The sequence below is a fragment of the Nonomuraea sp. NPDC048881 genome, assembly GCF_040649795.1.
Lineage (GTDB): Bacteria > Actinomycetota > Actinomycetes > Streptosporangiales > Streptosporangiaceae > Nonomuraea.
Map to the genome: position 1 here is coordinate 1 of NZ_JBEZGC010000030.1, position 55763 is coordinate 55763.

Genomic DNA, 55763 nt, shown 5'->3' on the forward strand with positions numbered 1-55763 from the left:
GTGCACGCCGGGGCGGGGCGGGCGGGCCTGGCGGCCCCCCCCTCCGGGGTGGCGGCGGCACAGGGCGCCGGCCCGCGCGCCTCGCGGACGAAGCACAGCGCCACCGCGCCCGCCACGGGCCCGGCGGCCAGGGTGGCGAACGCGGCGGAGAAGGAGCCGCCGGCCTGGTAGACCGCCCCCACGACGACCGGCACGGTCACGCTGCCCAGTTGCGCCACCGCGTTCGTCGCGCCCGCCGCCGAGCCGGCCAGCGCCGTCCCCGACAGGCCGGGCACCATGGCGATCAGCAACGGCGAGTACAGGTACGCGCCCAGCCCCGCGAACCCGGCCGTCACCAGGAACGCCGTCTCCGTCTCCATGCGGCCGAACAGCAGCAGGCAGCCGGCGAAGGCCACCAGCACGGCGACCGCCGGGCGTTTGCGCCCCCGTCCGGCCAGGTCGGTGGCCAGGCCGATGACCGGTTTGCCCACCGCGCCCGCCGCCGCGAACACCACGACGACCGTCCCCGCCGCCACCGGGTCGAGCCCGTGCCCCTTGACCATGAGGGTGTTGGACCAGGTCACGAAGCCGTACGTGCCCCACAGCCCGCCGAAGCCGGCCAGGCCGATCAGCAGCAGGTCACGGTCGCGGGCCAGGCCGCGCAGCGACGGGCGCGCGGCCGGCGGCTCGCGCCGGTCCCGCAGCAGTGTCAGGCACACCAGCGCGAGCCCCATCGACACGATCCCGAACAGGTGGTACGAGGCCCGCCAGTCGTACCACTGGATCAGCCGGGGCACGAGCACGTTGGCGATCATCGTGCCGAGCGACGAGGCCATGGTGAACACGCCCATCGCCAGCCCGCGCTCCCGCTCGCCGAACCAGGACGCGATGAGCTTGACGCCCGCCGCGAAGTCGGCCCCCGCGCAGAGCCCGATCAGCGCCTGCACCGCGATCCCGGCCCCGGCGGACGGCACGGACCCGAAGGCGATCATGAAGCCGCCCGCCGTGAACAGCGACCCCGACAACACGACCCGGCTGCCGATCCGGTCGCCGAGCAGCCCGCCGCCGATGTTGGACAGCACGTAACCGACGTAGTACGCCGTCGCGAACGCCCCCAGCCCCGCCAGCGACACCCCCAGCGCCTCGCCCGCCTGCAGCGACGCGGGCCCCCAGGTGGAACGGTCGACGGAGGTCATGGTGAGCGAGGCCCAGCAGAGCAGCAGCACGACCCACCGCCGCAGGGACCGAGGCTCGACCGATGGTGACAGCGCGTAATCGCTCACGTGCGATGACGCTACTGCCTCACCCCGCGCCTTGCGACTCTCTGTACTTGAGCCATGACAATCTGCTACTCTCGGCGGTCCTTCCAGACCACGTCGAGGGGACCTCGAAATGTTCAAGAGAAAAAGCGGATCAGCCGGCCTCGCGATCGCCGCCGCCGTGGCCGGTGTGCTGGCCTCCACCGTGCCGGCCGGGCCGGCCCGCGCGGCCGCCCCCGTCCCGCTGCCCCACCCCTACCCCGGTTTCGGCCCCGCCTGGCCGGCCCCGGCGGGCACGGCCCACGTCCACAACCCCGCCCAGGCCGCCCACGGCGGTCAGGGCCCGCTGAACAAGATCGCCTCCGGGGTGTCGTGACCCCCGCACCGGCGCAGGCGCCGGGCGTCGGCGTACGGCGACGCCCGGCCCGTCCACTCCGCCGGGAATCCTCCGCCTGATCACCCGTAGGGCCGGCGCGGCACGGAGATCAGGCGCCGGGCGCTCCCCCGGGCCCGTCGGCGAAGTGCCGCAGCACCATTTCGATCAGCGCGTCGACGTCGGACTCGACCATCGGCTCGCCGGTCATGCCCATCCGGTGCAGCAAGGTGCCGACGACGACGTCGATGTAGAGCAGGACGCGCCGCTCCGGCTCGCCGAGCGCCTCCTGGAGCGCCAGCCGGTACGGGTCCTGGAACCGGGTGGACAGGACCTCGCGCAGGGCCGGATCGCTGACGGCGTCGCTGAACACGCCCGCGAACGCGTCGCCCGTGCCCGGCTCGCTGATCTTCCCGGCGATCCAGCGGATGATCGAGGACATGATCTCGGCCCGGTCGGCGCCCTCCAGCGGCGCCGGGCCGAACGCGTCGAGCAGGCAGTCGACGATCAGCTCGCCCTTCGTCGGCCAGCGCCGGTAGACCGTCGTCTTCGCCACACCGGCCGCGGCGGCGATGCGCTCGACGGTGGCCCGCGCGTAGCCGAGCTCGTGGACGGTGCGCAACGTGGCGGCGAACACCTCGGCGTTGACGCCGGTGCGCGGGCGACCGGGCGGTCTGGCGGAAGTGCTCGCTCGGGACATGCCTGAACGATATCCGATTGCGCTACCTTAAGTATCGATACTTCAGGTAGCGGAATTGGAGGACCCATGACCGGCAGCCGCGAAACGAGCCGGGGACACCGGCCGGCCCCCGAACCGCCCGAGGCCGTCCCGCCGCCGGAACCGGGCGCGGGCGGGCTGCTGCGTCCGCACGTCCCGGCGTTCGTCGCCGTCGTCGTGTCGCAGGTGATCGGCGCGGGCGGCGGCGACCGCGGCCCGGCTGGACGAGGTGGTCGAGCGGCTGCCCGGCGGCTGGGCGGCCGTCCACGAGGGCGTCGAGCGCCTGATGGCGGGGCGCACGGTGGTCATGGTCGCCCACCGCATGCGGACCGTCCGGCGCGCCGACCGCGTCGTCTTCCTCGACGGCGGCCGGATCGTGGAGGCGGGCGGCCACGACGAGCTGCTGCGCCGCGGCGGCCGGTACGCCGGATTCTGGCACGTCTCGACGGCCGTCCCGGACTCGATAATGGAGTGAACCTTCTGGATCATGTGCGTACTGTGACGAAGGTGGATCCAGCTGACTTCTACACCGGCCTCGTCGCGGAGCTCTACGGACCGCTGAAATCCGTCTCCCAGGACCCGGAGCCCTATGCCGCCTTCGTCGAGCGCACCGGCGTCCCGGCGCTGGAGCTGGGCTGCGGGGACGGCGATCCCCTGCTGGAGCTGCGCCGGCGCGGCCTGGAGGTCGACGGCGTCGACTCCTCGGCGGACATGCTGGCCCGGCTCCGGCGCCGGGCCGGCGAGCTGGACGTGTCCGTGACGCTGTTCCACCAGCGCATGGAGAGCCTGCGCCTGCCCCGCCGGTACCGGGCGATCTTCCTCGCCGGGCCGACCTTCACCCTGCTCCCCGACGACGCCACGGCGCTGGCCGCCCTGCGCGGCATCCGCGCCCACCTGGACGCGGGCGGCGTCGCGCTGGTGCCGCTGTTCACTCCCGCCCCGGCCCCGACCGACCAGATCGGCCGGGCGCGCACGGCCGTCGCCCCCGACGGCGCCGGCCTGCGGGTGTCCGTCGTCTCCCAGCGACGCGACGAGACCGCCCGGACGCAGACGACCCTGCTGCGCTACGAACGCCACCAGGGCCCGGACGTCACCGTCGCCGAACGCCCGTGGGTCCTGCACTGGTACCCCCGCGAGGTGTTCGAGGAGCTGGCCGCGGCCGCCGGCCTGGCCGTGACCGCCGTCACCGACCCGGACGGCCACCCCGCCCCCGCCCACGCCACCGACCTGCACGTCCACCTCGCACCCGGCACCTGACGCGGCGGCGGGCCCGCGCGATGTCGTCGTGCGTCTTCGCGTGTTCGCGGCACGTCCGCCGCGCCGCCCGGGACATCATGCCCCATGCCGAACACGCAGGCCAGGAGCCTGTTTCCGATCGAACTGGGACGTAACGGGCTGCTGGTCGTCGCGGCGCGGGCGCTGCGGACCTTCGGCTACGGATGCACCAGCGTGCTCCTCGCCGAGCTGCTCACCCAGGACGGCGACGCCCCCTGGCAGACCGGCCTGCTGCTGGCCGTGGCCGCCGCCGGATCGGTGTTCGCGAGCCTGCTGCTGGGCTTGTTCGCCGACGTGTGGGGGCGGCGCCGGACGCTGGTCGCCTGCGGCTGCCTGATGGCGGTGACCGGGGCCGTGTTCGCGCTCAGCGAGTCCTACCCCGTCCTGATCGCCGCCGCCTTCATCGGGACGATCTCGCCCTCCACCAACGACAACACGCCCTTCTCCGGGGTGGAACAGGCCATCCTCGCCCAGACCTGCGCCCCGGCCCGGCACACGTCCGTCTTCACCTGCTACAACGTCACCGCCCTGGCCTCCGGCGCGCTGGGCGCGCTGGCCGCCGCCGCGCTCGGGCTCCAGACCTGGACGTCGGCCCCCGACGCCGCCTTCGCCCTCTACGCGCTCCTGGCGGCCGGGACCGTGACGCTGTTCCGGAACCTGACGCCGCAGGCCGAGCCGCCCCGGACCGCGCCCGCCGGCCCGGAACGGCGTCGCGGGCGGGTGCCCGGCCAGATCCGGCTGCTGGCCGCTCTGTCCGCCCTGGACGCCCTGGCCGCCCTGGCCGGCGGGCTGACCACGATGCTCCTCCCCCACACCGTGGCCAACCTGCTGCTGGCCTGCATCCCGTTCGCCCCGGACCTGGCCACCGCCGTCGTCCTGCTGCTGCTCCGCCAGACGGTGTCCAAGATCGACGTACCGGCGCGGCAGGCGTTCACGGCCGCGGTCGTCCCGCCGGGGCAGCGTACGGCCGCCGCCAGCATGACCAGCCTGGCCCGCAGCGTCGCCGTCTCGGTCGCCCCGATCGCCGCCACCACCATGCTGACCGGCACGCTGGCCGCGCTGGGCGCTCCCCTGCTGCTCGGCGCGGCCCTGGGCCTGGGCTACGACCTGGCGCTCTGGCGCGCCTACCGCGGCGTGCCCCTGTCCTGAGAAGGACGCCGGTCAGCGCCGCAGCCTCGGGTCGCGGGTGGGGTCGGCGTACATGCGCGGGCAGCCGCGGCCGGCGGCTTCCGGACGCAGTTCGTAGTGCCAGGGCTCGTTCCGGTAGATCTGGCACAGCCCGTACGCGGCGCCGTGCGCCGACAACCATCCGGCGGCGGCCGCCCCCATGTCCACCGCGTCTCCCGACACGTGCAGCGACGTGTCCGGGGAGGCGACCCATCGGGCGGCCTCCCGCTCCGAGCCGTACCGGGCGACCGCCTCCCGGCGCAGCCGTTCCTGGTAGGCCGGGGAACGCCGGCCGCTGTTGACGACGAACTCGACGCCGTCGCCCGCGGCCTCGGCCGCCGCCCGACGCAGGGCCCGGAGCAGGTCGGCGTCGAGGCCGGCGACGGCCGGGATCCCGTCGTCGAAGACCGTCACGCCCTCGGGGACGGCCCCCTCGGCCTCGTCGTACGCCGAGACGGTCAGGGACGTCACCGCCCGGTGGACGACGACGCCGGCCGCGAGCGTCACGCCGAGGACGACGAGCGCGGCCACCAGGGCCGACCGGGTCCGGCGGGCTGCCGTTCGTGCTGGTCCGCTGGATGTCATGCCGCCAGTCAAGGCAGCGGGCCGTTGCCGGCCCGTATGGGATTTTTCATATGCCGGCGATAGGCCCCGGGCCGTACGGTCAGGGGTATGCGGGTACTGATCGTCGAGGACGAGCCCTATCTGGCCGAAGCCGTCCGCGACGGCCTGCGCCTGGAAGCCATCGCCGCCGACATCGCCGGCGACGGGAACACCGCCCTGGAGCTGCTGAGCGTCAACGCCTACGACATCGCCGTCCTCGACCGCGACATCCCGGGCCCCTCGGGCGACGAGATCGCCGGGCACATCGTCGCCTCCGGCAGCGGCATGCCCATCCTCATGCTCACCGCCGCCGACCGGCTCGACGACAAGGCCAGCGGGTTCGAACTGGGCGCCGACGACTACCTCACCAAGCCCTTCGAGCTGCGCGAACTCGTGCTCCGCCTCAGAGCGCTCGACCGCAGGCGGGGCCACAGCAGGCCGCCGGTGCGCGAGATCGCGGGCCTGCGCCTGGACCCGTTCCGCCGCGAGGTCTTCCGCGACGGCCGCTACGTCGCGCTCACCCGCAAGCAGTTCGCCGTGCTCGAAGTCCTCGTCGCCGCCGAGGGCGGGGTCGTCAGCGCCGAGGAGCTCCTGGAGCGGGCGTGGGACGAGAACGCCGACCCCTTCACCAACGCCGTCCGCATCACGGTCTCGTCCCTGCGCAAGCGCCTCGGCGAGCCCTGGGTGATCGCCACCGTGGCGGGGGTCGGCTACCGCATCGACACGGCGCCCGCCGCCGGGCGCGAGGGGAAGGATCGTGGGTAGGGCTCCGGGCCTGAGCGTGCGGCTCAAGCTCACCCTGAGCTACGCCGGGTTCCTCGTGGTCGCGGGCCTCGTGCCGCTCGGCGCGGTGGGGGTCTACTACATGCGCGGCCTGCCCGATGACGCCATCTACTCCACCGGCGACTTCCTGGTCAACCGATCGGCCATCGTGCGGTCGTTCGCCCCGTTCGCGGCTCTCGTGCTGGCGTTCCTGCTGGTGTTCGGGCTCGTGGGCGGGTGGCTGCTGGCCGGCCGGATGCTCGCGCCCCTGACCCGCATCACCGACGCCGCCCGCAGGGCCACCGGCGGCTCGCTCTCCCACCGCATCCGGCTGCCGGGCCGCGCGGACGAGCTGCGCGAGCTCGCCGACGCCTTCGACACCATGCTCGTACGGCTCGAAGCGCACGTCGCCGAGCAGCGGAGATTCGCCGCCAACGCCTCCCACGAGCTGCGCACCCCGCTCGCCGTCGCCCGGACGCTGCTCGACGTCGCCCGCACCGACCCCACCCGCGACCCCGCCGAGCTGGTCGACCGCCTCCACCTGGTCAACACCCGGGCGATCGACCTCACCGAGGCGTTGCTCCTGCTCAGCCGGGCCGACCAGCGGTCCTTCCCGCGCGAGCGCGTCGATCTGTCGCTGATCGCGGAGGAGGCCGTCGAGACGCTGCTGCCCCTGGCCGAGCGGCGCGGACTCGCCGTCGAGACCGCCGGAGACCTGGCCCCCGCCACCGGCTCGCCCGCGCTGCTGCTCCAGATGACGACGAACCTCGTGCACAACGCGATCGTGCACAACCTCGCCGGACAGGGCACGGTGTGGGTCACGACCGCCGTGCACGCCGGGACGGTGACCCTCACCGTCGAGAACACCGGCGACGAGCTGCCCCCTGACGTGGTCCCCACGCTGGTGGAGCCGTTCCGGCGGGGCACCGACCGCGTCCGCGCCGACCACGCGGGGGTCGGGCTGGGCCTGGCGATCGTCGGCAGCATCGTGCGGGCGCACGACGGGACGCTCGACCTCGTCCCCCGCCCGTCCGGGGGGCTCCGCGTCACCGTGCGCCTCCCGGCGGGCGTCACGGAGGGCACCCTCCGTCGGCGATCGCCCGCCGCCTGAACTCCGTGGGCGTCAGGCCGGTCGACTCGCCGAAGGCCCGGTAGAAGCTCGACCTCGTCTGGAAGCCGCTGGCGTGCGCGACCCTGTCGACGCCCCAGCCGGTGACCAGCAGCAACCGGCAGGCGTGGGCCACCCGCAGCCGGGTGACGTACTGCCAGACGGGCATGCCGAGGGCCCGTTTGAAGGCCAGGGCCGCGTAGGTGGGGTGCACCCCGGCGGCTTCGGCGATCTCCTCGACCGTCAGCCGCTCGGTGTAGCGGCGGGCGACGACGGCCAGCATGCGCTCGGCCGATCCGGCCGCCGCGGCCTCGGCGGGCGCCGTCTCGCGCGGCCCGCCGGTCAGGCGGGCCAGCCGGGCGTGCATCTCCAGCAGGCAGACCTCGGCCACGGCGGGGGCCGGCTCGTGGCGCAGCTCCCGGTCCCAGCGGCTCATGAGGAAACGGTCGTGCTCGCCCTCTGCGGCGGTGCCGTACAGGAACTCTCCCGACAGCGCCCGCTCGACCGCGCCGCGCAGCGGGTCGTGGCCGATGACGGCGCTCAGCGGAACGGTGGCCCAGAGGAAGTCCACGCCCTCGGCCGTGAGCAGCCGGTGCGGGTAGCCGCCCCAGAAGACGGCGAGCCGGCCGGGCGGCAGGTCCACCTCGCCGCCGACGGTCGCGTACCTGGCGGTGCCCGACAGGACGAGGTTGAACTCGACCTCGGGGTGGATGTGGGAGCGGGGCATGGGGCCCGACGTCACGTGGAACGCCTGCAGGCCGATGACCTGGGCGAGAGACTGCACACCTTGAGGATATGCGACATCTCGGATCTTCCGGGTGGATGACCGGAATGAGGTTGTCGCGGCAGAGTGGCGGCATCTCACCACACCCCGGAGGTTCCACCATGTCCGAGCTGGACGACTTCATGTTCGACCTCAACGGCTACCTGATCCTCAGGAACGCCGTGGACGCGGATCTGCTGCGGCGGCTCAACGAGGAGTTCGACGCCTTCCCCCGCCACCTGGCCAGAGGCGAGTGGTACCGGGGCGCCCAGCGCCGCGACTACACCCCCGAGACCGGCTTCGAGCTGCACCAGGCGGTGGCGGCGGGCCGGCCGTTCGAGGAGCTGGTCGACCACCCGAGCTGGTTCGACCTGGTCAGGCACTACGCGGGCGAGGAGGACAGCTACATCCCCGGCGTCTTCGTCGACGAGACGATCGCCTCGATCCGTGAGTCGGGCGGGCACCACCCCGTGCACTCCGGCGGCTACCGCACCGCGCTGCGCTGCGGCTACCGCTACGACCACGGCGTCTTCCGCTGCGGCCAGGTCAACATCATCCTCGCGCTGACCGACATCGGCGAGGGCGACGGCGCGACGATGGTGGTGCCGGGCTCGCACAAGTCGAACTTCCGGCACCCGCTGGGCGGCGACTACGCCAGGGGCGACCGCATGGACACCCTGCCGGGCGCGATCCCCGTCCACCTGGAGAAGGGCGACGCGCTGCTCTTCGTGGACGGGCTCATGCACGGCGGCTCCACCCGGACCAACCCCGGCGAGCGCCGCGTGGTCATCTACCGCTACGGCCCGGTATGGGCGGGCAGCAGGTACGGCTACGTCTACGACGAGTCCTGGCTCGGCGGCCTGACCGAGCAGCGTCGCAAGGTGCTCTACCCGGTCCCGCACGTCCACGTCGGCGACCCCTGTCCCGCGGAGCCCGGCGACAGGTGAGCGACGGTCACGCCGGGGGCGGCGGCGGGGTCGGCGGTCAGCGGCGGGGGCAGGCGAACTCGTCGTGCGGGCCCCAGGTGGTCTTCACGTCGCCGCCGTCGCGGCGGCCGCACTCCATGGCCACCACTGGCCCTTGGGGCGTGTCCCGGAGGATGAGAAACCTCTTGTCGGACGGCACGACGGTCACCGCGCCCGACGCGTTGCGGGGATCGCTCGGGTAGACGATCGTCCCCGTCGCGCCGCGCAGGCCGGCGTCGCCGCCGACGCCGAAGGAGGACAGGACCTGCACCGAGCCCCGCCCGCACCCCGCCGCCTTGTTGAGCTGGCAGACGGTGTTGACGGCCGTGGCCATGGTCATGAGGGCGTCGTAGGCGAGCGGCCCGCGCCAGTGGTCGTACCAGGCGTCGTGGCCGTAGGCGGCGGAGTAGCGGGCGAGGTACTCCCTGCCCATCTCGTTCGGCGGCCGGCTGGGGAGCGCGTGCGCCGAGTAGTACAGCGTGACGCCGTCGAACGACAGTTGCTGCGCGCGCGTCACCGTGGTGGTGACGTCGGCACCGGCCAGCACGGTGAGGGCGCTCGGGCACGCGTTCTTGCCCTTGACGGTCTGCAGGAAGTCGCGCAGCCGCTGGGCCCGTCCCGGCCAGAGGACCAGGGTGCGCCGCGGGTCCTTGGCGACGATCGCGCAGGTCTCGTCGGCCAGCGCCGACAGGCTGTACACCGTCTTGCCGCCGGGCTGGGGGCTCTTGTTCGACGGCGAGAACCACAGCTGGGTGTTCGGCCGGAACTCGGCGGCGAAGTCGTCGCTGAGGGTCTTGCTGTAGTCGTCGTCGGGATCGCCGAGGATGACGGCCGAGGCGGCGGGGGCGCAGGTGCCGTCGTCGGCGGGGATGACGCCGGCGTTCCTGACGAAGGCCGCGATGAGCCGGGCCTGTTCCGGATTGTCGTAGGAGACCTGGTGATAGAGCGGGTGCGACTGGAAGGTCTCCGAGGTGGCGCCGATGCCCAGCATGGGCAGGCCGCCGTCGCCGAGGATCCGCTGGGCCTCGATCGTCTCCTTCCGGCTCTCGCCCAGCCCGATCACGCCGAGCACCTTCCGGTCCGGCTGGGCCGCTATCCGGCGCGCCATCTCGGGCGCCTTCGCGTACCCGGCGCCGGCCTCCTCGACGTTCACCCGCACGAAGACGTTGCCGTCGTAGTTGCGCCGGCTGTGCGGGGTGGCCTCCGCCATGTCGTTCATCTTCTGCTGGGCCAGCCGGATCCCGCGCAGCTCGGGGAGCACGCCGTTGTACTCGGGATGCTCGAAGGTCGCGACGCCGGAGCCGAGGTACACCACGGTCTTGACGGTGTATCCCTGTTTCTCCTTGGCCTCGACCCTGGCGTTCTCGGCCTCGATCCGCTGCTTGTCCGCGGCGTAGAGGCTCTGCGCCCCGGCGGCGTCCGGGACCGGGGCGGGCGGGCTCGCGGGGCCGGGCGCGGGCCGCGCGAGGCAGGAGGTGTCCGGCGGCCGGATCGGGGGCAGCCAGGGGATCGCGAGCACGGCCGCCAGCCCGACGGCGGCCAGGCCCTGCGCCACGGCCTCGGTCGCGGCGAGCGCGGGGCTGCCGAGCCGCACGGGGATCCTGGTCCGGCCCGCCAGGGCGGCGGCGTCGAGGCCGGCGGTCCCCTGGATGACGCCCTCCGTCGCGGCGAGGGCCGGCTGGCCGTCGAGAGCGCTCGCCGTCCACCTGAGGTCCGGGTCGGCGGCCTCGGCGTCGGACGCCGGCGCGGCGATCACCATCGTGCGGCGTACGCGGGTGTCCCGTACGGCTTCGGCGACGCGGTCGGTGAGCGCGGCCTCGCCGGTGACGAAGAGCACGAACCTGCTGCGGCGACGCCGCCGCCACGGTGACAGCCTGGGGGTGAAGGCCGCCTCCAGGTCGCACAGGAGCGCACGGAGCAGGGCTCCCTCCTGTTTCTCCCGATCGGGGCCCCACATGAGCCGGCCGGCTTCCGGGAAGAAGTCGGCCTTGTCATGCCCGATGTGGCCGGGGAACCAGCCGCGGGTCCGGCGACGCCACGACCAGCGGAAAACTCCGCGGATCGCCCAGCCCGCCAGGATGAACAGGAGAACCTGGAAAAACAACGACAATCCGCCTACTTGGTTGGCACTCCGTACGAAATAGGCGAGATTTGGGTGAAGGTCGTGAAATGCCAGCTCCAGTGCGCCGGTTGCCCGTTCGCCATCTTTTATCGCGCTCAAGGCTCGATAACGAGGAAAACGTACTGTGCCCCAGCCGCGTGGCGTCGTGTTGCCCAGCTGGACGACGATCCCGCCCAGGCGGGTGGCCTCGTCGATCTCGGCGTGCGGGACGAGGGGCCGGTCGTCCGCCGTGCGCAACCGGCGGACGAGCGCCTTGACCACGACGCCGGGGGCGGCCGCCCGGGTGCCCTTATAGATCTTCACGACGAGCGCCGGAGCGGCCCTGCGTGCCGTGACTCTTTCGTCGATCATCGAGGCGAACGCGTCGAAATCGCCGTTCAGGGGAGCCATGCACCCAGTATTGGGGGCACGGGCAATTCGGCCCGCCCGCGATACGAAAGTGAAATCGAACGGTTCGCGACTATCGGCTCTCGCGCAGGAGCGAATGCAGCCCGGCGGTGTCGACGACGTGGGCCGTTCTCGGGAACACGCCGGTCATCAGCGTCCGGTGGAGGTGCGGGTCCGGATCGGCGACACCGTCCGACAGGACGTGCAGCCGGTAGTCGCGGTCGGCGGCGTCGGCCACGGTGGACAGGACGGCGCCGCTGGTGGTGAGCCCGGCGACGACCAGGGTGGTGATCCCGCGCTCCCGCAACCGCCGGTCGAGGTCCGTCGTGGACAGCGCGCCCACCCTGGTCTTGCGGACGACGAGGTCCCCGGGCTCGGGCGCGACCCGCCGGTGGAAGTCCGTGCCGGGGTCCTCGTGGTGCAGCAGGCGTCCGCGCCCGATGAGCGAGAACGTCGGGTTGGCGGCCGGGATCGCCGCCCAGTCGGCCTCGGTGAAGCCGAGCCGCACGTGGACGACGGCGGCGCCGTGCGCGCGCATGGCGGCGGCGGCCTCGGCCACCCGGGACAGCAGCGCCTCCTGCTCCTCCGGGCCGGGGAGCGAGGCGAGCACGCCCTGCTGGAGGTCCAGGACCAGCAGCGCGGACGTCCGGGGGTCGAGCTCGGGGGACGTGACGGTCATCGTTGTCTCCTTGGTGATGAGGGGATTCAGGCGTGGGGTGCGGGCACCGGCTCGGGAAGGGCCGCGGCGGCGCGCCGGGGAAGCAGCAGCGGGGTCGCCAGCAGGAGCACGCCGGCCAGTCCGATGGCCGGACGGGGGCCGAGCAGGGCGCCCAGCACCCCCCACGCGGCCGTCAGCAGCGCGGTCGACGCCTTGGTCGTCACCGACCAGGCCGACAGCGTGCGGGTGATCCGATCGTTCGGGGTGCGTTCGAGGCGGTAGGTGGCCGAGACGGGGTTGAAGACGCCGCAGCAGAAGATGAGCCCGAGTTCGACGCCCATCACCAGCAGCAGCCCTCCGGTGCCCGGCCCCACGAAGGCCAGCCCGAGCGGCCACACCGCGCGCAGCGTCCCGGTGACGACCAGGACGCGGTGCTGCCCGAACCGGGTGACCAGCGGACGGGCCAGCCGCGCCCCGAGCAGCCCGCCGATCGCGGGCACGGCGAAGGCGAGACCGTACTGCCACGAGGTGAACCCCAGCCGGCCGAGCATCAGGACGGCCAGCAGCGCGTCGGCGGCCATCAGCAGCCCGTTGAACAGGGCGGTGTTGAGGAACAGCGGGCGCAGCGCGGCGTCGGCGAGGATGTGCCGCCAGCCGTCGAGCAGGTCGCCGGCGCGCATGCGCGCGGGCTCCCGGCGTGCGGGGCGCGGCTCGCCGCCGCCCGCCGCGCGCACTCCCAGCGCCGACAGCAGGTAGCTGACCGCGTCGGCCACCACCGTCGCGACCGGGCCGAGGAGCGCGATGGCGGCGCCGCCCAGCGGCGGTCCGACGATCGTGGTCGTCCAGGTCGTGGACTCCAGGCGGGCGTTCGCGACGAGCAGGTGCTCGCCCGGCAGCAGCGTCTTGAGGTACGCCCCGGAGGCGGCGCGGAAGGTGATGTCGGCCGCCGCCACCACGACCGAGACCAGCAGCAGCTGGACGAAGGTGAGCACGCCGAGCGCGAACGCGGCGGGGATCGTCAGCAGCGCCGCGAACCGCACCAGGTCCGCCGCGATCAGCACGGGCCGCTTGCGGCGGAACTCCACCCACGGGCCGAGCGGCACGGCCACGGCCGCGCCCACCGCCGCGCCCACCGCCGACAGCGCCGCGACCTCCGCCGGCCCGGCGTCCAGCACCTGGACGGCGATCAGCGGGAACGCGCCGAAGGCGAGCCACGTGCCGAGCGCGCTGGTGCCGTACGCCGCCCACAACCATCCGAACCGGCGGCCCAGCCGGTGCCCGTCCCTCATGTCCCCGACGCTCCTCGTCAGTCGCCCGTACAACCGATACGCGATCGGGAGCATCCAATCGGGCCGGCGAGCAGGAGATCAAACAACCGGACGGCCTGATCCGCACAACGGATGGTTGTGTCCGTAAGGTGTGCGCATGGACCTCGACATCGTCCGGACCTTCGTCGCCGCCGCCGAGGCGGGGCAGTTCCAGGAGGCCGCCGCCGACCTGGCGGTCACCCAGCAGGCCGTCTCCAAGCGCATCGCCGCCCTGGAACGCGACCTCGGGGTGCGGCTGTTCACCCGCACCCCGCGCGGCACCACGCTCACCATCGACGGGCAGGCGTTCCTGCCGCACGCCCGCGAGCTGCTGCGGGTCGCCGAGCGGGCGGTCGCGTCCGTACGGGCGGGCAGCCGTCCGCTGCGGGTCGACGTGCTGGCCTCGCGCGGCGCGGGGTCGGGCCTGATGCGCGGCTTCCATCACGCCTATCCCGGCATCGACCTCGACGTGGTGATGTTGTCCGACATCGACGCGGCCGTCTCCGCCATCCGGTCCGGCACGATCGACGCCTCCTTCCGCGCCGTCGCCATGCCCGGCCGGCCCCTTCCCGACGACGTCGAGTCCGCCTGGGTCGTCGACGAGGCCCTCCACCTCCTCACCGGCCCCGCCCACGCGCTGGCCGACGCCCGCTCGGTGACCCTCGACCAGCTCGCCGGACACCGGATCTGGATGCCCGGCCTCGCCCCCGGCACGGAGTGGACCGCCTTCTACGACGACCTGGTCGCCGAGTTCGGCCTCAGCATCGAGGCGACCGGCCCCAATTTCGGCTCCGACGTGCTCCTCGACACCATCGCCGACACCCCGGCCCTGGCCACGTTCATGGGCGACCGGACCCGGCTCGTCTGGCCCGCCGGTCACGGGCTGCGCCGCATCCCGGTCACCGGCCCCACGCCCGTCTACCCGCACTCCCTCCTGTGGCGCCGCGACAACCCGCACCCGGCGCTGGCCACCCTGCGCGCCCACCTCGCCGCCACGGCGGCCGAGCGCCAGGCCGGGACGTGGGCCCCGGCCTGGGCACGGGCGGGGAACGGCCGCCGGGCGGGCTGACCGCCCCTCGCCGGTCAGCCCTCCTGAGGCCCTTGGGTGACCCAGTAGTCCTGGAGCAGGGTGTTCTTGGGGCACCACTCCTCCGAGACGGACGTGCCGCCCACCATGGGCCCGGGGCGCTCCGGCTCGATCCCGCAGCGGATGTGGACCTGGTGCCAGTGCTGGTAGGTGCCGGCCGGGCGGACGGACCGCGCCCCGAACTGCTCGTACCTGAACACGCCGCCGCCGACGCGGTGGGTCTGCTCGGCCCGGCACGGCCCGTCGGCCGCCCGGAGGTCCGGCCCGGCGTGCGCCGGCCCGCCGGGCACCGTCAGGGCGCCGGCGGCGAGGACGGCGGCTGTGAGTGCGCTGCGTGCGCGCATGGTGGTCTCCTTCGGCCGGACTCGGCCGGACCCGTCCGGTGTGGGACGTCGCGTCGGCGGCTCTCAGGCCCGCCTGCGCCCCGATAGGGTCATCCGGGCATCTCCGGACAGAAGGACCACCTCTGGTGAATCTGGGCATCGTCGGGCAGGCCGCGGGGCTGTTCGCCGTCACCAACATCGACGACATCCTGATCCTGGCGTTGTTCTTCGCCCAGGGCGCGGGCAGGCGGGGCGTCGCCGTCCGGATCGTGGCCGGCCAGTACCTGGGCTTCCTCGCGCTCGTGGCGGTGGCCGTGGCGGCGGGCTTCGGGGCGACCTTCCTGCCCGGGGCGCTGATCCCGTACCTGGGGCTGCTCCCCCTCGTCCTGGGCGTCAAGGCCGCCTGGCAGGCGTGGCGGAACCGCCGCGACGGGGACGACGGCGACCCTGACGGCGAGCCGCCCGGCGGCCCGAGGACGCTGGAGGTCGCCGCGGTCACCTTCGCCAACGGCGGCGACAACATCGGCGTGTACGTGCCGGTCTTCGCCACCGCCGGACCGGGCGGCACCGGCGGGTACGTCGCCGTGTTCCTCGTCCTGGTCGGCGTGTGGTGCGCGGCCGGACGGTTCTTCGCCACCCGTCCCCTGGTCGCCCGCGCCCTGAGCCGGTGGGGGCACGTCCTGCTGCCCGTGGTCCTGATCGGCCTGGGTCTGCTCATCCTCGTCGAGGGCGGCGCCTTCGGCCTCTAGATCCGGGGAAACTTCGGCGCGGCCCGAACCAAGGGCCGGGCGGGGACGTCCAACGAGATCACGGCATCGGAAGGGGGTGGCGGATGTTGATCCGCTCGGGCGGCGCCTCGGGGGCGCGGGCATGGTGACGCGCCGACGCGCAGCCCGTCCGGCCCCGCGGGTCGACGTGGCCCGCCTGCCGGAGGACGTCGTGGCGCTCGTCGACGCCCTCGAACCCGGCGAGAGCCTGGTCCTCACGCGGGACGGCGCGTCGATCGCGACGATCTCCAGCACCGTCGACGTGGTCCAGGGCGCCGTCGTCGGCCGCGGGGCGCCGGACGAGCCCGGCGATCCGCCGCCGGTCGACCACGACAGTGTGACGGTCGTGGCCACCGCGATGGAGCTGTCGAACGCCGCCCGGGTCGCGCTGTCCGACCGGCTCGGGGCCGATTACGTGGTGCTCGACATGCACGCCGCCCCGGCGACGGCCGATGTGCTCCTGGTGCCCGCCGGCAGCCCGCAGCTGATCGCCGGGCTCCGGTCGATGTTCCCGAAGGCCCGCGTGGTCGTCACCGAGATCGAGGACCCGGAGCTCGGGGTCCGTTACCACGGCCCGGTCCGGCGGCTGCTCGACGCCGGCGCGGACGCGTACCTGCCGCCGGCGACCGTCCCGCTGCTGGCCAGGCAGCTCGGCCATGTCCTGGCCCAGGGGCGCGAGCTCACCGGCGAGGCCACGGCACCGCTGCAGATCGCCCCGGCCCCGGCAGCGGACGGCGACCCGGAGGAGCAGGTCTAGCCGTCGTCCCAGACGTGTCCGAAGGGCGGCGTCGCGTACCAGGCGGTGCCGCAGGGGGCGGGGTTGGACCCCTCGCCGCTCCACATGTACCAGTCGGCGCGAGAGGTGGTGTCGGGGGTGTAGCGCAAGCCGGAGTCCAGGCTCGCGCAGGCGCCCCAGACCTGGTGGGTCAGGTCGTGGACCAGCACGACCTGACGTATCAGGAGATGGCCGGCGGGCACGGCCCGACTCCTCGGCGGCGGGCGCGGGCCGTTCGCTGCCACGATCGGAGCGCGCCGGGGTGCGCACAATCTCTGCGGCCGGGCACCGAAGAGCTCTCCCGTCAACCGGACGATTGCTTGAAATCGATCATCAGGCGACGATTGGCGCATGCGTCTGAACTTCCAGGTGGGCGACCTCGCGGCCACCCGGTTCGTGGTCTCGCCCCTGACCCACGCGATCTTCGCGGCCTTCAGCGTCCATCATCCCGACCTGACCGAGAAGGGCTCGATCTGGCGGGACATCGCCACAACCGTGCCGCGCCGGACGCTGCCGCTGCTCGACATCCTCAACCGCGGCGCCTCCCGCGTCACCCTGCATGAGGGGCTGGTCACCTCCGAGGTGGCCCCGCCGATCGAGACCGCCGCGCTCTCCGACGAGCTCGACGCGCTCGCCGCCCTGGACACCCCACCCGAGGAGCGCGAGTTCGGCGGCGACCTGTGGCGCTTCAGCGGGGTGCCGGGACGGCCCGACCTCGACATGGACCCGGCGCGGTTCCGCCGGGCCCTGGCCGACAGCATGTACGTGCTCTTCCACCGTTTCCTCGCCCCGGAATGGCCCGGCATGCGCCGGAGGCTCGAAACCCGCCTGGCCGCCTACCAGGAGACGGTGGCGCGGATCGGGCTCGGCTCCGCGCTCAGCACCCTCAGCCCGCGGCTGTCCTGGGACGGCAGCGGCATGGTCGTCGCGGGCGGGCCGCCGATCACGGTCGATCTCGGCGGACGCGGCCTGCTGCTGCACCCGATCTCCGGCGCCTCGCCCCGCTACCTGGGCATCGCGACCACCCGGGACCGGCGCAGCTCGGTGCTCACGGTGCCGATGCCCGACGGCGGCCGCCAGGTGCTGCCGTCACCGGCCTTCGACACGCTCGCCGCGCTGGTCGGGCGGGCGCGGGCGCGGGTGATGCGGGCCGTCGGCGGACACGGCTGCCGTACGGACGAACTGGCCGGGCGGCTCAGGGTCAGCGCCTCCACCGCCTCCGAGCACGTCACCGTGCTGCGCAACGCCGGGCTGATCGCCACCCGCCGCAACGGCCAGGCCGTCCACCACCACCTGACCTCACTCGGCGCCCGTCTGCTGGAGGCCAACGGCTGACCCGGCACGGACGGGCTCACCCCCTCCCGGGGGCGGGCAGCCGACGCGGCGGTACTTGCCGGGGGGCATGCCGTACTCGCGTTTGAAGGCGTTGGCGAAGGCGAACTCCGAGCCGTAGCCGACCGCGGCGGCGACCGTGCTCAGCGCGGCGTCGGAGTCGCGCAGCATGCGCGCGGCCGTGCTCAGCCGCCACCAGGTCAGGTAGCTCAGCGGCGGCCGGCCGACGAACTGGGTGAACCGGCGGGAGAACGCCGCGCGCGACAGCCGGGCGCGGCGGCCGAGCGACTCGACCGTCCAGGGGTGGGCGGGATCGCGGTGGATGCCGTCGAGCGCGGCGCCGACGGCGGGGTCGGCCAGCGCGGCGGCCCAGTTGCCCGCCTCGCAGTGGTCGGCCGAGGCGTCGAACCAGGCCCGCAGGATGTACAGCAGCAGCATGTCCAGCAGCGCCGGGACCACCAGGTCGGCGCCCGGCCGCGGGTCGTCGATCTCCTTGCCGAGCAGCTCGACGGCGGCGCGCAGGTCGGTGTTGCGCCCCAGGCCGGTGGGCAGGTGGATCATCTCGGGCAGCCCGCCGAGCAGCGGATGCGCCCGGCCGGCATCGAGCCGGTAGCCGCCGCAGAGCGTCACGGTGACGGGCCCGGCGCCCTCCAGCGAGGCCGAGGAGAACAGCTCGGCCGGGGCGTAGGGGTCGCAGTCGGGCTCCGGGAGGGGCCGGTCGGGCGAGTCGGCCAGCCCGTAGCCGTGACCGTGGGGGAAGAACAGCACGTCGCCCGTGCCGACCGGGAACGGCTCGCCCTCCGGCGGGATGGCCCAGCACGAGCCGCGCAGCACGACCTGGAACCCCGCCGACCCGGGCGCCGACGGGAAGCGCTGCCCCCACGGCGCCGGCCACTCGACCCGCGCCGAGCGCGGCACGCCGATGCGCATGGAGGCGACCACGTCGCTCAGTACGTCCATGGCCGGAGTCTAGTGCGGAAGACGATCGCGTATGAATCAAGCACTCAGGCTCATTGGACGCCTCGCGCCTGGCTCCTAGGGTTGACGGCATGACAAGAGTCCTGGTCAGCGGGGCGACCGGCACGATCGGCCGTCCGCTGGTGGAGCAGTTGAAGGAGGCGGGCGCCGGCGTCCGCGCGGTGACGAGGGAGCTGACCGACCCGGTCGCGCTGGCGGCGGCCCTCGACGGGGTGGACGCGGTGTTCCTGCTGTGGCCGTTCGCTTCGGCGGAGGGGGCCCGCGAGGTGCTGGAGCTGATCGGCGCCCGGCGGGTGGTCTACCTGTCCTCGGCCGCCGCGCGTCCGCACGAGGTCGAGATCGAGCGCCTGATCGCCGGGACCGCCCGGGAGTGGACGGTGCTGCGTCCGCACGCCTTCGCGGCCAACGCCCTGCGGTGGGCCGGGCAGGTCCGGACGGGCGTCGTGCGGCAGCCGTCCGGCGAGGCGGTCTTCTCCCCCGTCCATGAGCGGGACGTCGCGGCCGTCGCGGCGCGCGCGCTGCTCGGCGGAGGGCACCACGGCGCGGTGTACACGCTGACCGGGCCGCGGCCGCTGACCCAGCGGGAGCAGGCGCGGCTGATCGGCGAGGCGATCGGCCGGCCGGTGCGGTGGTCGGAGGAGCCTGCCGAGGAGGCCAGGCGGCGGCTGCTCGGCCTGGCCTGGCCCGCGTCCGCCGTGGACGGCATGCTGCGCGCGCTCACCGAGCCGGGCCCGTCCACCCGGACGGTGGAGGAGGTCACCGGAGTGCCCGCGAGCGACTTCGGGACGTGGGCGAGCGAGCACGCCGCGGACTTCCTCGGCACCATGCGGGCCGCCCGCCTGCACGAGTACGGCGACGCCTCGGTGATCAGGGTGGAGGAGGCGCCGGTGCCGCGGCCCGGCCCCGGCGAGGTGCTCATCGAGGTGGCCGCCACGTCGTTCAACCCCTCGGAGGTGGGGCTGCGCGCGGGCCTGCTGCGGGAGGTGTTCGGCGGCACCCTGCCGCACACGCTCGGCTGGGACGTCGCGGGCACCGTGCTCACCGGGGCGGGCGACCTCGTCCCCGGGGACCGGGTGATCGGGCTCATCGACGGCGCGGCGGCCGAGTACGCGGTCGCCAAGGCGGACGTGCTGGCCAGGGCGCCGCGGCGGATCCCGCTGACGGCCGCGGCGGCCGTGCCGGTGGCCGGGCTCACCGCCTGGCAGGCGGTCTTCGAGCACGCCCGCATCGGCCCCGGCAGCCGGGTGCTGATCAACGGCGCGGGCGGCGGCGTCGGGCTGTTCGCGGTGCAGCTGGCCAAGCACGCGGGCGCGTACGTGGTGGCCACCGCCGGGCCGCGCAGCGCCGCCGCCGTACGGGCGCTGGGCGCGGACGAGGTCGTGGACTACACCGCCGGCCCCCTGCCGGGCGGCAACGACGTGTTGATCAACCTGGTGGCCGACGTGCCCGACTCGGTGACGGAGCTGGCCGCGGAGTTCGTCTCGATCACCCGGCCGATCGACCATCCGCGCGCCGTCCACTTCGTGGCCCGCAACGCCCCGGAGCAGCTCGCCGAGCTCGTGGCGCTGATCGACGCGGGCGTGGTGGACGTCGAGGCGGCCGTCCGCCCGCTGGAGGCGCTGGCCGACGTGCACCGGGAGGCCGAGCGCGGTCTCGTCCGCGGCAAGGTCACGCTGACGACGGGCGGCTGATCACGCCCGTTCCTCCGGTCACCGGTCCGGGGCTCAGGTCCGGGAGGCGTCCCCGGAGAGGAAGTCGCGGACGAGGCGGTCATAGCGGGCGCGGTCGACGTTCCACGCCTCCGTGTGCTCGCCCCGCTCGAACGACTCGAACCGGATCTCCCACCCCAGCCGCCTGCCCGCGGCCACGAGACCGTACGCCTCCTGGATCGGGTGCTCGGCGTCGGGCACGGTATGGATCAGCAGCAGCGGCGGCCGGACCCGCGGCGGACGCCGGATCAGGCTGAGCCGGTCCGGATCGACCCCGGTACGCCACCGGACGACCTGGTTCGACAGCCCGGCCAGGAAGCCGGGCAGGTGGTGGTTCCTGACGCCCTGTTCGGCGGTCATGCCGACGTCGATCATGGGGGCGTCCATGACGACCCGGTCGACCAGGGCCGCCAGCGGCGACCGGTCCAGGAACTGCCCGACGACCTGGCCGCCCATCGAGGTGCCGTACAGGACGAACCGCCGCGCCCCCATGGTTCGCGCGTGGCGCAGGGCGGCCTCCAGGTCGCGCCACTCCGAGTCGCCCAGGTGCAGCAGCCCGTCGGGCGAGGCGGGCGCGCCCTGGTCGTTGCGGTAGCTGATGTCCAGGAAGGGCAGCCGCAGCCCGTGCACGACGGGCAGGACCTTCAGCTCCGCCTTGCGCCGCCCGTTCTGGCCGTGGACGGCGACGACCCAGGTGTCGCCCTCGCCCGGCACGTACCAGGCCGGCGCGGGTCCCAGTTCGGTGGGCACCATGATCTCGGTGTAGCCGATCCCCCAGGCCACCTCGGGATCGCCGGGCGGCACGTTGCCGAACCAGCCGGGCGTGCCGACCGAGGGGACGTGGCCGCGCAGCACCTTGCGCGTCACCCGGTCGGCGGCGCCGGGGACGACGTCGCCGAGCATGGCGTACGAGCCGGTCCACTCCAGCCAGTACGTGCCCGGCTTGCCGGTCTCCGGCGTGCGCGTGAGCGTCACCAGGTCGCCCCGCACGGCCAGGACCTCGGTGTTGGCCGCGCCGTGACGGACGACGCCGACCGACTGCTCGCTGCCGAACCAGGCCCCGGCCCCCGCCGCCCCGGCCAGGACGACGACGACCGCCAGACCCGCGATCCACAGCCGCCTCTTCTTCAGTGCTCGCATGTATACAGAGTAAACTATGGACGTTTACGGCGTATACATCGTCGGCTCAGGCCGTTCCGGCCAGGAGGTCCGAGAGCCGGTGCAGCCCGCGCGAGATGCGGGCCTTGACGGTGCCGATGGGCACCCGCAGGTGCTCGGCGATCTCCCGCTGGGTCAGGTCGGCGAAGTAGGCCAGCTCGATGGCCTGCCTCTGGGCGTCCGACAGTTCGGCGAGCGCGCGGTCGATCTGGTCGCGGTCGCCGAGCGCGTCGGGCGCCGGCCGGGCGCGTCCCGGCAGATCGCCCGCCTCCTGCAGCGGCACGGTCAGCAACCGCCGCACCCGCAGATGGTCGACGGCGCGGCGGTGGGCGATGGCGAAGACCCACGCGGCCTGGCTGCGCCCGGGGTCGTACCGCCCGCGCGAGCGCCAGACGTCGGCGAAGACGACCTGCAGCAGGTCCTCCACCTCCTCGGCGGGTACGAACCGGCGCAGGTAGGAGCGCACGGAGGGAGCGTGCGTGCGGTAGCACTCGCCGAGCGCTTCCTCGTCACTGGTGTCCATGCGCCTGCCCCTCACCGCAAAAACCTATTCAAAACTTATTCATATCGAGGCGCGGCAGGCGGTCACAAGCTCATCGGGGGAAAGGGCGGCTCAAATCAGGGTCGACATGACGCATGTGACGGCGTCGGGCAACGTCGACACCCGCACGACGCCCTCGGGGGCCGGGCCCTGCCAGCCGCGCCCGCCGATGACGATCCGGCAGGCGGGACGCACCTGGGGCAGTGCGGCGAGAGGCGCGGTGTCGCCGGTCTCCGCCCGCTGCGACCAGACGAACACGGCCGCGGGCCCGAGCCGCCGCATCGCGTGCGCCAGCGCCGGGTAGGGGGTACGGGCGCCGAGCACGCGGGTCTGCACGCCGCGTTCGGCGAGCGCGGCGGCCAGGGCGTGCACCGGAAGGCTGTGCTGCTCCTCCTCGGCGCACGCCAGGAGCACCGGCCGGTCCGACCGCGGCGGCACGTCGCCGGCGAGGCGGTGCAGCGCCGCCTGGAGGTGGCCGGACAGCAGGTGCTCGGCGTCGATGCCGGACCCGGTCGCGTCCTGGCCCCGGCAGACGACGTCGAGCGCGGGCAGGAAGAGGTGCTCCCACGTCCACACCACGCCCTGCGCGGCCAGCGTCTCCTCGACCAGGGCGGCGACGGCTCTGCCGTCGAGCATGACCGCGGCGCGGGCCAGCGCGGCGACGACCTGCCGCGGCGCGGGGGGCCCGCCGGGAGGCCGCGGCGTCCGCCGGCCGCCGGAGGGGACGGCCGCCGTCCGCGCGCCGGAGGACGGCGCGGCAGGGATGTCGGGCAGCGCGAGGGCGAGCCTGGCCGCCTCGGCCGGCACCAGGCCGGTGGCGATCAGGCGTTTCATCTCGGCCAGCCGCCGCACGTCGGCGGCGCCGTAGCGGCGGTGGCCCCCGGGACTGCGGCGGCTGGGGCCCAGGCCGTAGCGCAGGTTCCAGGTGCGCAGCGTCGGCGCGGGGATGCCGAGGCGCCGGGAGACGGCTCCGATGCCGAACCCCGCGTCCTCCTCGCTGACCGGTGTGTCCTCGTCCATGGTGTTCCCGCTGCCGCTCGACGTGTCCGACTATCTTTTCGCGCTTGCGGGGTCCTTGGGCGCATGGCTGGGCGCGTCCGGCTTGATCCCGTTGTCCGGTGACGTGCAACCGGGCGCGCTCCTGGCACGAATTCTGTTCATAGCGACAGAAGGAGCTGCGTGCATGGACACGGTGACCTCGCAGGCCGGGCACGTGCGTGGGACGGCCGACCGATGAGCCCGGTGGTCGTCGTCGGGGCCGGGCTGGGCGGGCTGGCCGCGGCCGTCCACCTGGCGGCCGCCGGTCGTCAGGTCACCGTGGTGGAGGCGCTCGACGAGCCCGGCGGCTGCTGCGGCACCGCCCGCCTCGGGCCGTTCCGCTTCGACACCGGTCCCTCGGTGCTGACCATGCCCGGCGTGCTGGCCGAGGTGTTCGGCGCGGCCGGGCAGGAGCTGCGGCACTGGTTGCCGTTGCGCCGCCTGGACCCGTCGTACCGGATGGTCTTCGACGACGGGTCGCGGCTGGACGTCCTGCCCGAGCGCGAGGCGATGGCCGAGCAGGTGCGGACGGTGTGCGGGCCCGCCGAGGCGGCGCGCTACGACCGCTACCGGGCGCTGCTCGACGAGCTGTTCCGGGTGGAGTGGCCGGCGTTCATCGACGCGGACGTGAGCCGGCTGCGCGCCCTGGCCCGGCCGGCCGCGCTGCTCCGGCTGGCCCGGCTGGGCGGCTTCCGGCGGCTGGACCGCCTGGCCGCCCGGCACCTGCGCGACCCCCGGCTGATCAAGGCCCACACCTTCCAGTCCCTGTACGTGGGGCTCGCGCCGCAGCGCGCGCTCGGCATCTACGCCGTCATCGCCCACATGGACACCGTCGGCGGCGTGTACTTCCCGCGGCGCGGCGGCATGCACGCCATCCCCTCGGCCATGGCGGCCCTGCTGGCGAAGCTGGGCGGCGACCTCCGCTACGGCGCCCGCGCCGACCAGGTCGAGACGGACTCCGACGGCGTCACCGGGGTGCTGCTGGCGGGCGGCGAGCGGCTCGCGGCGCGGCAGGTGGTCGTGGCCTGCGACCGCCTGGCCGCCCGGCGGCTGCTGCCCGGCCCGGCGGCCGACTGGCGGTTGCGCCGCCCCCACCACTCCCCCTCCTGCCTGGTGCTGCACGTCGGCCTGGACCGTCCCCTGGACGGCCAGGCCCACCACACCCTGCATTTCGGACGGGCCTGGCGGGAGACCTTCACGGCGCTGGCGGCCGGCCGTCCGCAACCCGATCCCAGCCTGCTGATCACCCATCCCGAGCCGGACGGCGAGGCCGCGCCGCCCGGACAGGCCACGCTCAGCGTCCTGGAACCCGCGCCCAACCTGCGGACCGCCGACTGGGACCGGTTGCGGCCGGAGCTGGAGACGCGGCTGCTCGACCGCCTGGCCGCGCTCGGCCACGGCGACCTGTCCGGCGCGCCCCGGCTGGTGCTCGACCCGCCCGCCTGGGCGGCGCGCGGGCACAGCGCGGGCACCCCGTTCGCGCTGGACCACCGCTTCACCCAGACGGCGTGGCTGCGGCCCTCGGCCGTCGCCCGGCGGGTGCCGGGACTGCACTTCGCCGGCATGTACACCGCGCCCGGCGTCGGGATCCCTCCGGTGCTGATCTCCGGCCGGCTCGCCGCCGAACGCATCTTGAAGGAGGCCCGTTGACGCTCACCGCCAGCTACGAACGCTGCCGACAACTCCACGCCCGCTACGGCCGCTCCTACTACCTGGCCACCCGCCTGCTGCCCCAGTGGAAACGCCGGCACGTGCACGCCCTGTACGGCTTCGCCCGCTACGCCGACGAGATCGTCGACTCCTTCACCATGAGCGGCGACCGCGCCCGCGCGCTCGACGACCTGGCCGCCAAGGTCGAGGCCGGGCTGGGCGGGGCGGCGACCGGCGATCCGATGCTGCCCGCGTTCCTGCACACCGTGCACTCCTTCGGCATCGACCACGGCGACGTCCGCGCCTTCCTCGCCTCGATGCGCGCCGACCTGTCGGTGCGGCGGTACGCGACCTACGACGACCTGCTGGGGTACATGTCGGGATCGGCCGCCGCGATCGGCACGATGATGCTGCCGGTGCTGGAGCCGGCGCCCGGCCACGAGGAGGCGGCCCGCGAGCCGGCCCGCCAGCTCGGGCTGGCCTTCCAGCTCACCAACTTCCTGCGCGACGTCGCCGAGGACTTCGCCCGCGGCCGGGTCTACCTGCCGATGGAGGACCTGGACAAGTTCGGCGTCGTGCCCGGCATGCTGGGCGAGCGGCGGGCCCGGCGGGCGGTGCGCGACCTGCTGGCCTTCGAGGCCGGGCGGGCCCGCGAGCACTACCGGGCCGCCGACGAGGGCATCGGCCTGCTCGTCGCCTCCTCGCGGCCGTGCGTGCGCGCCGCCTTCGAGCTGTACGGCGGCATCCTCGCCGAGATCGAGCGCCGCGGCTTCGACGTCCTGGCCGGGCGGGTGCGGGTGCCGCGCCGCCGCAAGGCCGCCGTCTTCGCCCGGCACCTGCTGGCCTCCGCCGGGTCGGGCCGGGCCGAGCGGCGCGTCCGCGTGGAGCTGCCGTGACCGGCGCGGCCCCCGTGGTGCTGGACGCGATGGGCGGCGACCACGGGCCCGCCGAGGTGGTCGCGGGGGCGGTGCTGGCCTGCCGCGAGCACGGCGTGCCCGTCGTCCTGACCGGCCCGGCGCCGCGGCTGGCCGAGGAGCTGCGGCGGCACGGCGCCGCGGACCAGATCGCGGTGGCCCACGCCGAGGACGCCGTGCCCATGACCGAGCGCGGGGCGGGCGCGACCGCGCTGGCCGCCTCCAGCCTGGCGATCGGCTGCGACCTGGTCGGACGGGGCGAGGGCGGGGCGCTGGTGTCGGCCGGGTCCACCGGCGCGGTGGTCGCCTGCGCGGTGCGCGGCATCGGCCGGGCGACCGGCGTGCTGCGGCCCGCGCTGGCCGTGGCGCTCCCGTCGCTGCCGGGCGGGGCGAGCGTGCTGGTGGACGCCGGCGCGATCAGCGATCCGAGCCCCGCCATGCTGGCCCAGTTCGCGCTGCTCGGCGCGGGGTACGCGCGGGCCGTGCTGGGCGTGGCCGACCCGGTGGTGGGGCTGCTGTCGATCGCGGCGGAGCCGGGCAAGGGCAACCGGCTGGCCCGGCAGGCCGAAGAGCTGCTGGGCGAGCTGCCGGTGCGCTTCCACGGCCCGGTCGAGGGGCACGACGTCCTGGCCGGCACGGTGGACGTGATCGTCACCGACGGCTTCACCGGCAACGTCGTGCTCAAGAACGTCGAAGGCTGCGTGCGCACGGCGCTGACCATGGTGGCCGACGCCGGCCTCGCTCCACCCGACCGGCTCGCCGAGGTGGCGCGCCGCTACGACCCGCAGACGCACGGCGGCGCCGTCCTGCTCGGCCTGCGCGGCACCGTCGTGGTCGCGCACGGCTCCTCACGGGCGGCCACGATCGCCCGCGCCTGCGTGGTGGCCCACACGCTGGCGGGGCGGGACCCGGCGGCCGGGATCGCGGCGGGCGCCGTCACGGCGGCGGGATGAGGAGGTCAGCTCAACGGGTCGCGCCCGTCCCAGCGGCCCTCGCTGGCATAGGGGACGAAGCGGGCGAACAGCTCTTCGGCGTACCAGTCGCGGGCCCGTACCCGCTCGACGACCCGCCGGTGGGCCTGGCCCCGGTAGGCGAAGTCCCGTACGGCCCGCCGGTCGCGCCACAGCGAGAAGGTGGCCTGCCGGGCGAGCGGCCACTCCCCCATGCCGACCGAGGCCAGGCAGCCGTCCTGCCGCCGCAGCAGCTCCTCGACCGGCGGGACCGACCGGTAGAAGGCGACCAGCCGGCCGGGCCGGATGGACGCCCTGGTGAGCACCGCCACCGGGCCGGGCCCGCCGTCGTCGCGGGCCGGCGCGCCGCCGAACGGGTCGCGGCCGCCCCACGCGCCGCGCGAGGCGAGCGGGGCCAGCCGGGTCTGCCAGTACTCCGCGGACTCCGTCCGCCAGCGGGCGGCGATCGGCGAGTCGCGCAGGAACTCCGCCAGGTCGCTCTCCCGCCGCCAGACGGCGAACAGCGCCCAGCGCCGCAGGTCGGCGCCCAGCGACATCGAACGTCCCCTGCCGGTGCCGAGCAGCCGCCAGAAGATCGGGCCGCCGGGGCGGCGCAGCAGCGGCCGGTCGAAGGCCATGTGCTTCATCGCCCCCCTGCCGCCGTACCGGACGAGGTGGAACGACGCGATGGTTGAGGTGCTCGTGTCGGTGGTCATCGGCTACCTGCTGGGGTCGGTGCCGGTCGCGGTCCTGACGGCGCGGGCGCACGGCGTCGATCCGCGCGACGTCGGGGACCGCAACCCGGGGTACTGGAACGTCAAGGAGCAGCTCGGGCGGTGGGCGGGCGTGCCGGTGTTCGCCGGCGACACGCTGAAGGGCGCCCTGGCCGCCCTGGTCGCGCTGGTGATCGGCGGCGGCCACACCGCCGCCTTCGGCGTGGTGTCGGGGGCGAGCGTGGCGCCGGTGTACCTGGCGGTGGCGGCGGCCATGGCGGGGCACGCGTGGCCGCTGTTCGCCGGCTTCCGGGGCGGCCGGTGCGTGCTCACCTTCGCCGGCGGGGTCGCGGTCATCTGCCCGCCGGCGTTCGGGCTGGCCGTGGCGGCGCTGACGCTGGTGGCGCTGGCGACGCGGTCGTTCGCGGCGGGCGCGCGCCTGGCGGTGTTCGGGGTGCCGCTGCTGCAGCTGCTGTTCATGCCGGCCGAGCTGGTGGCGGCCACCGGGGGGCTGATGTGCCTCATCGGGCTGCGTTTCGGGCAGGCCGCGCTGGCCGGCCGCCGCTCGTCCCACCGCTGACGCCGCCGCCGACCTCGTAGGTGCGGCCGCGCCAGCTGCGCACCGGGCGTACGGTGGCCTGCGTCAGGCGGAACGCGGTGGCCGGGTCCAGCAGCGGCGACAGCAGCAGCCCCACTCCGGGCCGCCGGTAGCTGCCCCGCAACGCGGCCGTCAGGGACACCCGCAGTCCCAGCAGCGCCAGGTCCAGGCCGGTCGGGCGGGCCGCGGCCAGCCGCAGCACGGGCAGCGCCGCCGTCAGCCAGATGACCGCCAGGTCGGCCGCCTGCCGGCCGGGGCCGGTCACGTCGGCCAGCGGCAGCGAACGGCCCCACTCCCGCCACAACTCGGCCGCCGAGTCGTGCATGTCGACCTCCAGGAGGCCGCCGGCGTCCAGGAAGCCCACCGACCAGCCCTGTGCGGCCAGGCGGCGGGCCAGCGCCACGTCGTCGGTCATCCGGTCGCGCACGAGCGCGAAGCCGTCCGCCTCGGTCATCCGGGACCGCCGGAAGGCCATGCACTGGCCGTTGGCGATCGCCCGGTGCGGCGGCGGCGGGCTCGGCGGGCCGACGGGGCCGAAGCGGTAGACCAGCGTCGCCAGCATCGAGGCGTGCAGGGCCTGCTCCAGGGCGCCGTCGCAGACGAAGCGCGGGCCGGCGCTGACCAGGTCGTAGCGGTCCAGGGTCGCGGCCAGCGCGCCGAACAGGCCGGGCGCGGGCCGGACGTCGGCGTCCAGCGTGACCACGACGCCGGCGCGGGCGGCGGCCACCCCCTGCCGCAGCGCCCACTGCTTGCCGACCCAGCCGGGCGGCAGCGGATCGGCGGTGACGACGGTGGCGCCCAGCGACGCCGCCAGCCTCGCCGTGCCGTCCCGGGAGCCGTCGTCCACGACGATCACCTCGCGGACGCCGGGGGCGGCCAGCGCGGCGCGCAGGCACGGGCCGATCCTGGCCTCCTCGTCGCGGGCGGGGATCACCACGGAGACCGGCTCGCCCGCGACCGGACGCGGCCGCAGCGCGGGCAGCCGCCGCCGTCCCCGCGCGAGCCGGGCCGCCACGACGGCCGCCGCCACGCCCTGCGCGACGGTGAGCGCCCTCATCGCGAACCGCCCGCGAGGTCCTGCGCCACCAGGCCGGCCACGATGCGGGCGCCCAGCGTCACCATCGGCAGGCCCCCGCCGGGGTGGGCCGAGCCGCCCACCAGGTACAACCCGCGTCTCGGCCCCCGGTTGCCCGGCCGGGCGAAGGACGCCAGCCTGCCCCGGTAGGCGCTGCCGTAGATCGCGCCGCCCCAGGAGCCGTACCGGTCCCGCAGGTCGGCGGGGGTGAAGACGTCGACGAAGCGCAACCGGCCGGCCAGGTCGCAGCCGCGCCCGGCCAGCCGCTCCAGCATCAGGTCCCGGTACGCCTCGACCCCGATCCCCCACCGGGCCGGATCCCGGGCGGGCACGTTGACCAGCATCGTCCAGTTCTCCGCCCCGCCCGGGGCCTGGGAGGCGTCGTCCACCGCCGAGCAGCCGACGTAGACCGTCGGGTCGAGGGGCGGACGTCCCCGGTCGAAGATGTCGGCGAACTCGCGCTCGTAGTCGGCCGAGAACAGCACCGAATGGTGCGGCAGTCCCGGCGTGCGGCCCTCCACCCCGGCCAGCAGCAGGAAGGCCGAGGAGGAGGTGCCGAGCCGGGCGATCCGGCGCAGCCGCCGCCGGTCCGGCGACAGGCGGCCGTACAGGGCGGCGGCGTCGGTGCCGGCCACCACGACGTCGGCCCGCACCCTGCGTCCGCTTGCCAGCCGTACCCCGGTGACCTTGGACGCGTCGGCCTCGACGGCGGCGACGGGCTCGGACAGGAAGATCTCCACCCCGGCGGCCTTCAGCAGCAGCGCCAGGTCGTCGGCCAGGCGGGCCAGACCGCCGGGCGCGTACCAGACGCCCTCCCCGTGCTCCAGCGCCGGGACGCAGCCCAGCGCCGCCGGCGCCCGGTACGGGCTCGACCCGGCGTACGTGGCGTAGCGGCCGACGTACTGGCGCAGGCGGGGGTCACCGAAGTGGCGCCGCGCCAGCCCGGCCAGGGTGCGGGCGGGGGCCACCGCGGTCAGGTCCGACAGCCGCGGCCTCCCCTGCCGCCGGATCGGCGGCCCGGCGAACACGGTCCGCTCGGCCGCCCGCAGGCAGCCCTGCGCCCACTGGTGGAAGGCCGTCCAGGCCCGGCCCTCGCCCGGCGCCAGCCGCTCCACCTCGGCGGCCATCCGCGCCGGGTCGCGGTGGGCGTCCAGGACCGTGCCGTCGGCGAAGCGGTACCGGCACAGCAGGGCGGGTTCGATCAGCCCGCGCTCCAGCCCGAGCTCGCGCAGCACGCGCGGCATGGTGAGCAGCGAAGGGCCGAGGGAGAAGGTGAAACCGTCCCGGCGATGCTCGGCCAGCTTGCCGCCCAGCCGCGGCAGCTGCTCGTACAGCCGCACCTCGTGGCCCTGGCGGGCCAGCAGCAGCGCGCACGCCATGCCGCCCATGCCGCCGCCGATCACCGTCACCTCGGCCATGACCGCCTCCAGGCCGGCGCGGCGAACGCGCCCATCGTGATCCCTCCGGCGGCGGCGACCAGCAGGTCCGGCGGCCGGAACACCGCCGCGAAGCCCACCGTCTCCATCACCGCCATGACCGTGTACAGCGCCAGCAGCCCGCGCGCCGGGGCGCCGGCCCGGACGATCCGCCCGACGACCACCATGACCAGCGCCGACACCAGGAGCCAGCCGGCGAAGTTGCTCAGCGGCACGCCGCGGTAGAAGCCCTCCCGCGCCCACGTCCACAGGCCGAGCCGGACCATCTGGGGGTCGAGGAACAGGTCCCACGCCGTCAGCGCGCCCGCGCCCGCGCACACCCTGGCCACCCCGCCGGACGGCACGACCGCGACCGCCACCGCGTGGGCCGCCAGCCCCATGCCGCCCCACGCCAGCACCACCACCACGGGAACCCCGGCCACCTGCGGCCACAGCGCGTCGCTGTAGCTGTAGGAGCCGAACGGGAACCCGGTCAGCAGCCCCGCCAGCTCGGCCGCGTACCCGGTCAGCGCCGCGCCGGCGAAGGCGGCCGCCGCCCTGGCCGCGCCCCAGGCGTCCGCGGCGAAGGCCAGGGCGCACGCCGCCAGCAGCACGACGATCACCCCGGTGAGCCGCTCGGGCCGCGCGGCCAGCCCGGACGCCACCTGGCAGCCCATCATGGCCAGCACCGACAGCACGCCGAGCGCGCGGCCCGGCCGCAGCGCCGATCTCAGGGCCGCGCCCGTCAGCTGCCGGCCTGGTGTGCCTTCCACATACCTGTGTTTCGCACGTGCCGCCCGCGGGGTTGCACGGGCCGCGAGCCGGTACGGGACGAAGAGGATCTTTGTCGCGTTCCCCGCACACGACGGGTGCCCGCTTTGAAATGCTGGGACCGTGAGCCGGCGGACGAGGACATGGTGGTTCTGGGCGGGCGTGGCGGCCGGGATGGTCATGCTGGTGGCCGCCGCGCTGCGGCTGTGGACGCTCTACCCGGGCGACGTCGACCCGGTCGGCGCCGGGCTGGGGCTGGCCGGGACGGGCATCGCCGCGTTGTCCTGGTGGCAGGCGCAGCGGCTGGCCGACACCGACGTGCAGGCGGCCGCGATCCTGCTGGCGGGGCGGGTGCTGGCCGAGGAGCGGGCCCAGCGGGCACAGCTGCTGGGCCGCAAGGGCAGCGACGCGGTCATCGACGTCGACTTCTCCTTCCATCCCACCGGCGGTTCCGTCTCCGCGCCGCCGGCCGGCAGCCTGAAGCAGGTGGCCGCCTACTTCCGCGAGCTGGGCGGACCGGGGCGGCTGGTGATCACCGGGGTGGCGGGTTCGGGCAAGACCGTCCTGGCCATCGAGCTGATCCTCCGGCTGCTCGACGGCCGGCGGCCCGACGACCGCGTCCCGGTGCGGATCTCCGCGGCGAGCCTGGATCCCGACGTGCCGGTGCGGGACATGCTCGCCCGGCACCTGACCGCCGCGTACGGCCTGAAGCCGGTGACCGCGCGCACGCTCGTGGCGGCGGAGCGGATCCTGCCCGTCGTGGACGGGCTCGACGAGATGGACGACACCGACGAGCCGGGCTACGGGTCGCGGGCCGCCCGGGCGCTGCGCGCGCTGGAGGAGTACGAGCACGGGCTGGACCGCTGCAGCATGGTCCTGACCTGCCGCACCGACCAGTACGACGCCCTGGTCGCCGACCGGGCCGTCCCCCGTGGGCTCGTCCGGGTCGACGTGGGCAAGGTGGGCGGCGACAAGGCGTGGCGGTTCATCCAGGCCGTCACCGACCAGGAGGACCCCGACCGCTGGCGGCCGGTCCTCGATGCGCTGACCCGCGACGGCCACGTCCTGGCCGAGGCGCTGAACACGCCGTGGCGGCTGACCCTGGCGGTCAGCGTCCACGAGCAGCGCGACCCGGTCACCGGGCGCTACGTGCGCTCCCCCGAGGTCCTCACGCGCTTCGCCGACCAGCAGGCCGTACGGGAGCATCTCCTCGGTCTGTTCATCCCCGCCCGCCTGGCCGCGGCGGACCCGGCGGGCAAGGGGCCGGACGCCCGGCGCACGCACGCCTACCTGGCCGTCCTGGCCGCTCACCTGCACGCCAACACGGGCCGGCCGCCGTTGCACGGGCGCGTGTTGTCCGGCACGGATCTCGTGCTGCACCGGTTGTGGCCGCTGGCGGGCGACCGGGCGCGGTTCTTCGGCGCGCTGGTGGCGCTGGCGACCTGCCTTCCCGGGGTCGCCGCCGCCGTCGTCGCGGCCGTCGCGGTGTTCTCGCAGGTCGAGATCGTGGACGGGAAGATCTCGGGCGCGACGGTGATGGCCGTCGGCCTGCTCCTGCTGCCCGGCACGGTGGCGGTGCGCCTGCTGACCGAACCGGTCACGGCCTATCGGCAGGCGTGGTCCGCGGCGGACGAGGACGGCCTGCTCCGGTCCCGCGGCGGACAGAGCCGCAGGCGGAGCGTCGTGGACGGCGTGCTGGCCGCCCTGTACGGCTGCCTGACGAGCGCGGCGGTCATCATGGAGTTCGGCGCCGCCCTGCCGCTGTGGGTGCCGATCGTCTTCGGCGTCCTGGTCGGCGTGGGGATGGCGAGCGGCAGAGACGTGAGGCTGGGGTACGCCGGCTCCTGGGACGGCGTCGACCCCAGGACGGTCATCCGCAACGACGTCGTCTCGACGCTCGTGGCCGCGTTCACCTTCGGCCCCGGATTCGGGTTCATGCTGGGCATCTGGTTCGTGAAGCTGCTGGAGGGGATCCCGGTCGTCGCGGCGGTCGCGGTGGCCGCGGTGTTCGGCATGTCGCTGGTGGCGTCCTGGTCGCCGCTGCTGGCGCGCCGCTACCTGGGGCTGCTGCTGGCCACGCGGGGCCGGCTGCCGTGGCGGCTGGGACGGTTCCTGCACCGCTGCTACGACGCCGGGCTGCTGCGGATCTCCGGGATCGCCTACCAGTTCCGGCACCGCGAGCTCCAGGACTATCTGGCCACGCACCCCCAGGCTCCCACGGCGGCCCCGGTCCCGTGCCTGGAGGGAGAACCCTCATGACGACTCCTGCGAGCGCCACACGCCCACGATGAGCGCGAGGGCCGACGTCACGACGATCAGATCGAAGATCACCTGCACGATGACCAGGGCCTTCGCCCCCTGCCCGAGGGGGACGACGTCGCCGTAGCCGACCGTGCCCAGCGTGATCACCGAGAAGTAGAGCGCGTCCACCCGCGTGCGCAGGCCGTGGAACTGCGCGGCCATCAGGAAGTACAGCGCCGCGAAGAAGACCACCACGACGGTGACGACGGTCAGCAACATCGCCAGTTGCTCCCCCAAGGACCGTCCGGGCCGCAACGCCCGCGCCACCTGCCGCCCCAGCAGCCAGGCCAGCACGATCACCCCGGCCAGGCAGCCCAGGGCGCGCAGCTCGGGCGAGCCGTCCTGGAGTTTCTCGGTCGGCAGCGGCACGACGAAGTAGACGCCGGTGATCAAGGCGGCGGCGACCGCGCTCCGCACCCATGCCAGCACGCCGGCCGGAGAAGCACACATGAGAGGAACGTTCCTCGGAGCGGCGGCCGCATCGCCGGGATTGCCCTTTCTTGGGGCTCTCCTTGCCCTCATCGCAGACTGCCGAGGGCAGGACGCTCACATGGCAGACCTTCCCTTCCAGGACCGGACGGACTTCGAGCACGCCGATCGCGGCTTCGTCGCCAGGCTGACCCCCGGCGTGGTCAGGACGTCCGGGGGCGAGGTCGTCTGAGACAACGACGTCTACGACTTCCTGACCGGCGACTGCGACGCCTGGCCTCCCTGCTGGAGCAGCCCCAGCCGGACTTCGCCATCGTCACGCCCTGATGACCCGAGCGCCGCGCCGCGGCTCACGGCGGGCGGATGAGGCCCCGCTTCGAGGCCGCCGCGACGGCCGCGGTGCGGGAGTCCACGTCCAGCTTGGTGTAGATGTGCGCCAGGTGGGTCTTGACGGTGGTCTCGCTGAGGAACATCACCTTGCTGATCTGCCGGTTCGACAGGCCGGCGGCGACGTGCCCGAGCACCTCCAGCTCGCGCGGGCTGAGCGTGGCGTCGGGGGCGCGGACCCGGCCCAGCAGGCGGGCGGCCACGCTCGGCGCCAGGGCGCTGGCGCCCGCGGCGGCCGACCGGATGGCGGCGTGCAGGTCCTCCGACGGGGCGTCCTTGAGCAGGTAGCCGGTCGCGCCGGACTCGATGGCGGCCACGATGTCGGCGTCGGTGTCGAACGTCGTCAGCACCAGGACGCGGGGGCCGTCCAGGGCGACGATCCGGCGGGTCGCCTCGCTGCCGTGCATGCCCGTCCCCAGTTGCAGGTCCATCAGCACGACGTCGGGGGCGAGCGTGGCGGCCAGCCGCACGCCCTCCTGCCCGGTGGCGGCCTCGCCGACCAGGTCGAAGTCGGGCTGCCCGGCGAGCATGGCGCGCAGGCCGGAGCGGACCACGGGATGGTCGTCCACCAGGACGATCCGGATCACGGCCCCTCCAGCGGCGGCAGCGGCAGGGTCGCCACGACGGCCGTGCCCTCGCCGGGGGCCGACTCCACGGTGAGGCTGCCGCCCAGGGCGCTCACCCGTTCGCGCATCGCGCGCAGGCCGTAGCCGGCCGAACGCCCGGGGTCGAAGCCCCGGCCGTCGTCGTACACGTCCAGCATGACCACGTCGTCCAGGTAGGTGAGGGTCACCCCGGCGTGGCCGGCGCCGGAGTGGCGGCTGACGTTGCCCAGGGCGCCCTGGGCGACGCGCAGCAGCGTCGCGTCGTAGTCGGCGGGCAGCGGCGCCGGGGTGCCGGAGACCTCGAAGCGCGCCTGGATGGGCGTGCCCGCCACGGCGGAGTCGCCGGCCCTGCGCAGCGCGGCGGCCAGCGACGAGTGCCGCAGCGCCGCGGGGGCCAGGCCGCGGACGAAGTTCCTGGCCTCCTCCAGGTTCTCCTTGGCCGCGTCCGCCGCCTCGGTGATGCGGCGCTCGGCGGCCGGAAGGTCGTCGGCCAGGTCCCGCCGGGCCGCCCGCAGCAGCAGGATGATGCTGGACATGCCCTGTGCCAGGGTGTCGTGGATCTCTCTGGCCAGGCGTTCCCGCTCGGCCAGCCGTACGGCGTCGCCCTCCGCCTGGAGCAGTTTCCCGCGCGTGCGTACCAGGTCGTCGATCAGCAGGCGGCGCTGCTCGCTCTCGGCGTGCAGCGCCTTGTAGACCATCGCCATCAGGGTGGCCACCGCCGCGCCGATCGTCGGGCCGATGACCAGGGCGGCGGTCAGCCGGCCCTCGTGCCAGGCGGCGGCCAGGACGGCCGCGACGGTCAGCGCCGCCACGCCCGGCAGCGCGACCGCCAGCGGCAGCAGGTGCAGGTAGGCGAAGAAGAGCGGGAAGGCCAGCCAGACGAACTGCGGCGCGGCCAGCGCGAGCAGCGCCCACCCGACCGTGGTCAGCACCAGCCAGATCCGGCCCAGCAGCAGGTGCGTCGGCCCGCCGAAGTGCGGCAGCCGCGCCTCGATGGTGATGCCCGCCGCGTAGAGGGCGCCGAGGAGCGCTCCGCCCAGCGTCGGCGCGAGCCGTCCGGTCCCGGCGACGCCGGCCAGCGCGATCGCCAGGAGGGTCGCGAACGTGCCGTGCACGGTCCAGCGGAGCAGGCGGAGGGCGGGCGGGAACGGATAGTCAGACATCTCTCACCAAGCGTATGCGACGGCCCTGCGCCACAAATCGTCCGAAAGAAGTATTACGGGCGGACCGCATGCACGATGCGCGGCCGATCCGGCGGCGCGCACGCTGGAGCACGTCAACGTGACCTTCAACCGCAACGGGGGACGCGCCGTGTTCGTGGCGCTCAGAGACCTGCGCTTCGCGAAGGGACGGTTCGCTCTCATGGGCGCCGTCGTCTTCCTCATCACCCTCCTGGTGACCATGTTGTCCGGCCTGACCGCCGGGCTGGCGCGGGAGAACATCTCGGCCGTGGAGGGCCTGCCCGCCGGGCACCTCGTCTTCGCCGGCGGCGGGAAACCGTCCTTCGCCGACAGCCGCGTCACCGACCGGACCTGGCAGGAGTGGCGGCGGGCGACCGGCGACGCCGCCGAGCGGCTGGGCGTCTCCATGTCGCGGCTCGGCTACGACGGCGACGGGAGCGCGGGGGTGGCGCTCTTCGGCGTCCAGCCGGGCGGCGCCCTCGCCGAGGGGCGGCCCGTGGACGACGGGAAGGTCGTCCTCTCCGCCGCGCTCGCCGCCGACACCGGGGTGGGCGCCGGGGACACGGTGCGGATCGCGGGCCGGGACTTCACCGTGTCCGGCGTCGGCGGCCAGGCGTCCTACAGCCACACGCCCGTCGTCTGGGTCGGCATCGGCGACTGGGAGCGGATGGGCCGCCAGACCGGCGCCGACAGCGTGGCGACCGTCCTGGCGCTGCCCGCCGGTGACACGGGGCTGCCTGCCGGTGGCACGGCCGGTCTGGCCGCGGCCGACGCGCGGCTCGGCACCACGACGGTCCCGCTGTCGCAGGCGCCCGCCGCGATCGGCTCCTTCTCCTCCGAGAACGGGTCGCTCCAGCTCATGCGCGGGTTCCTGTTCGCGATCTCGGCCCTGGTCATCGGGGCCTTCTTCACCGTCTGGACGATCCAGCGGCGCGGCGACGTCGCCGTGCTCAAGGCCCTGGGCGCGAGCTCCGGCTACCTGCTGCGGGACGCGCTCGCCCAGGCGGTCATCGTGCTGCTGGGCGGCGCGGGCGCCGGCGGCCTGCTCGGCGCGGGACTCGGCGCGCTGGCCGAGGGCACGGTGCCGTTCGTGTTGTCGGCGGCCACCACCGTGGCGCCGGTGGCCGTGCTGATCCTTCTCGGCGCCGCCGGGGCCGCGCTGGCCATCCGCAAGATCACCTCTGTCGACCCGCTGACCGCCCTGGGAGCCTCCCGATGACACTCAAGCTGACCGACGTCGTCCTGACCTACCCCGACGGCGACCGTACGCTGACCGCGCTCGACCATGTCAGCCTGGCCGTCGCGGCGGGCGAGTTCGCCGCGGTGGTCGGCCCGTCCGGCTCCGGCAAGTCGAGCCTGCTCGCCGTCGCCGCCACCCTGATCACGCCCGCCGCGGGCAGCGTGATCATCGCCGGGCAGGACGTCTCAAGAGCCGGTCAGGCGGCCCGCACCAGGGTTCGCCGCGACCACGTCGGCATCGTGTTCCAGCAGGCCAACCTGCTGCCCTCGCTCACCGCGCTGGACCAGCTCCTGGTGATGGCGCACCTGGCCGGCGAGCCCCCGCGCGCGGCCGGCCCGCGGGCGCGGGAGCTGCTGCTCGCCGTCGACCTGGGCGGCAAGGAGCACAAACGCCCGCACCAGCTGTCCGGCGGCGAGCGCCAGCGCGTCAACATCGCCCGCGCCCTGATGAACTCCCCCGAGGTGCTGCTGGTGGACGAGCCCACCAGCGCGCTCGACCACCACCGGGGTGAGCGCATCGTCTCCCTGCTGGCCGACCTCACCAGGCGCAACGACCTGGCCACCGTCATGGTCACGCACGACCTGGCCACCCTGGACCAGGTGGACACCGTCCTGTCCATGGACGACGGCAGGCTCGGCGAACGCGCCGCCACCCGGGTCGCCTGACCGGGCCCGCGCCGCGAGCACCGGCCGGGGTCAGCCGCGCGGGGTGAACTGGTCGAGGTCGTAGATGCCGAGCGCCTTCTCGATGTCGGCCACCTGCGCGACCACGCCGGTGAAGCCGGCCGCGCCGAATCGGCGGTGCTCCTCGTCCTCGAACGTCTCGGCCAGCTCGGCGAACTCCTTGGGCGGGATGACGGCCCGCATGGCGGGGAAGACCACGGTGTCCTCGCGCGCCTCGTGCGGCTCGTACATGCGGACGAAGGCGGCCAGGTCGGCGGTCAGGCCGCGGCGGACGCTCTGGGGGACGGGCCGCGCGGTGGCGTCCAGGATGCGGCCGGTCAGGACGCGTCCGCGCCGGTGCTGCCGGATCAGCACGGGCACGACGTCGGTGAGCCTGCCCGCCCCGACCAGGCGCGGGAAGACGTAACGCTCTTCCAGCCGCTCGTGGTAGTCCTCGATGAACGTGCGGATGATCCCGGCCCCGGCGTGCAGGGGGCCGACCGGCACCCGCTCCCCGGCGCCGATCCGCCGGACGCCCTCCCGGTAGACCAGCAGGACGCGCTTGAGGACCCCGTGCTCGCGCATGAGGTCCTCCGGCGGCGTGACCGGCACCTCCCCGGCCCGCTCCGGGCCGGGGGCGGGGCTGGCCGTCGCGGCACTGCGGGCCGGCCGCGCGGTGTCGCAGCCGGTCAGCATCGCCGAGCCGCAGGCCAGGGCGACGGGCATGGCCAGCATCTCGCGACGGCGCACGCTCGCCGGCCCGCCGCCTGCTTCGTCCCGCATCGTCCGCCCCCGTTCCCGAGCCGCCCCTCCCAGGTGCTGCCCGTCGGCGGCGGTCCGACGCGAAGGCGCGGGTAATCCTTGTGCCGGGAACGCGTCTACCTGCGGGCTACCACTCCTCGTTCCAAGCCTCGTCAGGGTCGGACCACTCCTGCGGGTGCGGGCAGGCGAAGGCCGATTTGTGGCAGACGTCGTGCCAGCCCGGGTGCTCCTCGCAGTGGTCCCAGTACGGATGCCCGCCGTGGCAGTGCTCCGGACGGGTCGGCGTGGGCTTCGGCGTGGGCGTCGGGGTCGGGGTCACCGTCGGTGTCGGCGTCGGCGTCGGCGTCGGCGTCGGAGTGGGCGTCGGGGTCGGGGTCGGCGTCGGAGTGGGCGTCGGGGTCGGGGTCGGCGCGGGCGGGCGGTTGTAGACGGTGCAGCTGACGGCCGCGTCGCTCGGCACCTCGACCGTGAAGCCGAGGCCGCCGCTGTTGGTCACCGGCACCTCGACCCCGGTGTCGATCAGGCGGCAGACGGCGTTCCGCCCGCCCTGGGTGACCAGGGTATGACCGGGGTGCTGGGCCTCGGTGACGGTGACGTCGGCCGACGCGGTCTGGCTGAAGGTGAGGTCGAAGTTGACCGACCCCGTGCCGTCGCCGGTCGTCGACTCGGTGGCGGGCAGCCCGCCGATGCCCGGCGTGGTGGTCTCGGCGGTGAAGTCCCAGCCGGGGCCGGCCGGGGTGGCGCCGGTGACGTCCTCACCTGTGTTGCCGGACGGGACGAGCTGCTTGATCACCGACAGCGACCCCTCGCACTGGGCGCGGACGATCTCCCGCAACGCCTGCCCGGCGGCGGCGTAGTCGCTGGTCTGGAAGTAGTCGGCGGCGACCGCGTTGGAGCCGTCGAAGGCGGTCGTGCCGGAGATGGCGCGCAGGTTGAGCGCGGTCAGGCCGGTCACGCCGTTGCCGACGCCGACGGCCAGGACGCGGGTGCCCTCGGCCTTGACCGCGTTGGCGGAGAAGATCCCGGCCTCCACCTCGGCGATGCGGGTGTTGCTGCCGTCGCCGAGCAGGGTGTCGTAGTAGGTGGGGTTGCCGTCGGTGAGCACCACCAGCAGGTCGTAGCGCGGCGCGGCCTCGGCGACCGCCCACAGGCCGCGGTCCCAGTTGGTGCCGCTGCCGAGCTGCCAGTCGGCGTACTGGTTCTTGAACGCCTCGGCGCCCGCCTCGGTGGAGACCGGCATGAGGTCGGGGTTGTTCGTGGTGCCGGCGCTGGGCGAGTTGCGGTCGAAGGTGAACAGCGCCATCCGGGACGGGGTGCCGGTGAGCGCGTCGGTGAAGGTGTCGGCGGCCGCCTTCAGGTCGGGCAGCGCGCTGCCCACCGAGGCCGACAGGTCGAGCAGCAGCGCGACGTCGAGGCCGCAGGTGAGATCGGGCCGGGGGTTGACCCGTGACTGCTGCCAGATCCCGGTCGAGGCGGTGGCGTCCGCGCGGGTGTCGTTGATCATGAAGTCGCTGGTGGAGGAGTACGTGGCGCCGCTCTCCAGTGCGGGGGTCTGGAAGACGTACGGCGTGGCGACGGAGTTCGATCCGCTGCCGCGGCCGGTGCGCAGCTCGGGGTTGGTGTACCAGCCGCCGGGGGCGGAGATCTGCTTGACGTAGAAGCGGGCGCCGGCGTTGTCACCGCCCGGCTCGGTGCCGGGGACGACGAAGCTGCAGTCGCCGTCGTCGTCCGAGACGCACACGCCCCAGTCGGCGTCGACCGGGACGGCCGCGTCGGGCGTGGCGAACAGGCCGAGCTCGACCCCGGCCAGCGGCCCCACGGTGGTGTCGCCGGTGCGGTCGCCGCCGGTCCGCACCGTCACGACCGAGGTGTCCGGCGACGGATCGGGCACGACCAGCGGGGACGAGGGTACCGCGAGCAGCCCCGCGCACAACACTTTCGCCATCCTGCCGGCGACTATGCGAACACTCTTCATCTTTCCCCCAGAGCGATCCGATCAATACGGACTGTAACCATGGGTGGATCACAGGGCGCTTCCGCCGTCCCCGGCCGCGCGATCAATGCCGACCGCACCTTGGGACGCGCTTGACCTGGGACAGGCCCCCGTCAGCCCGCCGTACGGCCAGTGATCCAGCGGGCGGCGAGCAGGCCGGAGACGGCGGTGAGGACGGCCCCCGCGACGACCGTGGCGCCGAGGCCGAGCACGTCGGCGAGCACCCCGGCGACCAGGGCTCCCGCCGCGTAGCCGACGTCGCGCCAGAAGCGGTAGGCACCCAGGGCGTTGGCCCGCCAGGAGGGGTGGGCGCGGTCGGAGACCGAGGCGATGAGGGCGGGGTAGACCATGGCGGTGCCGAGCCCGAGGACGACGGCGGACAGGACCCCGGCGAGCAGGGCGTCGCCCAGCGGGGCGACGGCCAGGAGGAGCCCGCCGGCCTGGACGAGCATGCCGGTGACGATGAGGGGTTTGCGGCCGAGGCGGTCGGCGAGGTGCCCGGCGGGGATCTGGCCGACGCCCCACAGCAACGGGTACAGGCCCTTGATCAGGCCGACGGCGGCCAGGCCCAGGCCGTGGTCGGTGAACAGGAGGGGGAAGACGCCCCAGGTGAGGCCGTCGTTGAGGTTGTTGACCAGGCCGGCCTGGCTGACGCCGCGCAGCGAGCGGTCGCGCCAGGACGTGCGGGCGAACGCGGCCGCCGGACCGATGTCCCCGCCGGCCGGCCGGGGGTGCCGGTCGAGTTCGAGGGCCACGTGGGCGGCGGTGTCGCGGACGGCCAGGGCCAGGGCCAGCCCGGCCGCGACGAAGACGACGCCGACGAGCTCGGGAAGGGGCCGCAGGCCGTGACGGGTGGCGAGGTAGCCGGTGAGCAGGGCGGTGGCGCCGACGGCGGTGTACCCGGCGGCCTCGTTGAGGCCGGTGGCCAGCCCCCGCCGGGCGGGCCCGACCAGGTCGATCTTCATGTTGACGGTCATCGACCAGGTCAGGCCCTGGTTGAGGCCGAGCAGGACGTTCGCGGCCACGATCCACCCCCAGGAGGGCGCCCAGGCCAGGACGAACGGGACGGGGATCCCGATCAGCCAGCCGGCCACCAGGAGCTGCTTGCGGCGGAACCGGGCCGTCAGCGCTCCGGCGGCCAGGTTGGTGACCGCCTTGGTGAGCCCGAAGGCGACGATGAAGGAGAAGACGGCGAGGTCGCTGGTCAGGCCGAAGGCGTGGGTGCCGATGAGCGGCACGGTGGTGCGTTCGAGGCCCACCAGGCCGCCGACGGCGACGTTGACGACGACCAGCAGCGAGAACTGCAGGGCGTTCGCCCGGAGCCCTAGGCGTACGGGGGGTCGGCCGGCCGGGGCGGGAGCGGAGGTGTTCTGCACGCGGAGGTCCCTTCGCGCCTGGATTGCCGGGTGGATATGTCCAGGTCAGCATACCCCCCCCGGTATCCTGGGCAATACCACGGGGGGTATTTGACATCCTCTCCGCGGAGAACCTACTGTCGGGTCTCGTCGATACCCCCCGGGGTATCAACCCACTGGCCGCGTTCCTCACGAAGGGATTGCCGTGTTCTTCACCCAGTACTACCTGGACTGCCTCTCGCAGGCGTCGTACATGATCGCCGACGAGGGGACCGGCCGCGCGGTGGTCGTCGACCCCCGGCGGGACGTCTCCGAGTACCTGGCCGACGCCCGCGCGCACGGCCTGACCGTCGTCGGCGTCGTCAACACCCACTTCCACGCCGACTTCGTCGCCGGCCACCTGGAGCTGGCCGACAGCACCGGCGCCTGGATCGGCTACGGCCGCCGCGCCGAGACCGAGTACCCCATCCGCAAGCTCGGCGACGGCGAGCGCATCTCCCTCGGCGACGTCACCCTGGAGATCATGGAGACGCCCGGCCACACCCCGGAGTCGATCAGCGTCCTGGTCTACGAGCACGCCGAGGACCCCGTCCCGTACGGGGTGCTGACCGGCGACGCCCTGTTCATCGGCGACGTCGGCCGCCCCGACCTGCTCGCCTCCGTCGGCGTCACCCCCGGGGAACTGGGCGCGAGGTTGTACGACAGCGTGCAGAACAGGCTCATGGGCCTGCCCGACGCGGTGCGGGTCTTCCCCGCCCACGGCGCCGGCTCGGCCTGCGGCAAGAACCTCTCGGCCGAGAAGCAGTCGACCATCGGCGAGCAGCGGGCCACCAACTACGCGTGCGCGCCGATGGACCGCGAGACGTTCGTCGCGCTCGTCACCGCCGGGCAGCCCGCCGCCCCCGGCTACTTCGCCTACGACGCCGATCTCAACCGCAGAGACCGCGCCCGCTACGACGCCTCGGCGGCGCCCGTGCCGCTGACCCTCGACGGGTTCACCGAACTGAGGGCCGCCGGCACGGTCGTGGTGGACGCCCGCGACCCGCAGGACTTCGCCGCCGGGCACCTGCGCGGCGCGGTGAACGTGCCCGCCGACGGGCGCTTCGCCGAGCAGGCGGGCACCGTGCTCGACCCGGCCGCCGAGCTGGTCGTCATGGCGCCGCAGAACCGCGAGGAGGAGGTCGTCACCCGCCTGGCCCGGATCGGCTTCGACCGCGTCGCGGGCTACCTGCGCAACCCCGACGACGCGCTGGTGGCCCTCGCCGCCGAGGTCGCCCCGGCCAGCCGCCTGACCGCCGCGCAGCTGCGCGCCGCGCTCGCCGGCGACGCCCCGCCCGTCGTCGTGGACGTGCGCACCGCGGGCGAGCGCGAGGCGAACGGCTTCATCGACGCCGCGCTGCACATCCCGCTGAGCGAGCTGCCCGCCCGCAGCGGCGAGCTGCCCGCCGACCGGCCCGTCGTCCTGCACTGCGCGGGCGGTCACCGCTCCTCCGTCGCGGCGAGCCTGCTGCGGCACCGCGGCTTCCAGGACGTCTCCGACGTGCTCGGCGGCTACGCCGCGTGGGCCCTGTCGGCCGAGCCGGCCGGCGTCTGACCGGACTGTTCCCCGTCCCTGTCCTACACACATGTCTACTCGATACCCCCCGGGGTATCGGCGAAGGAAAGACCCATGAACACCTCCTCCGTCCTCACCCCCACCGTGCTGCAGCGGCTCGTCCAGGAAGGGCGGGCGCCGCGGCTGCTCGACGTGCGCACGCCCGGCGAGTTCCGCACGGCGCACATCCCCGGCTCCTACAACGTGCCGCTGAACACCCTGCGCGAGCACCGGGCCGAGCTGCTGACCCACCTGGACGAGGACGTCGTGCTCGTCTGCCGCTCCGGGGCGCGGGCCGCGCAGGCCGGGCAGGCCCTCGCCGAGGCCGGGCTGCCGAACCTGCGCGTCCTGGAGGGCGGCACCGTCGCGTGGGAGACGGCCGGCGCGTTCCTGGAGCGGGGGCCCGAGCGGTGGGACATCGAGCGCCAGGTGCGGCTCGTGGCCGGTTCCGTCGTCCTGGTCACCGGTCTGGCCGGGATCTTCCTGCCCGGCGCGCACCTGATCGGCACCGCGATCGGCGCGGGCCTGACGTACGCGGCCGTCAGCAACTCCTGTGCCATGGGCGTCCTGCTGTCCCGGCTGCCCTACAACCGCGGGCCGCGCACCGACATCCGCACGGTGCTCGCGGAGCTGCGGAGCACCCCGTGACCGTGCTGATCGTCGCGGCGTCGCTGCTCGTCGGGGTCAGCCTCGGCGTGCTGGGCGGCGGCGGCTCGATCCTGACCGTGCCGATCCTGGTCTACCTGGCCGGGCAGGACACCAAGGAGGCGATCGCCACCTCGCTGTTCGTCGTCGGCGTCACCAGCCTGGCCGCGCTGGTCCCGCACGCGCGGGCCCGGCGGATCCGCTGGCGGACCGGGCTGCTCTTCGGCGCGTTCAGCATGGCCGGCGCGTACGGCGGCGGACGCCTCGCCGAGTACGTCCCCGGCACGGCGCTGCTCGTCACCTTCGCCCTGATGATGCTGGCCACGGCGGTCGCGATGCTGCGCCGGCCCCGCAACCCCAGGAAGCGGGCGCGGCCTGCCCACGGCGACCTGCCGCTGCCGCACATCGCGGCGGAGGGCCTGGTCGTCGGGGCGGTGACGGGGCTGGTCGGCTCCGGCGGCGGTTTCCTCGTCGTCCCGGCGCTCGCCCTGCTGGGCGGGCTGCCGATGGGCGTCGCGGTCGGCACCTCGCTGCTCGTCATCGCGATGAAGTCGTTCGCCGGGCTCGCCGGGCACCTGGCGGGCGTCGCGATCGACTGGCGTCTCGCCCTGATCGTGACGGCGTCCGCGGTGATCGGCAGCCTGGCCGGCGGCCGGCTCGCGGGCCGCATCCCGCAGGACGCGCTGCGCACGGCGTTCGGCTGGTTCGTCGTCGTCATGGGCGTGTTCGTGCTCGTCCAGCAGGCCGGCGCCGCCGTCTGGAGCCATCCGGCCACGTGGGCGGGGGTCGTGGCCGTGCTGGCCGCCGTCCTCGCCGCCCGCCGGTGGCGCGCCTCAGGCGCCGGCTGACGGGCCCGAGGACGCCGTTTCGTCGCGCACCTGGGCGGCCGTGACCGCCACGGTGGTGACGATGTCGGCCACGGTGGCGCCTCTGGACAGGTCGTTGACCGGCCTGCGCAGCCCCTGCAGCACCGGCCCCACCGCGACCGCCCCCGCGCTGCGCTGGACGGCCTTGTACAGGTTGTTGCCGGTGTTCAGGTCGGGCACCACGAAGACGGTGGCGTGCCCGGCCACCTGGCTGCCGGGCATCTTGGCCCGCGCCACGGCCGGGTCCACCGCGGCGTCGTACTGGATCGGCCCTTCCACCTGGAGGTCCGGGCGGCGCTGACGGACCAGCTCGGTGGCGGCGCGCACCTTGTCGACCTCGGCGCCCGCGCCCGAGGTGCCCGTCGAGTACGACAACATCGCGATCCTGGGCTCGACGCCGAACATCGCCGCGGTGCGGGCCGAGGCGATCGCGATGTCGGCGAGCTGCTCGGCGGTGGGGTCGGGGTTGACCGCGCAGTCGCCGTAGACCAGGACCCGGTCGGCCAGGCACATGAAGAACACGCTGGAGACCAGCCCGAGCCGCAGGATCTCGAACGCCGGCCTGATCGTGTGCGCGGTGGTGTGCGTGGCGCCGGAGACCATGCCGTCGGCCAGGCCGGCGTGGACCATGAGCGTGCCGAAGTAGGAGACGTCGGTGACGGTGTCGCGGGCCAGCTCGACGGTCATCCCCCGGTGCGCCCGCGCCTCGGCGTAGGCGTGCGCGAACCGCTCGCGCAGCTCCGGGTCGAACGGGCTGAGCACCCTGGCCGCGGCCAGGTCGAGGCCGAGCTGGGCGGCCTGGACCCTGATGCGTTCGGCGTCGCCGAGCAGGGTGAGGTCGGCCACGTCCCGGCGCAGCAGGATGTCGGCCGCGCGCAGGATGCGCGGCTCCTCGCCCTCGGGCAGCACGATGTGCCTGCGCCGGGCGCGGGCCCGGTCCAGCAGCTCGTACTCGAACATCAGCGGCGTGACGACGTCGGTCTTGGCGATGTCCAGCCGTTCCAGCAGCAGCGGGCCGTCCACGTGCTCGGCGAACAGGCGCAGCGCCGCGTCGATCTTGCCGCCCGCCTCGGGCGTGAACCGCCCCTCCACGGCCGACAGCCGGGTCGCGGTGTCGAACGTGTCGTGACCGGTGGCGATCACCGGCAGCGGGATCTCCATGCCGCGCAGCAGCCGCTCCACCGAGCCGGGCAGCTCCGTGCCGCCGGTGAGCACCACCGCCGACAGGGCCGGGAAGCCCGGCGAGGTGTGCGCGGCGATCAGGCCGGGCAGCAGCGCGGCCGCCCGGTCGGACGGGATGATCACCGCCGCGCCCTCGGTGAGACGCTCCAGGATGCCGGGCAGCGACATCGCGCCCACCATCAGCGCGCTCGCCTCCCGGCCGAGCCCGTCGCGCTCGCCGAGGAAGAACCAGCCGTCGCAGGCGTCGAGCAGGTCGGCGACCGTCGGCGCCCGCAGCGAAGGGGTCTCCGGCAGCGCGAACACGGGCGTCGCATGGCTGAACGCGAGCGGCCCGCCGGTCGAGCGGGTGACCACGACCGCGAGCTCCTGGGCGTGATGGTGGGCCAGCTCCCTGGAGGACACCTCGACCGCCGCGGCGGTGCGGGCGGCCGTCCGGCCCCTGCCGCTCACCACGTTGATCACCGGGGTGCCCAGGTCGGCGGCCAGCCGGGCGTTGAACCCGAACTCCGTCGGCGCGCCCACGTCGGTGTAGTCGGTGCCGACCACCACGACCGCCTCGCAGCGCCGGGCCAGCGCGCGGAAGCGGGCCACGATGTCGCCGGCCGCCCGCTCGACGTCGGCGTGCACCTCGTCATAGGTGACCCCCGCGCACGCCTCGTAGGGCAGGGCGAGCTGGAACCGGCTGCGGATGGTGTTGACCAGGCCGTCCTCGCGTCCGGCCCGTACCACCGGGCGGAACACGCCCACGCTTCCCACCTGCCGGGACAGCAGCTCGACCAGGCCCAGGGCGACGGTCCCCTTGTTGCTTCCCGCTTCGCCGGCGGCGACGTACACAGCTCGTGTCATGACACTCATTCTCGACGCCCCCGCCGGGTCCGGAACGCCATCGGGCCCGGATCAGTGCCGTACGCCCCAGGTGGCAGGGACCAACGTCCCTGTCTTGGGGGTGAGGCAGGTGGGTAGCGTCATCGTCATGGCCGCCTTGACCCGGTCCGTGGGGTCGCGATGAACCCGTGGACGCTCACGTACGAGGGCTTCGCCCCGGGCTCGGCCGGGCTGCGGGAGGCGCTGTGCACGCTCGGCAACGGCCGCTTCGCCACCCGCGGCGCCACGCCCGAGGGCCGGATCCGCACGCCCGGCACCTACCACGCGGGCTGCTACGACCGTCTGGCCTCGCAGGTGGGCGGCCGGACGGCCGTCAACGAGGACCTGGTCAACCTGCCCGACTGGCTGCCGCTCGGCTTCGCCACCCCCGGCCAGGACTGGTTCAGCCCGGAGCTGGCCGACCTGCTCGGCTACACCCAGGAGCTCGACCTGCGCCACGGGGTGCTGCGGCGGGAGCTGCGCTGGCGCGACGCGCGGGGCCGGGTCACCCGGGTGCGGCAACGCCGCCTGGTCTCCATGGCCGATCCCGCCCTGGCCGCCCTGGAGACGACCTTCACCGCGGAGAACTGGTCGGGCCCGCTGCGCGTCCGCGCCGGGCTGGACGGGCGCGTCACCAACAGCGGCGTCGAACGCTACCGCGACCTGCGCGGCGACCACCTGACGGAGCACGCCACGGGCCACCGCGACGGGCTGACCTGGCTGACCGCGACCACCCGCGCCTCCCGTGTCACCGTCGCGCTCGCCGCCCGCGCCGACGCCCCCTCCCCCGGCTCGCCCTCCATGGAGCCCGACCACGTCGCCAGCGAGCACGTGCTGACGGTGGCCGAGGGCACGCCGGTGACGTTCACGAAGGTCGTCGCCCTGCTGACCTCGCGCGATCCCGCCGTGCACGACCCGCTGTCGGCCGCCCTGCGCCGCGCGGCCACGGCCCCGGGCTTCGCCGAGCTGCTGGAGGCGCATGCCGCGGCCTGGGAGCGGCTGTGGGAGCGGGCCGAGCTGAACGTGGACGGGCCGGAGCTGTCGCAGATCGTCCACCTGCACATCTTCCACCTGCTCCAGACCCTGTCGCCGCACACCGCCGACCTCGACGCCGGGGTGCCGGCGCGGGGCCTGCACGGCGAGGCGTACCGGGGGCACGTGTTCTGGGACGAGCTGTTCGTCCTGCCCTGGCTCAACCTGCGCTTCCCCGAGATCTCCCGCGGCCTGCTGCGCTACCGGTGGCGTCGCCTGCCCGAGGCCCGCGCGGCCGCCCGGTCGGCCGGGTACGAGGGCGCGATGTTCCCCTGGCAGAGCGGCAGCGACGGCCAGGAGGAGACCCAGACCTACCACCTCAACCCCGCCTCGGGACGCTGGCTGCCGGACGTCTCCCACCTGCAGCGCCACGTCGGCCTCGCCATCGCCTACAACGTGTGGCAGTACCGCCTGGCCACCGGCTCCATGCCGTCGTGGTGCGCCGACCTGCTGATCGCCATCGCGCGGTTCTTCGCCTCGCTGGCCGTGCTCGACCCCGTCTCCGGCCGGTACGAGATCCGCGGCGTCATGGGCCCGGACGAGTACCACACCGCCTACCCCGGCGCCGCCGAGCCGGGCCTGGCCAACAACGCCTACACCAACGTCATGACCGTGTGGCTGCTGCGGCACGCCCTCCGGCTCGGCGCGGCCGGCGCGCGGGAGGCGGCGCGGTGGGAGGACATCACCCGCCGCATGCGGGTCGACTTCCACGACGGCGTCATCAGCCAGTTCACCGGCTACGCCGGGCTCGCCGAGCTGGACTGGGAGCGGTACGCGGGCGTCCGCCGCCTCGACCGCGCCCTGGAGGCCGACGGCGACGACGTGAACCGCTACAAGGCGTCCAAGCAGGCCGACACGCTGATGCTGTTCTACCTGCTGGGCGCCGACGAGCTGCTGGCGATCCTCGACGGGCTCGGCTACCCGGCCGACCCCGGCCTGATCCCGCGGACGACCGCCTACTACCTCGACCGCACCAGCCACGGCTCCACGCTGAGCGCGGTCGTGCACGCCTGGGTGTTGTCGCGCTGCGACCGGGCGCGCTCCTGGCAGTTCTTCGCCGAGGCGCTGGTCGGGGACGTGCACGACGTCCAGGGCGGCACCACCGCCGAGGGCGTGCACCTGGGCGCGATGGCCGGGACGGTGGACATGCTGCAACGCTGCTACCTGGGCCTGGAGCCGAGGCCCGAGGGCCTGTTCCTCGACCCTCTGCTGCCCGGACGGCTCGGCACGCTCTCGTTGCCGGTCCTGTTCCGCGGACGCCGGATCACCATCGAGGCCGGCCACGACGGCACGCGGGTCGACGGCGTCCCCGTGCCGGGCGGTGCGGGCCTCGTCCTCACGGAGAGAGAGATGATCATGACGAACAGTGGCGACTTCGGACGCCGGGTGGCCCACCACCGCGACCGGCTGGGCCTCACCGTCGACCAGCTGGCCGAGCGCGCCGACATGTCCCCCGGGTACGTCACGTACCTGGAGGGCCACCTCGGCATCCCGGACAGGAACACGGTGACCCGCCTGGCCACCGCCCTGGAGACGACCCCGCAGGACCTGCTGGGCGGTGGCCGCGACCGCCCGCCGGGCCCCGGCGCCGGCCCGGACGAGCCGGTCCTGGAGGTCCTCGACCCCGAGGAGTGCCTGCGTCTGGTCGCGCCGGGCGGGATCGGGCGGATCGCGTTCAACGGCTCGCACGGGCCCACAGTGCTGCCCGTCAACTACCGGCTGCACGAGGGCGCCGTGCTGTTCCGCACGTCCCGCGGCGGGCCCATGGACCAGGACCTGCGCACCGGCCTGGAGGGCGTGGACATCATGATCGGCTTCCAGGTGGACCGGATCGACGAGGTGCGCAAGGAGGGCTGGAGCGTGCTGATCCAGGGGCCCGCCCACCACGTGCCCGAGGACGAGGTCGCCAAGCTGGCCGACGCGGGCGTCACGCCATGGGCGGGCGGGGAACGTCATCTCTACATCCGGGTCGTGCCGCACCAGGTCACCGGCCGCCGGATCCACGGCCTGTGAGCCGGCCGCCGCCGTGGACCCGCGTCACACGGGGGCGGCGGGCCGCAGCAGCGCCTGTTGCAGCGCCCTGCCGAGGTCGGCGTCGGTGATCATGCCGGTGACCGCGCCGCCCTCGACGACCACCGCCGACAGACCGCCCACCCGGGACGGACGTTCCAGCAGGGCGGCCGCGTCGTCGTCCGGCGACAGGACGCGCGGCGGCTTCTGGGCGGCGACCAGCGTCTCCACCCTGGTGTCCCCCCTGCGCTCGGCGGGCACGGCGAGCAGGGTCTCCAGCGAGACCACGCCGAGCGGCGCCCCGTCGAGCCCCACGACGGGGAAGACGGACTGGTGCGAGCCGAGCACCACCGTGTCGACCAGCCCCTGCACGGTCAGCCACGCGGGGGCCAGGTCCGGCGTGGCCGTCATGACGTCCCGCACCAGCACTCCCCCGAGGCCGCGCCGGGCCGCCCTGCTCATGATCTCGCCGCGGGCGGCGCCCGCGATGTACCAGCCGGTGATCACCACCCACATCCCGCCCAGCGGGTTCCACACCCAGATCACGACGAACCCGGTGAAGGTCAGCGCCATGCCGATCGCGTAACCGGCCCGCGCGGCGCCGGCGTCGGCGCGGGCGCGGTCGCCGTGGCGGCTCCACATCAGGCCGTGCAGCACCCGCCCGCCGTCGAGCGGGCTGCCGGGCAGCAGGTTGAACACGCCCAGGACGAGGTTCATCATGGCCAGCCACGCCGCGGCGGCCCTGGGCACGCCCGGCGGCAGCACGGCCGTCACGGCGAGGGCGAGACCGCCCAGCAGCAGGCTCGCGGCGGGGCCGGCGGCCGCCGTCACCACCTCGGCCCCGGGCGTCCGCGCCTCGTCGCGGAACTGCGTGACGCCGCCCAGCGCCCAGAGGGTGACGGACTCCACCTCCATGCCGCACCGCTTGGCCACCAGCGCGTGCGCCAGCTCGTGCGCGAGCAGGGACACCATGAGCAACAGCCCCGTGAGCGCGCCGGCGACCCAGTACGTCGTCCTGCCCGCGCCCGGGGCGGCGACGGCCAGGACCCCGGAGCCCAATCCCACCGCCACGAGCGTGACGATGGCCAGCGCGGACCAGTGAGCGCCGACGGGGATGCCCGCCACCCGTCCGAAGCGCAGGGTTTGCCTCATACTTCCAGCTTGCATGCTTCTCGACCCTCCTGACCAGGGACGACCTCTAGGGGCGGACCACCGCGACGGCGCAGCGGGCGTGGTGCAGCACCCCCCTGCTGACCGAGCCGAGCACCAGCGAGCCGAACGTGCCCCGCCCGTGGGAGCCGACCACGACCAGGTCGCAGGGGGCCCCGGTGAGCGCCTCGACCGGATGCGCGCTCTGGACGTCCTCCACGATCGTCACCTCGGGACACCTCTCCCGCCATCCGGCCGTCCGGGCGCGGACCGCCTCGTGCTGGGCGGCGCGCACCTCGTCCAGGTCGTAGGCGATCTCGGGGGCGAAGGCGTGCACGGGGATCTGCCAGGCGCGGATCAGGCGCAGCCGGGCGCCGCGCAGCCTGGCCTGCTCGAAGGCGTAGCCGATGGCCGGCCGGCAGACGTCGGAGTCGCCGATCCCGACGCCGATCTCGCCGACCGGCCCGCCGCCCTCGGCGCGCACCACCACCACGGGACAGGCGGCGTGCCCGGCCACGTGCGTGGTCACCGATCCCAGCAGCGCGCCGGCGAAGCCGCCCAGCCCCCGGTTGCCGATGACCAGCTCGTCCGCCTGCCGCGCCTGATCCAGCAGGACGGCCGCGGGTGTCCCCTCGACGACCTCGGCGTGCAGCCGCACCGACGGCTGCCGGGCGCGCGCGGCGGTCTCGGCCGCCTCCAGCACCTTGGCCGCCGCCAGCAGCAGGTAGTTGCCCTGGCCGTAGTCGGGGAACCTGGTGACGGCGTACGGCTGCCGGTCCAGGGCGTGCACGATCCGCAGCTGCGCGCCCGTCCGCGCGGCGTCGTCGGCGGCCCAGCCGACGGCCGCGGCGGCGGGGGCCGAGCCGTCGGCTCCCACCACGATCACACCGGCCATGACGCCCCCTCGTCCGACACTCCGAACACCTCCGGTCCCGTCATCCCTTCTCCGCGCGCGGCCGTACCACCGCCACCGGGCAGGCCGCGTGATGCAGCACGCCGTGGCTCACCGAGCCGAGCACCGCGGAGGAGAAGCCGCCCCGTCCGCGCGAGCCGACCACGACGAGGTCCGCGGCGGCGGCCGCCTCGGTGAGCGCGGCCACGGGGTGCCCGCGCACCTGCTCGTCGGTGATCTCGACGTCGGGGTTCTCGCTCCGGCACGGGTTCACCCGCGCCTGGGCCGCCCTCGCCTCCTCCTGGAAGGAGTCGGCCAGCAGGTGGCTGTAGGCCGCCCAGTACGGCGAGACCGCCGGCGCCTGCCAGGCGTAGACCACGTGCAGGCGGGCGCGCCGCGCACGGGCCTGCTCGACGGCGTACGCCATGGCCTGGCGCGATCCCGCCGAGCCGTCGTCGCCGGCCACCACCAGGTCGTGCCGGACGGCGACCACCCCGCGGACGACCACCACGGTCCCCGCGGCGTGCCCGGCCACCGCCCGGCCCACCGACCCCAGCACCATGCCGGCGAAGCCGCCCATGCCCCTGCTGCCCAGCACCAGGCTGTCGGCCGTGGCCGATTCGACGATCAGCGCGTCGATCACGTTGCCCGCCAGCATCTCGGCGGTGACCTCGACGCCCCCGCCGATCGCGCGGGCCCGGCCGGCGGCCGCCTCCAGCGCGCCCACGCAGTACCGGGCGCCGTCCACGCCGAGCACCCACTGCTCGCACACGTGCACGAGCCGGAGCGGCAACCCTCTGCGCTGGGCGTCGCCGGCGGCCCATTCCACCGCGGCGGTCGATGACGCGGAGCCGTCCACCGCGGCCACGATCCGTCCGCGCATCTTCCCTCCTTCGCGCCTTCGACATCCCCATACCCGCCATAACGGATATAAGGGGCGTAAACACACCAAAAGTCGCCGCTGTCCCCTCCAACTTCGGGACCCGGCGCGCGACGGGCAAGCAGGCTAGGCCAAGACTTTCCTCCCCCGTGGGGCTCGTCCCGCCGGTCCAGGGAAGGCTCATCCGCGCAGGTAACCGGACAGAATCCGCTCCCGGAGGCGGCAGTGATCGACGCCCACGCCGGCCGGCCCGTGCTCGTCGGGTACGACGACTCGACCGAGAGCCGCCACGCGCTGCACTGGGCGGTCGCCGACGCGCGCCTGCGCGGGCTGCCCGTCCTCGTCTGCCACGCCCTGCACTGGCCCTACGCCCCCAGACCCGTCGCCCAGGAGATCATGCGGCACGTCGAACCGGTGGCGCTCGGCGTCGTGGAAGAGGGCGTCCGGCGGGCCAGGGAGCTGGCCCCGGAGCTGGACGTGCAGCCGCTCCTGGGCCGGGGCACCCCCTCGGCGGTGTTGCTGGAGGCCGCGCGCGAGGCGGAGCTGACGGTGCTCGGATCGCGCGGGCAGGGCGGGTTCGAGGGGCTTCAGGTGGGGTCGGCCGCCGTCCAGGTGCCCGCGCACAGCGTCACGCCGGTCGTGGTCGTCCGGCCGCCGCTCCAGCCGCCCACCCGCCAGGACGTCAGGATCGTGGCCGGCCTGGACGGCTCACCCGCCAGCCTGGCCGCCTTCGACCTCGCCCTGGACGAGGCCGCCCTGCGCGAGGGCACCGTGACGGCCCTGTGCTGCTGGGCCGACTGCGGGTCGTCGTCCTGGCAGGAGCCGCTGCCCTTCGTGGACTCGCACGCGCTGCGCAAGGGCGCGGAGAACCGCTTCCGCGAGGTCGTCTCCCACCTGGCCCGCAGACGCCCCGAGGTGACGGTGGTCACCGAGTTCCTGACCGAACGCCCCCAGCGCGTGCTGATCGAGGCCTCCAAGGACGCCACGCTCCTCGTGCTCGGCAACCGGGGTAACGAGGCCCCTCCCTGCCTGCTGCTCGGTGCGGTGACGCAGGCCGCCCTGCTGGAGTCCAGGTGCCCGGTCGCGGTGGCGCCCGCGGCCGTGCTGAACCCGCGGCTGCCGCCCGCGTCCGGGTGACGCGGGGGGCTCAGGGGCGGTCGCCCGGCACCACCGCGACCGGGCAGGGCGCGTGCTGCGGAAGGGAGCTCGCGGTGCCGAGATGCGCGGCCCGCGGCCGGCCGACCACGACCAGCGTCGCCCGCTCGTGGGGCTCACCCTGCTCCACCTGGACCTCCGGACGGCGAGCCGCCCACTCCCCCAGGTCGGCGGAGGCCGCGAGCGGCAGCCCGCGCAGGGCCGCCTCGGCGAAGGCGAACTCGACGACCGCCGCGTCCGGCTCCCGCTCGGCCAGGACGACCGGGCCGGGACGGGTGGCCTTCGGCAGCGGCCCCGGCCCGCGTACGACGATCACCGGGCACTCGGCGTGCGCGGCGGCGTACCCGGCCACCGAACCGACCACCACCCTGGGCAGCGCGCTCAGCCCCCGCGAGCCGACCACGACGAGCGTGGCGTCGCCGGACAGCTCCACCAGCCGCTGGGCGGCCGGGCCCTCGTACAGGTCGGTCTCCACGCGGACGCCCGAGCTGGTGGAGCGGGCGCACTCGGCGCCGTGCCACAGGACGTGCTCGGCCGCCTTGCGCAGGTGGGCCTTGGCCTCCTCCTCCGCCTCGCCGTACGGCCATTGCCAGGCGTGGACGACGGTCAGCGGCAGGTTCCTGAGCTCGGCCTCGTCCAGCGCCCAGTCCAGGGCCTGGACGGAGAAGTCCGAGCCGTCGTAGCCGAGCACGATGCGATCCATGTCCGTGATCCCTTCAGACGTCGCTGAAAGTCAGCCTCGGTCCCGCGAGGCCGGCCGCCCGTGGTGCGGCGGCCCGTCTTGACGGGACCTTGGCCCTCCTTTTCCGGCCGCGCGGGCCGGCGTCCTTGGCGCGTCACCAGGTCCAGTCGCGGACGGCGGGGGCGTCCTCGCCGTGTTCGCGGGTGTACGCGCGGGCCGCCAGCCGGGCGTCGGCCATGCGCTGGCGCAGGTGCGCCTGCGTCTCGCCGAGGCCGGGCACCCGGTCGATGACGTCGATGACCAGGTGGTAGCGGTCGATGTCGTTGAGCATGGCCATGTCGAACGGCGTGGTCGTGGTGCCCTCCTCCTTGTAGCCGCGCACATGGATGTTGGCGTGCCCGGCGCGGCGGTAGGTCAGGCGGTGGATGAGCGAGGGGTAGCCGTGGAAGTTGAAGACGACCGGCCTGCCGGTGGTGAACAGGGCGTCGAACTCGGCGTCCGGCAGGCCGTGCGGGTGCTCCGACGGCGGTTGCAGCCGCATCAGGTCCACCACGTTGACGACGCGCACCTTCAGCTCGGGCAGGTGTTCGCGCAGGATGGCCGCGGCGGCCAGCGTCTCCAGGGTGGGCACGTCGCCCGCGCAGGCCAGCACGACGT

The 55763-nt window shown here is 74.6% G+C and carries 53 protein-coding genes (1 of these 53 running past the window's edge); 24 read left to right on the forward strand and 29 right to left on the reverse strand.

The features are described 5' to 3' along the window. The coding region (locus AB0C33_RS48090) for an MFS transporter (protein WP_358301534.1) at positions 1-1262 on the reverse strand (1262 nt) is incomplete at its 3' end. A gap of 109 nt (positions 1263-1371) precedes the next feature. Here AB0C33_RS48090 and AB0C33_RS48095 point away from each other — a divergent pair. Beyond that, positions 1372-1614, forward strand: a complete 243-nt coding sequence (locus tag AB0C33_RS48095) for a hypothetical protein (protein ID WP_358301537.1) — start codon at positions 1372-1374, stop codon at positions 1612-1614. Between the two features lie 109 nt (positions 1615-1723). On the opposite strand, the gene AB0C33_RS48100 is transcribed toward AB0C33_RS48095, so the two are convergent. Beyond that, a complete protein-coding gene (locus tag AB0C33_RS48100; RefSeq protein ID WP_358301540.1) occupies positions 1724-2311 on the reverse strand; it encodes a TetR/AcrR family transcriptional regulator in 588 nt (195 codons plus the stop codon). Between the two features lie 247 nt (positions 2312-2558). Between AB0C33_RS48100 and AB0C33_RS48105 the strand changes: the two genes are divergently transcribed. The 3 genes from AB0C33_RS48105 (at position 2559) to AB0C33_RS48115 (ending at position 4753) form a co-directional block, all read left to right on the forward strand. Further along, positions 2559-2804, forward strand: a complete 246-nt coding sequence (locus AB0C33_RS48105; RefSeq protein ID WP_358301543.1) for a hypothetical protein — start codon at positions 2559-2561, stop codon at positions 2802-2804. 32 nt (positions 2805-2836) lie between these two features. After that, positions 2837-3586, forward strand: coding sequence for a class I SAM-dependent methyltransferase (locus AB0C33_RS48110; protein ID WP_358301545.1), 750 nt, complete (start codon positions 2837-2839; stop codon positions 3584-3586). 84 nt (positions 3587-3670) lie between these two features. Continuing rightward, on the forward strand, positions 3671-4753 hold the full coding sequence (locus AB0C33_RS48115) for an MFS transporter (RefSeq protein ID WP_358301548.1): 1083 nt from the start codon (positions 3671-3673) through the stop codon (positions 4751-4753). Positions 4754-4765: 12 nt separating this feature from the next. Here the strand turns inward: AB0C33_RS48115 and AB0C33_RS48120 are convergent, their stop codons facing one another. Next, positions 4766-5356, reverse strand: coding sequence for a D-alanyl-D-alanine carboxypeptidase family protein (locus AB0C33_RS48120; RefSeq protein WP_358301551.1), 591 nt, complete (start codon positions 5354-5356; stop codon positions 4766-4768). An 87-nt stretch (positions 5357-5443) separates the two neighbouring features. Here AB0C33_RS48120 and AB0C33_RS48125 point away from each other — a divergent pair, with 87 nt between their 5' ends. Together AB0C33_RS48125 and AB0C33_RS48130 are read left to right on the forward strand one after the other, a co-directional pair. Then, the gene (locus AB0C33_RS48125; protein ID WP_358301554.1) at positions 5444-6139 is read left to right on the forward strand and encodes a response regulator transcription factor; all 696 of its coding nucleotides are present in this window, start codon (positions 5444-5446) and stop codon (positions 6137-6139) included. Continuing rightward, the gene (locus AB0C33_RS48130; RefSeq protein ID WP_358301557.1) at positions 6132-7247 is read left to right on the forward strand and encodes a HAMP domain-containing sensor histidine kinase; all 1116 of its coding nucleotides are present in this window, start codon (positions 6132-6134) and stop codon (positions 7245-7247) included. The genes AB0C33_RS48125 and AB0C33_RS48130 overlap by 8 nt, the downstream gene beginning before the upstream one ends. Here AB0C33_RS48130 and AB0C33_RS48135 read toward each other — a convergent pair. Next, entirely contained in the window at positions 7207-8028 is an 822-nt protein-coding gene (locus tag AB0C33_RS48135) for a helix-turn-helix domain-containing protein (protein ID WP_358301560.1), read from the reverse strand. The two genes, AB0C33_RS48130 and AB0C33_RS48135, sit on opposite strands and share 41 nt — an antisense overlap. A gap of 101 nt (positions 8029-8129) precedes the next feature. Here AB0C33_RS48135 and AB0C33_RS48140 point away from each other — a divergent pair, with 101 nt between their 5' ends. Continuing rightward, entirely contained in the window at positions 8130-8954 is an 825-nt protein-coding gene (locus AB0C33_RS48140) for a phytanoyl-CoA dioxygenase family protein (protein ID WP_358301562.1), read from the forward strand. 37 nt (positions 8955-8991) lie between these two features. On the opposite strand, the gene AB0C33_RS48145 is transcribed toward AB0C33_RS48140, so the two are convergent. The 3 genes from AB0C33_RS48145 to AB0C33_RS48155 all read right to left on the reverse strand — a co-directional run bounded on the left by AB0C33_RS48145 (position 8992) and on the right by AB0C33_RS48155 (position 13428). After that, the gene (locus AB0C33_RS48145) at positions 8992-11484 is read right to left on the reverse strand and encodes a hypothetical protein (protein WP_358301564.1); all 2493 of its coding nucleotides are present in this window, start codon (positions 11482-11484) and stop codon (positions 8992-8994) included. A 70-nt stretch (positions 11485-11554) separates the two neighbouring features. Beyond that, positions 11555-12160 carry a cysteine hydrolase gene (locus AB0C33_RS48150; RefSeq protein ID WP_358301567.1) on the reverse strand — a complete coding sequence of 202 codons (606 nt, stop codon included), beginning with the start codon at positions 12158-12160 and terminating at the stop codon, positions 11555-11557. Positions 12161-12186: 26 nt separating this feature from the next. Further along, positions 12187-13428, reverse strand: a complete 1242-nt coding sequence (locus AB0C33_RS48155) for an MFS transporter (RefSeq protein WP_358301570.1) — start codon at positions 13426-13428, stop codon at positions 12187-12189. Positions 13429-13564: 136 nt separating this feature from the next. Here AB0C33_RS48155 and AB0C33_RS48160 point away from each other — a divergent pair, with 136 nt between their 5' ends. After that, positions 13565-14515 carry a LysR family transcriptional regulator gene (locus tag AB0C33_RS48160; protein ID WP_358301572.1) on the forward strand — a complete coding sequence of 317 codons (951 nt, stop codon included), beginning with the start codon at positions 13565-13567 and terminating at the stop codon, positions 14513-14515. Between the two features lie 14 nt (positions 14516-14529). Here the strand turns inward: AB0C33_RS48160 and AB0C33_RS48165 are convergent, their stop codons facing one another. Continuing rightward, on the reverse strand, positions 14530-14877 hold the full coding sequence (locus AB0C33_RS48165) for a hypothetical protein (protein WP_358301575.1): 348 nt from the start codon (positions 14875-14877) through the stop codon (positions 14530-14532). Positions 14878-15002: 125 nt separating this feature from the next. On the opposite strand from AB0C33_RS48165, the gene AB0C33_RS48170 reads away from it, so the two are divergent. Continuing rightward, a complete protein-coding gene (locus tag AB0C33_RS48170; protein WP_358301578.1) occupies positions 15003-15605 on the forward strand; it encodes a cadmium resistance transporter in 603 nt (200 codons plus the stop codon). Positions 15606-15726: 121 nt separating this feature from the next. After that, positions 15727-16380: a hypothetical protein gene (locus AB0C33_RS48175; protein ID WP_358301581.1), complete on the forward strand. Its 654-nt coding sequence runs from the start codon at positions 15727-15729 to the stop codon at positions 16378-16380. Here the strand turns inward: AB0C33_RS48175 and AB0C33_RS48180 are convergent. Further along, on the reverse strand, positions 16377-16601 hold the full coding sequence (locus AB0C33_RS48180) for a hypothetical protein (protein WP_358301584.1): 225 nt from the start codon (positions 16599-16601) through the stop codon (positions 16377-16379). The genes AB0C33_RS48175 and AB0C33_RS48180 overlap by 4 nt on opposite strands. A 148-nt stretch (positions 16602-16749) precedes the next feature. Here AB0C33_RS48180 and AB0C33_RS48185 point away from each other — a divergent pair, with 148 nt between their 5' ends. Continuing rightward, a complete protein-coding gene (locus AB0C33_RS48185) occupies positions 16750-17733 on the forward strand; it encodes a hypothetical protein (RefSeq protein ID WP_358301586.1) in 984 nt (327 codons plus the stop codon). Here the strand turns inward: AB0C33_RS48185 and AB0C33_RS48190 are convergent. Continuing rightward, positions 17698-18690, reverse strand: a complete 993-nt coding sequence (locus AB0C33_RS48190) for an AraC family transcriptional regulator (RefSeq protein ID WP_358301589.1) — start codon at positions 18688-18690, stop codon at positions 17698-17700. The genes AB0C33_RS48185 and AB0C33_RS48190 overlap by 36 nt on opposite strands. 89 nt (positions 18691-18779) lie before the next feature. On the opposite strand from AB0C33_RS48190, the gene AB0C33_RS48195 reads away from it, so the two are divergent. Continuing rightward, positions 18780-20399: a zinc-binding dehydrogenase gene (locus AB0C33_RS48195; protein WP_358301592.1), complete on the forward strand. Its 1620-nt coding sequence runs from the start codon at positions 18780-18782 to the stop codon at positions 20397-20399. Between the two features lie 33 nt (positions 20400-20432). Here AB0C33_RS48195 and AB0C33_RS48200 read toward each other — a convergent pair whose 3' ends face one another. The 3 genes from AB0C33_RS48200 to AB0C33_RS48210 all read right to left on the reverse strand — a co-directional run bounded on the left by AB0C33_RS48200 (position 20433) and on the right by AB0C33_RS48210 (position 23136). After that, positions 20433-21557 (reverse strand): prolyl oligopeptidase family serine peptidase, encoded by a 1125-nt coding sequence (locus AB0C33_RS48200; protein ID WP_358301595.1) that lies wholly within the window; start codon positions 21555-21557, stop codon positions 20433-20435. Positions 21558-21603: 46 nt separating this feature from the next. Then, entirely contained in the window at positions 21604-22098 is a 495-nt protein-coding gene (locus tag AB0C33_RS48205; protein ID WP_358301597.1) for a sigma-70 family RNA polymerase sigma factor, read from the reverse strand. A 90-nt stretch (positions 22099-22188) separates the two neighbouring features. Further along, positions 22189-23136: a MerR family transcriptional regulator gene (locus AB0C33_RS48210; RefSeq protein ID WP_358301600.1), complete on the reverse strand. Its 948-nt coding sequence runs from the start codon at positions 23134-23136 to the stop codon at positions 22189-22191. A 213-nt stretch (positions 23137-23349) separates the two neighbouring features. Here AB0C33_RS48210 and crtI (AB0C33_RS48215) point away from each other — a divergent pair, with 213 nt between their 5' ends. Genes crtI (AB0C33_RS48215) through AB0C33_RS48225 form a run of 3 tightly spaced genes read left to right on the forward strand, consistent with a single transcriptional unit; the run spans position 23350 to position 26671 of the window. Then, a complete protein-coding gene (gene crtI, locus AB0C33_RS48215) occupies positions 23350-24804 on the forward strand; it encodes a phytoene desaturase family protein (RefSeq protein WP_358301603.1) in 1455 nt (484 codons plus the stop codon). Then, positions 24801-25700 carry a phytoene/squalene synthase family protein gene (locus AB0C33_RS48220; RefSeq protein ID WP_358301606.1) on the forward strand — a complete coding sequence of 300 codons (900 nt, stop codon included), beginning with the start codon at positions 24801-24803 and terminating at the stop codon, positions 25698-25700. Before crtI (AB0C33_RS48215) ends, AB0C33_RS48220 begins: the two co-directional genes overlap by 4 nt. After that, positions 25697-26671: a phosphate acyltransferase PlsX gene (locus tag AB0C33_RS48225; RefSeq protein WP_358301609.1), complete on the forward strand. Its 975-nt coding sequence runs from the start codon at positions 25697-25699 to the stop codon at positions 26669-26671. The genes AB0C33_RS48220 and AB0C33_RS48225 overlap by 4 nt, the downstream gene beginning before the upstream one ends. A 5-nt stretch (positions 26672-26676) precedes the next feature. On the opposite strand, the gene AB0C33_RS48230 is transcribed toward AB0C33_RS48225, so the two are convergent. Next, positions 26677-27384, reverse strand: a complete 708-nt coding sequence (locus tag AB0C33_RS48230; RefSeq protein ID WP_358301610.1) for a spheroidene monooxygenase — start codon at positions 27382-27384, stop codon at positions 26677-26679. On the opposite strand from AB0C33_RS48230, the gene AB0C33_RS48235 reads away from it, so the two are divergent. Further along, a complete protein-coding gene (locus AB0C33_RS48235) occupies positions 27356-27961 on the forward strand; it encodes a glycerol-3-phosphate acyltransferase (RefSeq protein ID WP_358301613.1) in 606 nt (201 codons plus the stop codon). The two genes, AB0C33_RS48230 and AB0C33_RS48235, sit on opposite strands and share 29 nt — an antisense overlap. On the opposite strand, the gene AB0C33_RS48240 is transcribed toward AB0C33_RS48235, so the two are convergent. The 3 genes from AB0C33_RS48240 to AB0C33_RS48250 are packed head-to-tail and all read right to left on the reverse strand — an operon-like array spanning position 27903 to position 31242. Beyond that, positions 27903-29036: a glycosyltransferase family 2 protein gene (locus tag AB0C33_RS48240; protein WP_358301616.1), complete on the reverse strand. Its 1134-nt coding sequence runs from the start codon at positions 29034-29036 to the stop codon at positions 27903-27905. The genes AB0C33_RS48235 and AB0C33_RS48240 overlap by 59 nt on opposite strands. Beyond that, the gene (gene crtI / locus AB0C33_RS48245) at positions 29033-30472 is read right to left on the reverse strand and encodes a phytoene desaturase family protein (RefSeq protein WP_358301619.1); all 1440 of its coding nucleotides are present in this window, start codon (positions 30470-30472) and stop codon (positions 29033-29035) included. Before crtI (AB0C33_RS48245) ends, AB0C33_RS48240 begins: the two co-directional genes overlap by 4 nt. Continuing rightward, a complete protein-coding gene (locus AB0C33_RS48250; RefSeq protein WP_358301622.1) occupies positions 30460-31242 on the reverse strand; it encodes a carotenoid biosynthesis protein in 783 nt (260 codons plus the stop codon). The genes crtI (AB0C33_RS48245) and AB0C33_RS48250 overlap by 13 nt, the downstream gene beginning before the upstream one ends. Positions 31243-31363: 121 nt before the next feature. Between AB0C33_RS48250 and AB0C33_RS48255 the strand changes: the two genes are divergently transcribed. Continuing rightward, positions 31364-33499 (forward strand): NACHT domain-containing protein, encoded by a 2136-nt coding sequence (locus tag AB0C33_RS48255; RefSeq protein WP_358301624.1) that lies wholly within the window; start codon positions 31364-31366, stop codon positions 33497-33499. Here AB0C33_RS48255 and AB0C33_RS48260 read toward each other — a convergent pair. From AB0C33_RS48260 to AB0C33_RS48270, 3 genes are all read right to left on the reverse strand, one after another. Beyond that, positions 33494-33991: a potassium channel family protein gene (locus AB0C33_RS48260; RefSeq protein WP_358301627.1), complete on the reverse strand. Its 498-nt coding sequence runs from the start codon at positions 33989-33991 to the stop codon at positions 33494-33496. The genes AB0C33_RS48255 and AB0C33_RS48260 overlap by 6 nt on opposite strands. Positions 33992-34320: 329 nt before the next feature. Then, positions 34321-34944 carry a response regulator transcription factor gene (locus AB0C33_RS48265; RefSeq protein ID WP_358301630.1) on the reverse strand — a complete coding sequence of 208 codons (624 nt, stop codon included), beginning with the start codon at positions 34942-34944 and terminating at the stop codon, positions 34321-34323. Further along, a complete protein-coding gene (locus tag AB0C33_RS48270; protein WP_358301633.1) occupies positions 34941-36125 on the reverse strand; it encodes a sensor histidine kinase in 1185 nt (394 codons plus the stop codon). The genes AB0C33_RS48265 and AB0C33_RS48270 overlap by 4 nt, the downstream gene beginning before the upstream one ends. 148 nt (positions 36126-36273) lie before the next feature. On the opposite strand from AB0C33_RS48270, the gene AB0C33_RS48275 reads away from it, so the two are divergent. Together AB0C33_RS48275 and AB0C33_RS48280 are read left to right on the forward strand one after the other, a co-directional pair. Beyond that, positions 36274-37362, forward strand: a complete 1089-nt coding sequence (locus AB0C33_RS48275; protein WP_358301724.1) for an FtsX-like permease family protein — start codon at positions 36274-36276, stop codon at positions 37360-37362. After that, positions 37359-38048 (forward strand): ABC transporter ATP-binding protein, encoded by a 690-nt coding sequence (locus AB0C33_RS48280; RefSeq protein ID WP_358301637.1) that lies wholly within the window; start codon positions 37359-37361, stop codon positions 38046-38048. Before AB0C33_RS48275 ends, AB0C33_RS48280 begins: the two co-directional genes overlap by 4 nt. A gap of 30 nt (positions 38049-38078) precedes the next feature. Here the strand turns inward: AB0C33_RS48280 and AB0C33_RS48285 are convergent, their stop codons facing one another. From AB0C33_RS48285 to AB0C33_RS48295, 3 genes are all read right to left on the reverse strand, one after another. Further along, positions 38079-38828: a hemerythrin domain-containing protein gene (locus AB0C33_RS48285; protein ID WP_358301640.1), complete on the reverse strand. Its 750-nt coding sequence runs from the start codon at positions 38826-38828 to the stop codon at positions 38079-38081. Positions 38829-38934: 106 nt separating this feature from the next. Then, the gene (locus tag AB0C33_RS48290; protein ID WP_358301643.1) at positions 38935-40752 is read right to left on the reverse strand and encodes a vWA domain-containing protein; all 1818 of its coding nucleotides are present in this window, start codon (positions 40750-40752) and stop codon (positions 38935-38937) included. Positions 40753-40913: 161 nt separating this feature from the next. Further along, positions 40914-42176 (reverse strand): MFS transporter, encoded by a 1263-nt coding sequence (locus AB0C33_RS48295; protein ID WP_358301646.1) that lies wholly within the window; start codon positions 42174-42176, stop codon positions 40914-40916. Positions 42177-42360: 184 nt separating this feature from the next. Between AB0C33_RS48295 and AB0C33_RS48300 the strand changes: the two genes are divergently transcribed. From AB0C33_RS48300 to AB0C33_RS48310, 3 genes are all read left to right on the forward strand, one after another. Next, on the forward strand, positions 42361-43749 hold the full coding sequence (locus AB0C33_RS48300) for an MBL fold metallo-hydrolase (RefSeq protein WP_358301649.1): 1389 nt from the start codon (positions 42361-42363) through the stop codon (positions 43747-43749). 75 nt (positions 43750-43824) lie between these two features. Continuing rightward, positions 43825-44397, forward strand: a complete 573-nt coding sequence (locus AB0C33_RS48305; protein ID WP_358301651.1) for a rhodanese-like domain-containing protein — start codon at positions 43825-43827, stop codon at positions 44395-44397. Continuing rightward, on the forward strand, positions 44394-45242 hold the full coding sequence (locus AB0C33_RS48310; RefSeq protein ID WP_358301654.1) for a sulfite exporter TauE/SafE family protein: 849 nt from the start codon (positions 44394-44396) through the stop codon (positions 45240-45242). Before AB0C33_RS48305 ends, AB0C33_RS48310 begins: the two co-directional genes overlap by 4 nt. Here the strand turns inward: AB0C33_RS48310 and pta are convergent. Next, on the reverse strand, positions 45228-47288 hold the full coding sequence (pta, locus tag AB0C33_RS48315) for a phosphate acetyltransferase (protein ID WP_358301657.1): 2061 nt from the start codon (positions 47286-47288) through the stop codon (positions 45228-45230). The two genes, AB0C33_RS48310 and pta, sit on opposite strands and share 15 nt — an antisense overlap. A 159-nt stretch (positions 47289-47447) precedes the next feature. Here pta and AB0C33_RS48320 point away from each other — a divergent pair, with 159 nt between their 5' ends. After that, positions 47448-50351 (forward strand): pyridoxamine 5'-phosphate oxidase family protein, encoded by a 2904-nt coding sequence (locus tag AB0C33_RS48320; protein WP_358301659.1) that lies wholly within the window; start codon positions 47448-47450, stop codon positions 50349-50351. Between the two features lie 24 nt (positions 50352-50375). Here the strand turns inward: AB0C33_RS48320 and AB0C33_RS48325 are convergent, their stop codons facing one another. The 3 genes from AB0C33_RS48325 to AB0C33_RS48335 are packed head-to-tail and all read right to left on the reverse strand — an operon-like array spanning position 50376 to position 53272. Continuing rightward, positions 50376-51500: a M50 family metallopeptidase gene (locus tag AB0C33_RS48325; RefSeq protein ID WP_358301662.1), complete on the reverse strand. Its 1125-nt coding sequence runs from the start codon at positions 51498-51500 to the stop codon at positions 50376-50378. Positions 51501-51546: 46 nt separating this feature from the next. Continuing rightward, positions 51547-52392: a universal stress protein gene (locus tag AB0C33_RS48330; protein ID WP_358301665.1), complete on the reverse strand. Its 846-nt coding sequence runs from the start codon at positions 52390-52392 to the stop codon at positions 51547-51549. A gap of 40 nt (positions 52393-52432) precedes the next feature. Then, a complete protein-coding gene (locus tag AB0C33_RS48335) occupies positions 52433-53272 on the reverse strand; it encodes a universal stress protein (protein ID WP_358301668.1) in 840 nt (279 codons plus the stop codon). Positions 53273-53494: 222 nt separating this feature from the next. Between AB0C33_RS48335 and AB0C33_RS48340 the strand changes: the two genes are divergently transcribed. After that, on the forward strand, positions 53495-54406 hold the full coding sequence (locus tag AB0C33_RS48340) for a universal stress protein (protein ID WP_358301671.1): 912 nt from the start codon (positions 53495-53497) through the stop codon (positions 54404-54406). A gap of 10 nt (positions 54407-54416) precedes the next feature. On the opposite strand, the gene AB0C33_RS48345 is transcribed toward AB0C33_RS48340, so the two are convergent. Continuing rightward, on the reverse strand, positions 54417-55127 hold the full coding sequence (locus tag AB0C33_RS48345) for a universal stress protein (RefSeq protein WP_358301674.1): 711 nt from the start codon (positions 55125-55127) through the stop codon (positions 54417-54419). Positions 55128-55260: 133 nt separating this feature from the next. Then, positions 55261-55763, reverse strand: the 3' portion of a protein-coding gene (locus AB0C33_RS48350; RefSeq protein WP_358301677.1) for a phosphoketolase family protein. Its footprint extends 1792 nt past the window's final position; only the last 503 of its 2295 coding nucleotides appear in the window; its start codon lies beyond the right edge, outside the window; the stop codon is at positions 55261-55263.

Bases quoted from the DNA above. Each gene is read 5' to 3' on its own strand.
- AB0C33_RS48160 (WP_358301572.1), top strand. From the start codon at position 13,565: ATGGACCTCGACATCGTCCGGACCTTCGTCGCCGCCGCCGAGGCGGGG.
- AB0C33_RS48335 (WP_358301668.1), bottom strand. From the start codon at position 53,272: ATGCGCGGACGGATCGTGGCCGCGGTGGACGGCTCCGCGTCATCGACC.
- AB0C33_RS48185 (WP_358301586.1), top strand. From the start codon at position 16,750: ATGCGTCTGAACTTCCAGGTGGGCGACCTCGCGGCCACCCGGTTCGTG.
- AB0C33_RS48140 (WP_358301562.1), top strand. From the start codon at position 8,130: ATGTCCGAGCTGGACGACTTCATGTTCGACCTCAACGGCTACCTGATC.
- AB0C33_RS48285 (WP_358301640.1), bottom strand. From the start codon at position 38,828: ATGCGGGACGAAGCAGGCGGCGGGCCGGCGAGCGTGCGCCGTCGCGAG.
- AB0C33_RS48100 (WP_358301540.1), bottom strand. From the start codon at position 2,311: ATGTCCCGAGCGAGCACTTCCGCCAGACCGCCCGGTCGCCCGCGCACC.
- AB0C33_RS48125 (WP_358301554.1), top strand. From the start codon at position 5,444: ATGCGGGTACTGATCGTCGAGGACGAGCCCTATCTGGCCGAAGCCGTC.
- AB0C33_RS48260 (WP_358301627.1), bottom strand. From the start codon at position 33,991: ATGTGTGCTTCTCCGGCCGGCGTGCTGGCATGGGTGCGGAGCGCGGTC.
- AB0C33_RS48165 (WP_358301575.1), bottom strand. From the start codon at position 14,877: ATGCGCGCACGCAGCGCACTCACAGCCGCCGTCCTCGCCGCCGGCGCC.
- AB0C33_RS48145 (WP_358301564.1), bottom strand. From the start codon at position 11,484: ATGGCTCCCCTGAACGGCGATTTCGACGCGTTCGCCTCGATGATCGAC.
- AB0C33_RS48205 (WP_358301597.1), bottom strand. From the start codon at position 22,098: ATGGACACCAGTGACGAGGAAGCGCTCGGCGAGTGCTACCGCACGCAC.
- crtI (WP_358301603.1), top strand. From the start codon at position 23,350: ATGAGCCCGGTGGTCGTCGTCGGGGCCGGGCTGGGCGGGCTGGCCGCG.
- AB0C33_RS48320 (WP_358301659.1), top strand. From the start codon at position 47,448: ATGAACCCGTGGACGCTCACGTACGAGGGCTTCGCCCCGGGCTCGGCC.
- AB0C33_RS48280 (WP_358301637.1), top strand. From the start codon at position 37,359: ATGACACTCAAGCTGACCGACGTCGTCCTGACCTACCCCGACGGCGAC.
- AB0C33_RS48115 (WP_358301548.1), top strand. From the start codon at position 3,671: ATGCCGAACACGCAGGCCAGGAGCCTGTTTCCGATCGAACTGGGACGT.
- crtI (WP_358301619.1), bottom strand. From the start codon at position 30,472: ATGGCCGAGGTGACGGTGATCGGCGGCGGCATGGGCGGCATGGCGTGC.
- AB0C33_RS48190 (WP_358301589.1), bottom strand. From the start codon at position 18,690: ATGGACGTACTGAGCGACGTGGTCGCCTCCATGCGCATCGGCGTGCCG.
- AB0C33_RS48290 (WP_358301643.1), bottom strand. From the start codon at position 40,752: ATGGCGAAAGTGTTGTGCGCGGGGCTGCTCGCGGTACCCTCGTCCCCG.
- AB0C33_RS48195 (WP_358301592.1), top strand. From the start codon at position 18,780: ATGACAAGAGTCCTGGTCAGCGGGGCGACCGGCACGATCGGCCGTCCG.
- AB0C33_RS48120 (WP_358301551.1), bottom strand. From the start codon at position 5,356: ATGACATCCAGCGGACCAGCACGAACGGCAGCCCGCCGGACCCGGTCG.
- AB0C33_RS48210 (WP_358301600.1), bottom strand. From the start codon at position 23,136: ATGGACGAGGACACACCGGTCAGCGAGGAGGACGCGGGGTTCGGCATC.
- AB0C33_RS48305 (WP_358301651.1), top strand. From the start codon at position 43,825: ATGAACACCTCCTCCGTCCTCACCCCCACCGTGCTGCAGCGGCTCGTC.
- AB0C33_RS48175 (WP_358301581.1), top strand. From the start codon at position 15,727: ATGGTGACGCGCCGACGCGCAGCCCGTCCGGCCCCGCGGGTCGACGTG.
- AB0C33_RS48095 (WP_358301537.1), top strand. From the start codon at position 1,372: ATGTTCAAGAGAAAAAGCGGATCAGCCGGCCTCGCGATCGCCGCCGCC.
- AB0C33_RS48235 (WP_358301613.1), top strand. From the start codon at position 27,356: ATGGTTGAGGTGCTCGTGTCGGTGGTCATCGGCTACCTGCTGGGGTCG.
- pta (WP_358301657.1), bottom strand. From the start codon at position 47,288: ATGACACGAGCTGTGTACGTCGCCGCCGGCGAAGCGGGAAGCAACAAG.
- AB0C33_RS48200 (WP_358301595.1), bottom strand. From the start codon at position 21,557: ATGCGAGCACTGAAGAAGAGGCGGCTGTGGATCGCGGGTCTGGCGGTC.
- AB0C33_RS48330 (WP_358301665.1), bottom strand. From the start codon at position 52,392: ATGGCCGGTGTGATCGTGGTGGGAGCCGACGGCTCGGCCCCCGCCGCC.
- AB0C33_RS48150 (WP_358301567.1), bottom strand. From the start codon at position 12,160: ATGACCGTCACGTCCCCCGAGCTCGACCCCCGGACGTCCGCGCTGCTG.
- AB0C33_RS48345 (WP_358301674.1), bottom strand. From the start codon at position 55,127: ATGGATCGCATCGTGCTCGGCTACGACGGCTCGGACTTCTCCGTCCAG.
- AB0C33_RS48325 (WP_358301662.1), bottom strand. From the start codon at position 51,500: ATGAGGCAAACCCTGCGCTTCGGACGGGTGGCGGGCATCCCCGTCGGC.
- AB0C33_RS48155 (WP_358301570.1), bottom strand. From the start codon at position 13,428: ATGAGGGACGGGCACCGGCTGGGCCGCCGGTTCGGATGGTTGTGGGCG.
- AB0C33_RS48230 (WP_358301610.1), bottom strand. From the start codon at position 27,384: ATGACCACCGACACGAGCACCTCAACCATCGCGTCGTTCCACCTCGTC.
- AB0C33_RS48270 (WP_358301633.1), bottom strand. From the start codon at position 36,125: ATGTCTGACTATCCGTTCCCGCCCGCCCTCCGCCTGCTCCGCTGGACC.
- AB0C33_RS48240 (WP_358301616.1), bottom strand. From the start codon at position 29,036: ATGAGGGCGCTCACCGTCGCGCAGGGCGTGGCGGCGGCCGTCGTGGCG.